Source organism: Pseudomonas petrae (assembly GCF_021728295.1).
GTDB classification, from domain to species: Bacteria; Pseudomonadota; Gammaproteobacteria; order Pseudomonadales; family Pseudomonadaceae; genus Aquipseudomonas; species Aquipseudomonas petrae.
This window is the reverse complement of the sequence record NZ_JAKJXE010000006.1, coordinates 113,888-171,558: the sequence shown is the minus strand read 5'-3', so window position 1 is coordinate 171,558 and position 57,671 is coordinate 113,888. Positions and strand designations below refer to the sequence as shown.

Annotated in this window: 45 protein-coding genes and 3 pseudogenes (2 of these 48 running past the window's edge); 7 read left to right on the top strand and 41 right to left on the bottom strand. The window is 57.8% G+C overall.

Features of this window, described 5'->3' with window-relative positions; translation table 11 throughout:
• A protein-coding gene (gene hflK, locus L4G42_RS12280) for a protease modulator HflK (RefSeq protein WP_237250148.1) crosses the window boundary here: on the bottom strand, nt 1–649 show its 5' end (the start). The gene continues 1,319 nt to the left of window position 1, outside the view; 649 of the gene's 1,968 nt are visible here — the first part of the coding sequence; its start codon is at nt 647–649; its stop codon lies beyond the left edge, outside the window.
• A 419-nt stretch (nt 650–1,068) separates the two neighbouring features.
• Here hflK and lpdA point away from each other — a divergent pair, with 419 nt between their 5' ends.
• The 5 genes from lpdA to L4G42_RS12255 all read left to right on the top strand — a co-directional run bounded on the left by lpdA (nt 1,069) and on the right by L4G42_RS12255 (nt 8,474).
• On the top strand, nt 1,069–2,469 hold the full coding sequence (gene lpdA, locus L4G42_RS12275) for a dihydrolipoyl dehydrogenase (protein WP_237250149.1): 1,401 nt from the start codon (nt 1,069–1,071) through the stop codon (nt 2,467–2,469).
• A 311-nt stretch (nt 2,470–2,780) separates the two neighbouring features.
• Complete coding sequence (locus tag L4G42_RS12270; RefSeq protein ID WP_237250150.1) at nt 2,781–4,400, top strand: glucan biosynthesis protein D; 1,620 nt, start codon at nt 2,781–2,783, stop codon at nt 4,398–4,400.
• A gap of 539 nt (nt 4,401–4,939) precedes the next feature.
• Complete coding sequence (locus L4G42_RS12265) at nt 4,940–6,244, top strand: hypothetical protein (protein ID WP_237250151.1); 1,305 nt, start codon at nt 4,940–4,942, stop codon at nt 6,242–6,244.
• Nucleotides 6,245–6,257: 13 nt separating this feature from the next.
• Nucleotides 6,258–7,553, top strand: a complete 1,296-nt coding sequence (locus L4G42_RS12260) for a hypothetical protein (RefSeq protein ID WP_237259232.1) — start codon at nt 6,258–6,260, stop codon at nt 7,551–7,553.
• A 219-nt stretch (nt 7,554–7,772) separates the two neighbouring features.
• Nucleotides 7,773–8,474, top strand: coding sequence for a substrate-binding periplasmic protein (locus tag L4G42_RS12255; protein ID WP_237260839.1), 702 nt, complete (start codon nt 7,773–7,775; stop codon nt 8,472–8,474).
• Between the two features lie 35 nt (nt 8,475–8,509).
• Here L4G42_RS12255 and L4G42_RS12250 read toward each other — a convergent pair whose 3' ends face one another.
• The 9 genes from L4G42_RS12250 to gcvA form a co-directional block, all read right to left on the bottom strand.
• Entirely contained in the window at nt 8,510–10,318 is a 1,809-nt protein-coding gene (locus L4G42_RS12250; RefSeq protein ID WP_237250154.1) for an FAD/NAD(P)-binding protein, read from the bottom strand.
• Nucleotides 10,309–11,316 (bottom strand): 2,3-diaminopropionate biosynthesis protein SbnB, encoded by a 1,008-nt coding sequence (sbnB, locus tag L4G42_RS26120; RefSeq protein ID WP_336885878.1) that lies wholly within the window; start codon nt 11,314–11,316, stop codon nt 10,309–10,311. Before sbnB ends, L4G42_RS12250 begins: the two co-directional genes overlap by 10 nt.
• Nucleotides 11,309–12,328, bottom strand: a complete 1,020-nt coding sequence (gene sbnA / locus L4G42_RS26115) for a 2,3-diaminopropionate biosynthesis protein SbnA (protein ID WP_336885879.1) — start codon at nt 12,326–12,328, stop codon at nt 11,309–11,311. Before sbnA ends, sbnB begins: the two co-directional genes overlap by 8 nt.
• Nucleotides 12,325–13,683: a SidA/IucD/PvdA family monooxygenase gene (locus tag L4G42_RS12240; RefSeq protein ID WP_237250155.1), complete on the bottom strand. Its 1,359-nt coding sequence runs from the start codon at nt 13,681–13,683 to the stop codon at nt 12,325–12,327. Before L4G42_RS12240 ends, sbnA begins: the two co-directional genes overlap by 4 nt.
• Nucleotides 13,684–13,737: 54 nt before the next feature.
• On the bottom strand, nt 13,738–14,685 hold the full coding sequence (locus L4G42_RS12235; protein ID WP_237250156.1) for an ABC transporter substrate-binding protein: 948 nt from the start codon (nt 14,683–14,685) through the stop codon (nt 13,738–13,740).
• Entirely contained in the window at nt 14,682–15,806 is a 1,125-nt protein-coding gene (locus tag L4G42_RS12230; RefSeq protein ID WP_237259234.1) for an NAD(P)/FAD-dependent oxidoreductase, read from the bottom strand. The genes L4G42_RS12235 and L4G42_RS12230 overlap by 4 nt, the downstream gene beginning before the upstream one ends.
• 20 nt (nt 15,807–15,826) lie before the next feature.
• A complete protein-coding gene (locus L4G42_RS12225; protein WP_237250158.1) occupies nt 15,827–17,335 on the bottom strand; it encodes a methionine--tRNA ligase in 1,509 nt (502 codons plus the stop codon).
• Complete coding sequence (locus tag L4G42_RS12220) at nt 17,335–17,778, bottom strand: cupin domain-containing protein (RefSeq protein WP_237260837.1); 444 nt, start codon at nt 17,776–17,778, stop codon at nt 17,335–17,337. The genes L4G42_RS12225 and L4G42_RS12220 overlap by 1 nt, the downstream gene beginning before the upstream one ends.
• A 415-nt stretch (nt 17,779–18,193) precedes the next feature.
• Entirely contained in the window at nt 18,194–19,102 is a 909-nt protein-coding gene (gene gcvA / locus L4G42_RS12215) for a transcriptional regulator GcvA (RefSeq protein ID WP_237260835.1), read from the bottom strand.
• A 156-nt stretch (nt 19,103–19,258) separates the two neighbouring features.
• Here gcvA and L4G42_RS12210 point away from each other — a divergent pair, with 156 nt between their 5' ends.
• Complete coding sequence (locus tag L4G42_RS12210) at nt 19,259–20,182, top strand: DMT family transporter (RefSeq protein WP_237250161.1); 924 nt, start codon at nt 19,259–19,261, stop codon at nt 20,180–20,182.
• A gap of 176 nt (nt 20,183–20,358) precedes the next feature.
• Complete coding sequence (locus tag L4G42_RS12205) at nt 20,359–21,291, top strand: LysR substrate-binding domain-containing protein (protein ID WP_272903833.1); 933 nt, start codon at nt 20,359–20,361, stop codon at nt 21,289–21,291.
• A 24-nt stretch (nt 21,292–21,315) separates the two neighbouring features.
• Here the strand turns inward: L4G42_RS12205 and L4G42_RS12200 are convergent, their stop codons facing one another.
• The 31 genes and pseudogenes from L4G42_RS12200 to atpB all read right to left on the bottom strand — a co-directional run.
• On the bottom strand, nt 21,316–22,530 hold the full coding sequence (locus L4G42_RS12200) for a type II toxin-antitoxin system HipA family toxin (RefSeq protein ID WP_237250163.1): 1,215 nt from the start codon (nt 22,528–22,530) through the stop codon (nt 21,316–21,318).
• Nucleotides 22,530–22,874, bottom strand: a complete 345-nt coding sequence (locus L4G42_RS12195; protein ID WP_237250164.1) for a helix-turn-helix domain-containing protein — start codon at nt 22,872–22,874, stop codon at nt 22,530–22,532. Before L4G42_RS12195 ends, L4G42_RS12200 begins: the two co-directional genes overlap by 1 nt.
• A gap of 139 nt (nt 22,875–23,013) precedes the next feature.
• Entirely contained in the window at nt 23,014–23,256 is a 243-nt protein-coding gene (locus tag L4G42_RS12190; RefSeq protein ID WP_237250165.1) for a hypothetical protein, read from the bottom strand.
• Nucleotides 23,257–23,329: 73 nt separating this feature from the next.
• On the bottom strand, nt 23,330–23,932 hold the full coding sequence (locus L4G42_RS26330; protein ID WP_419789372.1) for a methyl-accepting chemotaxis protein: 603 nt from the start codon (nt 23,930–23,932) through the stop codon (nt 23,330–23,332).
• Nucleotides 23,915–24,196: pseudogene (locus L4G42_RS26325) on the bottom strand (PAS domain-containing protein); the annotation flags it as partial. The gene L4G42_RS26330 and the pseudogene L4G42_RS26325, both read right to left, overlap by 18 nt.
• Complete coding sequence (locus tag L4G42_RS26320; RefSeq protein ID WP_237250167.1) at nt 24,196–24,549, bottom strand: PAS domain S-box protein; 354 nt, start codon at nt 24,547–24,549, stop codon at nt 24,196–24,198. The gene L4G42_RS26320 and the pseudogene L4G42_RS26325, both read right to left, overlap by 1 nt.
• A gap of 259 nt (nt 24,550–24,808) precedes the next feature.
• The gene (locus tag L4G42_RS12175; protein WP_237260833.1) at nt 24,809–25,012 is read right to left on the bottom strand and encodes a hypothetical protein; all 204 of its coding nucleotides are present in this window, start codon (nt 25,010–25,012) and stop codon (nt 24,809–24,811) included.
• Nucleotides 25,013–25,576: 564 nt separating this feature from the next.
• On the bottom strand, nt 25,577–26,320 hold the full coding sequence (locus L4G42_RS12170) for a hypothetical protein (protein ID WP_237250169.1): 744 nt from the start codon (nt 26,318–26,320) through the stop codon (nt 25,577–25,579).
• Nucleotides 26,313–26,981 (bottom strand): hypothetical protein, encoded by a 669-nt coding sequence (locus tag L4G42_RS12165; RefSeq protein WP_237259236.1) that lies wholly within the window; start codon nt 26,979–26,981, stop codon nt 26,313–26,315. The genes L4G42_RS12170 and L4G42_RS12165 overlap by 8 nt, the downstream gene beginning before the upstream one ends.
• Before the next feature lie 641 nt (nt 26,982–27,622).
• Nucleotides 27,623–28,297, bottom strand: a complete 675-nt coding sequence (locus tag L4G42_RS12160; protein WP_336885880.1) for a hypothetical protein — start codon at nt 28,295–28,297, stop codon at nt 27,623–27,625.
• 385 nt (nt 28,298–28,682) lie between these two features.
• A complete protein-coding gene (locus L4G42_RS12155; RefSeq protein WP_237259237.1) occupies nt 28,683–29,042 on the bottom strand; it encodes a hypothetical protein in 360 nt (119 codons plus the stop codon).
• Nucleotides 29,043–29,895: 853 nt separating this feature from the next.
• Nucleotides 29,896–30,378 (bottom strand): DUF6985 domain-containing protein, encoded by a 483-nt coding sequence (locus L4G42_RS12150; RefSeq protein WP_237259238.1) that lies wholly within the window; start codon nt 30,376–30,378, stop codon nt 29,896–29,898.
• A pseudogene (locus L4G42_RS26315) lies at nt 30,362–30,469 on the bottom strand (VENN motif pre-toxin domain-containing protein); the annotation flags it as partial. The gene L4G42_RS12150 and the pseudogene L4G42_RS26315, both read right to left, overlap by 17 nt.
• 250 nt (nt 30,470–30,719) lie before the next feature.
• On the bottom strand, nt 30,720–31,178 hold the full coding sequence (locus L4G42_RS12145) for a hypothetical protein (protein ID WP_237260831.1): 459 nt from the start codon (nt 31,176–31,178) through the stop codon (nt 30,720–30,722).
• 12 nt (nt 31,179–31,190) lie between these two features.
• Nucleotides 31,191–41,741 carry a hemagglutinin repeat-containing protein gene (locus tag L4G42_RS12140; RefSeq protein ID WP_237260829.1) on the bottom strand — a complete coding sequence of 3,517 codons (10,551 nt, stop codon included), beginning with the start codon at nt 41,739–41,741 and terminating at the stop codon, nt 31,191–31,193.
• Between the two features lie 31 nt (nt 41,742–41,772).
• Nucleotides 41,773–43,494, bottom strand: coding sequence for a ShlB/FhaC/HecB family hemolysin secretion/activation protein (locus L4G42_RS12135; protein WP_237260828.1), 1,722 nt, complete (start codon nt 43,492–43,494; stop codon nt 41,773–41,775).
• 439 nt (nt 43,495–43,933) lie between these two features.
• On the bottom strand, nt 43,934–44,734 hold the full coding sequence (locus L4G42_RS12130) for a cupin-like domain-containing protein (RefSeq protein WP_237260826.1): 801 nt from the start codon (nt 44,732–44,734) through the stop codon (nt 43,934–43,936).
• A gap of 9 nt (nt 44,735–44,743) precedes the next feature.
• Nucleotides 44,744–46,066, bottom strand: coding sequence for an MFS transporter (locus L4G42_RS12125; protein ID WP_237250178.1), 1,323 nt, complete (start codon nt 46,064–46,066; stop codon nt 44,744–44,746).
• On the bottom strand, nt 46,063–46,692 hold the full coding sequence (locus tag L4G42_RS12120; RefSeq protein WP_419789371.1) for a ThiF family adenylyltransferase: 630 nt from the start codon (nt 46,690–46,692) through the stop codon (nt 46,063–46,065). The genes L4G42_RS12125 and L4G42_RS12120 overlap by 4 nt, the downstream gene beginning before the upstream one ends.
• Nucleotides 46,693–46,907: 215 nt before the next feature.
• A pseudogene (locus L4G42_RS12115) lies at nt 46,908–47,024 on the bottom strand (TnsA endonuclease N-terminal domain-containing protein); the annotation flags it as partial.
• 218 nt (nt 47,025–47,242) lie between these two features.
• Nucleotides 47,243–49,078 (bottom strand): glutamine--fructose-6-phosphate transaminase (isomerizing), encoded by a 1,836-nt coding sequence (gene glmS / locus L4G42_RS12110; RefSeq protein ID WP_133774000.1) that lies wholly within the window; start codon nt 49,076–49,078, stop codon nt 47,243–47,245.
• Nucleotides 49,079–49,087: 9 nt separating this feature from the next.
• A complete protein-coding gene (locus L4G42_RS12105; RefSeq protein WP_237250180.1) occupies nt 49,088–49,855 on the bottom strand; it encodes a DeoR/GlpR family DNA-binding transcription regulator in 768 nt (255 codons plus the stop codon).
• 180 nt (nt 49,856–50,035) lie between these two features.
• Nucleotides 50,036–51,403: a bifunctional UDP-N-acetylglucosamine diphosphorylase/glucosamine-1-phosphate N-acetyltransferase GlmU gene (gene glmU / locus L4G42_RS12100; RefSeq protein ID WP_237260824.1), complete on the bottom strand. Its 1,368-nt coding sequence runs from the start codon at nt 51,401–51,403 to the stop codon at nt 50,036–50,038.
• A 121-nt stretch (nt 51,404–51,524) separates the two neighbouring features.
• Nucleotides 51,525–51,950, bottom strand: a complete 426-nt coding sequence (locus L4G42_RS12095) for a F0F1 ATP synthase subunit epsilon (protein ID WP_133774003.1) — start codon at nt 51,948–51,950, stop codon at nt 51,525–51,527.
• Between the two features lie 44 nt (nt 51,951–51,994).
• On the bottom strand, nt 51,995–53,371 hold the full coding sequence (gene atpD, locus L4G42_RS12090; RefSeq protein WP_037016914.1) for a F0F1 ATP synthase subunit beta: 1,377 nt from the start codon (nt 53,369–53,371) through the stop codon (nt 51,995–51,997).
• A gap of 28 nt (nt 53,372–53,399) precedes the next feature.
• Nucleotides 53,400–54,260 carry a F0F1 ATP synthase subunit gamma gene (gene atpG / locus L4G42_RS12085; protein ID WP_037016916.1) on the bottom strand — a complete coding sequence of 287 codons (861 nt, stop codon included), beginning with the start codon at nt 54,258–54,260 and terminating at the stop codon, nt 53,400–53,402.
• 50 nt (nt 54,261–54,310) lie between these two features.
• A complete protein-coding gene (gene atpA / locus L4G42_RS12080) occupies nt 54,311–55,855 on the bottom strand; it encodes a F0F1 ATP synthase subunit alpha (protein WP_074886098.1) in 1,545 nt (514 codons plus the stop codon).
• Between the two features lie 21 nt (nt 55,856–55,876).
• Nucleotides 55,877–56,413 (bottom strand): F0F1 ATP synthase subunit delta, encoded by a 537-nt coding sequence (locus tag L4G42_RS12075; protein WP_074886101.1) that lies wholly within the window; start codon nt 56,411–56,413, stop codon nt 55,877–55,879.
• A gap of 12 nt (nt 56,414–56,425) precedes the next feature.
• Entirely contained in the window at nt 56,426–56,896 is a 471-nt protein-coding gene (locus L4G42_RS12070) for a F0F1 ATP synthase subunit B (RefSeq protein WP_065988056.1), read from the bottom strand.
• Nucleotides 56,897–56,953: 57 nt separating this feature from the next.
• Nucleotides 56,954–57,211, bottom strand: a complete 258-nt coding sequence (gene atpE, locus L4G42_RS12065; protein WP_002555987.1) for a F0F1 ATP synthase subunit C — start codon at nt 57,209–57,211, stop codon at nt 56,954–56,956.
• Between the two features lie 137 nt (nt 57,212–57,348).
• Nucleotides 57,349–57,671, bottom strand: the end of a protein-coding gene (gene atpB, locus L4G42_RS12060; RefSeq protein ID WP_133774007.1) for a F0F1 ATP synthase subunit A. Its footprint extends 547 nt past the window's final position; 323 of the gene's 870 nt are visible here — the last part of the coding sequence; the start codon falls outside the window, past its right edge — the gene reads right to left on this strand; it ends in the stop codon at nt 57,349–57,351.

Here is a 57,671-nt window from a genome sequence, read left to right as displayed (position 1 = left end):
AGAACGCCGTGACCAGCAGCGTGCCAATGACGACCCGGGTGATCTGCGCCAACTGCTCGGCTTCAGGCCAACTGGCCTGGGACTCATTGCTGAATTGCCGCTCCAGCACCAGCAGCGCAAACCCCATCAACAGGAGCAGGCCGCCGACCACGTTGCCGACCAGGCTGACACTGCTGCCCGACAGCGCAAGGTTCCAGATCAGGCCAATGCTGATCAGCGACAGCAACGCCCAGCCTGCCAGCCAGAACACCGGCAACCCAACCTGGCCGACCATTGAGGTGCCGGCGCCGCTGATGCGTCCGAGCACGCGGTCGTACCAACCCTGCTCATCGCAGTGAAGCAGCGCTTCATCGTCAGAGGCAGCTGCAGAGGGCGGTGCGATGACGCCGACGCGCCACTGGCTGACCACGTGCGCCGACTGCAATGCCGCCGCCAGCACAAGCAGGCTGGTGGCGCTGTTGGTCAGCACCGCCGTCCACAGCGAGTTGGGAGAAAAAAGGTCAACGAAAAGCGACACCAACAGGCCGATGACGCCCATCGCTCCTGTCAGATACGTCAGCCGTGAAAGACGCCGCGATTGCAAAACCGCCCGCTGAAACCGTGGCAGGCTCGCCGGTGCAGCGCCCTCATCATCCAGATCAACCCGCATTGCAACTCCAAAGCCCGTTTAACGCTGTAATCATCACCCTTCCCGCCCGCCCACTGGCGTTGCGTGACACTGCTTCAAGCCACGCTGACACAGGGCGTTACGATATAACAGAAGTCGTGAAATTTTCGTCTGATTATTCGTTTGCGCAGCGCTGGATGCGGGTTCAGACAGGCAGCAGACAGGTAAACATCGCCTGCCGTCGTATGGGCTCAAACCACCGACCAGACGGAGGGCGCCTTCCCGGCTGAAGCCGGTCCTACGAGATGTTCGGGGGAATAGCGCCGGGTTCACACGCTTGACTTTGAAGTCTTCCGGGAGAAATATTACGGCCATCATTTAAGCAGCCCGAACAACGCGCGACATTTGCCTGGACACGGCTACGCTTGCCTCCATTGTCGGTTTCCTCGAGGAGTACGTTCATGAGTCACTACGACGTTGTCATCATCGGTGGCGGCCCCGGCGGCTACAACGCGGCGATCCATGCGGGCCAGAAAGGCCTGAAAGTGGCGTGCATCGAGGGCCGTGAGACGTTGGGCGGAACGTGCCTGAACGTAGGCTGCATTCCCTCGAAATCGTTGCTCCACGCCTCGGAGCTGTATGAGGCAGCGACGGGCGAGGAATTCAAGAAGCTGGGCATCGAGGTCACGCCGACGCTGAACCTGACCCAGATGATGGCGCAAAAGGCCGAAAGCGTGACTGGCCTGACCAAGGGCATCGAGTTTCTGTTTCGCAAATACAAAGCCGACTGGATCAAGGGCTGGGGCCGACTCACCGGGCCCGGCAAGGTCATCGTCACCGACGCTGCAGGTGCCGAAACCGAGTTGACCGCCAAGGACATCATCATCGCTACCGGCTCCGAGCCGACGCCCCTGCCAGGCGTGACCATCGACAACAAACGTATTCTCGATTCCACCGGCGCGTTGTCGTTGAGCGAAGTGCCCAAGCATCTGGTGGTGATTGGCGCGGGGGTCATCGGTCTCGAGCTGGGCTCGGTCTGGCGTCGGCTAGGGGCGAAAGTGACGGTGGTCGAATTTCTCGACCATGTGGCCCACGGCACGGACCTAGAGGCAGGCAAGACGCTGCATCGCTCGCTGTCGCGTCAAGGCATGGCGTTCAAACTCGGCTCGAAGGTCACCTCTGCCGTCACCGTGGAAACCGGCGTCACCCTGAGCATCGAACCCGCCGCCGGTGGCGAAGCCGAGCAGATCGAAGCGGACTACGTGCTGGTGTCCATCGGCCGTCGCCCGGTGACGAAAGGGCTAGGCCTGGAAACCGTCGGGCTGGACGTGGACAAGCGCGGCGTCCTGCCCAACAAGGGGCATCGCACGGCGGTAGAGGGTATCTGGGTGATTGGCGACGTCACGTCCGGCCCGATGCTCGCGCACAAGGCGGAGGACGAAGCCGGCGTGTGTGTCGAGCGTATCGTCGGCAAGAAGGGTGAGCTGAATTACAACCTGATCCCCAACGTCATCTACACCCAGCCCGAGCTGGCCAGCGTCGGGAAAACGGAGGAGCAACTGAAGGAGGAAGGCCGCGCTTACAAAGTGGGCAAATTCCCGTTCAGCGCCAACAGCCGCGCCAAGGTCAATCACGAAACGGACGGCTTCGCGAAAGTGCTCGCGGATGAGAGCACCGATGAGATTCTTGGCGTACATCTCGTCGGCCCAAGCGTCAGCGAGATGATCGCGGAGTACTGCGTGGCGATGGAGTTCGCCGCCTCCGCCGAAGACATCGCCCTGACCAGCCATCCTCATCCGACACGGTCTGAGGCGCTGCGTCAGGCGGCGATGGCCGTCGGGGGGCATACCACGCAGACTTGAAGCTATCGTGCGGCAATGCCTCGATGCTGTTGGGCAAGCTTCCCTGCTGAAGCAGGTCCCACTGAAGCGCACTTCGGGGACCGGCTTTAGCCGGGAATAGGCACGTCGAAGCCCTGAAGTGTGCTGCCAAAATTGGCCGCACGAGCAACACGTTGAAGCAAACTCGGTTGTGTCCTGAAACGATTTTTTTCCCTTTGCGCGAACAAGATGCCGAGATTGTTATCTGTTTGTTGGTAATTTGCGTTCAGCAAGGATTGGGAAAGCGCACTTTTTTGTGCAGGAAGGCACAGCATCTTCAGAGGCTTCACCATATGAATCGCAGGAATCTCTTGAAAGCGTCCATGGCGCTGGCAGCCTATAGCGCGCTGCCCGCCTCAGGTCTTTATGCGGCACGCGCGCTGGCTGCGGCGGCCGATGGCGACATCGAACACTTTGACTTCAAGACCTTGCAGGACAACGCCAAACAGATGGCCGGCAAGCCTTACGTCAGCACCAAGCAGAACCTGCCGCCCACCCTGGCGAACATGACGCCTCAGCAGTTCAACGCGATCAAGTACGACGCTGGCCATTCACTGTGGAATGATGTGAAGGGCCAACTGGACGTGCATTTCTTCCACGTCGGCGCGGGGTTCAAGACGCCGGTGCGCATGTACAGCGTCGACCCGGCGACCCAGCAGGCACGTGAAGTGCATTTCCGGCCTGAGCTGTTCAACTATGAAGCCAGTCGTATCGACCAGAGCCAGCTCAAGGGCGACCTGGGCTTCGCTGGATTCAAACTGTTCAAAGCGCCCGAGATCGCCATCAACGACATTCTGTCGTTCCTGGGCGCCAGCTACTTCCGGGCGATCGACAGCAACAAGCAATACGGTCTTTCCGCCCGGGGTCTGGCGATCGACACCTATGCCCATAGCCCTGAGGAATTCCCTGACTTCACGCAATTCTGGTTCGAAAAGCCAACAAAAGACGCCACCCGCTTTGTGGTCTACGCGTTGCTGGACTCTCCCAGTGCAACGGGCGCGTACCGCTTCGACATCGATTGCCAGGCTGACCGCGTGGTGATGGACATCGACGCGCACATCAATGCGCGGGCCGACATCGAGCAGCTGGGCATTGCGACCATGACCAGCATGTTCAGCTGCGGCACCCACGAACGCCGCATGTGCGACACCCTCCACCCGGAAATCCACGACTCCGACCGGCTGGCCATGTGGCGTGGCAATGGCGAATGGATCTGCCGCCCGCTCAATAACCCGGCCAAGATCCAGTTCAACGCCTTCGCCGACAAGGACCCGAAAGGCTTTGGCCTGGTGCAGACTGACCATGACTTCAAGACCTATCAGGACACCGTGGACTGGTACCACCGCAGGCCGAGTCTGTGGGTCGAGCCGACGACGGCATGGGGTGAAGGCTCAATCGATTTGCTGGAACTGCCAACCACGGGCGAAACCCTGGATAACATCGTCGCGTTCTGGAATCCGAAAGTGCCGGTCAAGGCCGGCATGTCGATGAACTACGGCTACAAGCTCTACTGGAGCCCACTGCCCCCGGTCAGCACGCCGCTGGCTCAAGTGCACGCGACGCGTTCAGGCATGGGCGGTTTCATCGAAGGCTGGGCACCGGGCGAGCACTACCCCGAAGTCTGGGCGCGGCGTTTTGCCGTGGACTTCAACGGCGGCGGATTGGACAGACTGCCGGAAGGTTCGGGCATCGAGCCGGTGGTCACCGTGTCCCACGGCAAGGTTCAGGATTTCAATGTGCTGGTGCTGCCGGACATCAAGGGTTTCCGCGTGACGTTCGATTGGTACCCGACCAGCGACTCCGTGGAGCCGGTGGAAATGCGCATGTTCATCAAAACCGGTGATCGCACGCTGAGCGAGACCTGGCTGTACCAGTACTTCCCGCCCGCAGCGGACAAGCGCCGCTACACCTGAGGTTGATTAGCTAACGGCGTAGCGGGATTCAAGCTTGCTCGCGAAATGGCGTATCAGCCGCTGAATATTCAACGGGTGTGCTGCCGTATTCGCGAGCAAGCCAACGCTCACGATGAGTCCTGCCGCGACTCGGGTACACACATCTCATAAGAGCGGCCGGGACCGAGAACGTGTAACGAAAATGAGTCATAGAAGGTCGCCAAAAGGCCCGGATTTCTTCTCTTTTTAACAGCGTCAATTTTCTATCTGCTATCAAAATCAATGGCTTACGATTTGCGATATTTCGCCATGACTCGATATGTCCGTAAATTTGACTAATTGATTGACAGCCCTCCGATCTGCGGCTGATATATCCCTGTCGCGCCGCTCGCGAGGGGACTGAAACGCCCTTCTGCTCAACCGCTGCGACCACCCAAACCATCGCGATTGCACACCACCGACGGCCATTGCCGCTCGGCTGGGCGGTAGCTTTTTCCGCCCGGCGGCCTGCTCGCACGCTGACGCTCATCACACGTACAAATGCTCCCGAGGGGCTGCACATGATGTCGACTTCCCCCGTTTACGTTGAAAAACCTTCTTCGCTTTCGTTCGATAAATCCACGGCGATCGCGCTGGTTGCGATCAGCCTGATGCTGGTCGAGACCTTCAACGGGGCTCTGCGTTTCTATCTGGATCAGGCCGGGATTTCCGTATTGCTCTACGCCCCGAAGGTCGCCTGCCTGCTGTTCTTCGCACTGGAGCTGCGCAGCTTCAAAGCCGGGCCGGGCGTCTGGCTGAGCCTGCTGGTGCTGTTCCTGTCGGCGGGATGGGCAGCGCTGAATGGCGCCCAGGCCGGGAATTTCGCATTCGCGCTGTACGGGATCAGCCCGCTGCTCTTCGGGATCGCCTGCGGTGACCAGATCATTCGCCACAAGCGCCTGTTCATGTGGGCGATTGCCTTCTGCCTGCTGGCTTCGCTGGGCGGCATTGCCCTCGACCGGTATGTCAATCTGCCGTGGAAGGGCTACAGCTACACCGTCGGCGGCACCGAGCTGAGCGCCAACACCGCATGGGCCTCCGAAGACATGGACCGCCCGGCCGGATTCGCGCGAATCTCCAGCTCACTGGCCATCATCATCTCGATTCTCAGCCTGTACCTGATGGCGACCCTGCGCTCGAAGTTGCTGGGGTTGGTGGTCTGCGTGATAGGCCTCGCCGGTGTGATATTGACCACGAGCAAGGCGCCAGCATTGGCGTTCATCGGTGGTACCGGTCTGCTGCTGATCATGCGGTTTCGCTGGACGGCACGGGCGGCCATCGTTGTCGCGGTCGTACTCGGTATGTCGCTGCCCTTCGTGGCGATGATGACCGACTTCGATGCCAACAAAATCTCGGCCACGAGTTCACTCGCATCCATCTACGACCGGCTGATAAACACCTGGCCCAACATCATTCGGACGCTGATGGAGGAGGATCGAACGCTCACCGGTGTGGGCTTCGGGCTGGTTGGCAGCGCCGTGGCCGCCTTCCCGGTTGCCGGCGCCGACATCTTTATGGTTTCCGACAGCACCGTAGTTTACCTGTGGGCGATGTTTGGCCTGGTCGGGCTGTTTCTCTACGCCCTGCACATCCCGTTGTTTTTCATCCTGGCCGACAGTGTCAGCCGTTACGGCCAGGCGTTGTTGGTGACCAGTTTTTGCATCTGCATTGTCAGCTGGACGACCGATACGCTGGAAGTGACCCTCGCCAACATGTTCCTGGGCATGGCCATCGGGCATGCACTGGCCATGAAATCGCGGGTCAGACTGCCGGCCCCAAAGCCCCATGAGTTGCCCACGTGGAACGGCCTGCCGGGCCTGAGTTGACGGAGGCAATCCTATGAGCTTTCGCAGCATCGGCCTGAGCGGCCTGGCACTGATGGCCGCCCTGTGCGCTGCCAATGTCGTCGGGGCCGAGCCTTTCATCGTCGGCGTTGCCACCCATTCGATGAATAACACCGGGCAACCGCTGCGCAGCCTTCAGATGGCGAGCGTGGCTGGCGTCACGTCCATTCGCGATGACGCCTTCTGGTCTACGGCCGAACCTGCGCGCGGCCAGATGCAGATCATTGCGCCGTGGCGCGCATGGCTGAGCACTGCCAAGGGACTGAATCTCACCCCGATGGTCATTCTCGGCTACGGCAGCTCATATCAGGGGGGCGCAAAGCCACGCATACCTGCGGTCAAGATTCCGTACCTGAAATACGTGGACTACCTCACTCGCCAGTTGGGCAATCCGGTCAGGTTCTATGAGGTCTGGAACGAGTGGGATCTGGACGGCCCAGCGGATCCGCGCCTGAGCAATGACTACGCCACGCTGGTCCGGGACGCTGCACCGATCATTCGCAAGAACAATCCCCAGGCGCTCGTACTCGCAGGCGCCGTGACAACCATGGGCATCAAGAGTGGCTTCGTCGACCGAATCCTGACTGCAGGGGTGATGAAGTACGCCGATGGCCTCTCGCTGCATCCCTATGTGCACTGCGAAGGCAGCTACCGCAACACGCCGGAAAGCTGGATCGGCTGGATGCGTGATCTGGACCGTCGAATCAGCGCCAAGGTTGGGAGGCCGGTGCCTCTGTATCTGACCGAGATGAGCTGGCCAAGCCACAATGGCAATTGCGGCGTCAACGCCGAGCGCCAGTCTGCGTACCTGGCGCGCGCGTACTTCCTCATCCGCACGGTGCCGAATGTCAAAGGCATGTGGTGGTATGACCTGATCAACGATGGCACCAACCGCAACGAGCAGGAGCACAACTTCGGCCTGCTGGATGCCGATCTCCGCGCGAAACCGGCTTATTCGGTGCTCAAGGCCATCAGCCCTTACCTACCCGATTTCACCTACGAGCCGGCAAACAGCCTCCAGTCCGACGGTGTCTTCCAACTGGCATTCAGCAAAGGCCGCGAGCGGATTCTGGTGGCGTGGGTCAGCGGTCGCGAACACGAACACGAACACGAAGTCAGCATCAGCGCCGCGGCCATGAAAACCAAACCGGTGCGCATACTCGATACGCAAACGCCGGACAAAGGCATGACTGACTCTGCGCAGCAGTGGGTGTGCGATGCCCAGCGCTGCTCGGCCCGGCTGACGCTGACGGAGTTTCCGAAAATCATTCGCCTAAGCCCTGACGTCTGAGCCGCGACGCCTGACGGCCGCACCTGTGCGAACCCGCCTGACCCTGTCAGCGCGGGTTTTTTTATGTGCTGCAGATATAGACAGTGGCAATACAACATTTACTGGACATGTCTTACTGCTACCTTACGGCCTTGGGCAGACACGCTGCCGGGGGAACATATGGGGCTTCGAGGAAGATTCGTCGTTGGCTGTTTGCTCGGGCTGCTCGGGCTGCCAGCAGTGGCTGAGCCTTACGTTGCGGGCGGAGCCCAGTGGAAGCCGTATGCCTACCAAGACAAGGACGGCCATCTGGTGGGGATCTCCATCGACATCGCGCGACGTGTGATGAAGCTGGCCAACCTGGACGTTACCTTCGTCATCTACCCGGTCAACCGCCTGCAGTCGATGCTGCGCAAGGGCGAGATCACTATCAACTTCGCTGACGCGCTGATCTGGAACAGCCCTGAGGAACAACGTCTATACGCGTTCTCCAAGCCCTATTCCACGGTCAGAGAGCACCTGTACTTTCTGGCTGACCACCCTGCGCGTGGCCAGACCATCGCACAACTGGAGCACCTTACGATTGGCATGGTCCGGGGCTATAACTACTGGGCCTTGGACCCGGCCATCGAAGAGCGCCGCCTGAACCGGCTGGAAACTTCCAGGGACGAAGCGCTGATCAAGCTACTCCAGAGCAAACGCGTCGACGCCATCGCTATGGTCGACGACATCTTTAATGAGCTGATTTCAAGCAATGACCTCGATCCCGGCCAGTTCGTCCAGGGCGCACGACTCAGCGAAGCGCCGCTGGTGTTCAAGCTTCAACCCCAATACGCCTCGTGGTTGCCGCGGATCAACAGCGCGATCGATAGCCTGAACAAGACGGGCGAGCTGGAGCGCATTCGACGCAAGTATTTGCCGGGGACGCAGGTGGGGAAGTGACCTTCCCGGCAGAAGCCAGTCCTACTGGCGAACGCTCAAACGATTGCCCTGACCCCCACATTCAACCCCAACATCTCGCGGGCGATTCGGTCGGCATCGACGAAGGCGCGGGAATAGCTGCCCGAGGACGGAACGTAGTGGTTGTAATACGTCGAGCCTTCGACAAGAGGACCGGTTATCCACAAATTGGGTTGTGCTTTGCCTTCGCTGTCGACAAGCACGCCCTCCCCACCGCCATTCAGGCTGTGGATAATTCCGCTGCTCATGAGCGATCGGATAATTTTTGGCAGCGACGAAATGTCACAGGCATTGCTGACATGTGCCTTGATGACGCTTTGCAGAGGTTGTAACGGCACCGCCAGATTCTCCGAGAGTCTCACGGCGGCCGGTTCACCGCCCGGACTGTGGATAACTTGAGAAGGGCGCACCCAGTGGACAATTCCCGCGTCGGCCAAGGCCAGCAGCTCCAGATGACGCTCCTTCTGCGGTCCGGCGACCATTCGATTGACGTGGGGCGCATATTCGCCGAAGAAGACACGGCCTGAATGAGTGGTCAGCCCTCGGTTATCCACAACCCGACGGAGCTGTTCGCGACAGCTTCTCCAGACTTCGATCGCCGCCTTGATCGGACTCGAATCAAGGCCCAATAAACTTTGCGCGACGTCGCGTTCGATAGATGCGCGCATGGCCTGAGAATAATCCGCAGCGTCCGTAGTCGACACGCGCGGGTTATACACAGCGTCATCCAGCGGCAGCGCCTGGAAACGCGCAGCCATTTCCGCCGACACGGTTTCAAGCCGGTCCAAGTAATATGCGCGCGCAATCTCCGCTTTGATCCTTACTGCCGACTCGCCTTTTTGGGACGCAATCATCCCGAAGTATTCTGCGAGCATTTCAGCTTTGATCAACGGAAGGACCTGCTGCTCGAAATCCAGGCCGTCAGGGTTTTCCTCTCGCAGACTTGCTACGGCCGACAATGTGAAAATCAACGCAGCATTTGAGGTCCGATGGGGCACGATGTCAGGCCGAGTGCGGTACGGCAGACCGCTACGCGAGAACAGGTAGATAGTCGGCTCCCGTCCGCCAGGCTCATAGCGCACACCGTCCGGCAGTTTGCTAAACTGGCCTCCACGCCCGACCGTCAGACCCGCGACAACATCCATAGCGGTAAGGCCCAGCCCTTCAATACCAACCGCTTCTGTGGATAACACCGAATCGAGTGAACCGAGGTGTGAATAAGCTACGGATGGTGTGGGCAGCACTCCGTTCGAACTTTGCGGCTGCGCGTGGCCAACGGTAATTGCCAGCCAATCCACTGCACAATCCAACTCACCTGTGGACAAAACAAACTGGCCCATGTCGGTGTGCTCAATGTTATCCACAGCGTGGGAATGATGAATGACACACACGTTTGCTGGCAGACCGAGAATCACCTGTTCATAGGTCCACGCCAGATATTCCCCAAGCCAACTGCGCGGCAGGAACTCATTGGGCTGTACATTGCGTTCCGCCGATTTAAAACGCAGGCACCATTCATAAAAGTTGGGTCCCTGGCGTCCCACGCGTCCGTCAAGGGCGGCCGTGTCAGGAAACATCGATATCTGCGAAGCAACGGTGTTCAGCATCAGATATTCAGGCTGGTCGACGGCATGCAAACCTGGCCCCGGGGGCTGGGGGTCAAATACGTTTACTTCGATTCGCCGGGCCGTGTTGATCGCCAGCGCACAGATACGCTCCAGCACCGTCAGCCCGCGTGAGCCACACCCGACAATGCCGATCCTGATGGCGGGTTTATCAGACCCTGGGGATAACTTTTCGCCCGGCAGCGCAGCGCTCAGTTCCATCTCAGGGTTTCTCCGAAGAACGAGTCAATGGCGACGCCGCGGGATTCTGCCAGTGCCGTGTCGACGATGAATTTGCTCAGCGCCAGGTCGAGTACGCCCAAGCCGAACGGCGAGAAGATCGAGGGCTTTGCAGGATCAAGCTCGACCTCGCCACGCATGAGGCCGGCCAGCGTCCCGTTCATGAAAGCGCGGCCGCCGGTCAATTGCTCTGCCAGGTGCGGCGACGTGTTGGCCTTCATGCAGTGCTCGATGTCGTCGCAGAGGTTGTTCGCCTCCAGCAGCAACTGCGGCGCGATGTCCCGCAACGAAATGTTCAGCACAACCTGCCCGGCGCGAAACGCCATTGGCGGTTTGACGTACGGCTCCCCGGCCGTGGTGGCGAAGATCACCAAATCTGCCGCCAGCGCCTGCTCCAGCGATCCTGTCCGGGCTGTGCATAAGTCGGCATTTTCGATAAAGCCTGTCAGAGCGTCCGCAGACGCCACGTCGAAATCGTGCACAACAGCGTGGCCGATGTCCCATCCTTCAACGCTGAGCATTCGCGCGATGTTGCGGGCAATTACCCCTGCGCCGATAAATCCTACGGATAGAGCCTTACGAGACTGGCCGTTGAGCCAGTAAGCGCCTGACACCGCCGAAGCCGCCGTTCGCACCGCGCTGATCTGCGCACCTTCCAGACACGCATAGGGATAGCCGGTCTCGCGGTCGTTGAGGATGACCACGGCTGACGCCCTCGGCTTCTGCTGCGCGACATTGCCGGGAAAGCTGGAGATCCATTTGATTCCCGCCACGGCGTCCTCTCCGTCCAGCGCGGCCGGCAGCGCAATGATCCGGTTGGCGGGTTGTTGAGGGAAACGCAGAAAGTAACTGTCCGGGTTGAGCGTCTGGCCGTCGTGGTGCTGCAGATACACCTGCTCGATGCGCCGCACCATGTCGTGGGAGTGGTTGTCGAGGATGTGTTTGATGACAGCGCCGGGGATCACGTGAAAGTCAGACATTTAGCTCTTCTCCCTCGAACGTGTGGACGTACTGCTTCAAATACCGGGTGATCGGCTGCGAACTGAGCGCAGTCAACTCGGCACGCCCGAACTTCTGCATGACCCACTCGTCGTTGTAGATGGTTTCCAGGTAACGCTCGCCGGCGTCCGGCGAAATCGCCACGACAACAGCGTCTTTGGGTATTCCCAGCGAGGGCGCTGCCAGTCCGGCCACCACTGTCCCGGTGGAGCCGCCCGCCAGCACGCCATTCGACTTCGCCAGCCAGCGACACATGGCCACGGTGGCGCGCTCATCCACCACCTGCTGTTTGTGCAAGTGATGGGCGCGGAATATCGGCGGCATCTGACTGGAGCCGAGTCCCGGAATGAAACGCGGGCCGGGCGCCTGACCGAAAGTCACCGAACCGGCGCTGTCTACCGCGATGATCTTGGTGCGCGGCGAATGCTTGCGGAAATACTGCACGCAGCCCATCAAGGTGCCGGTCGTGCCAGCGCCGACCACGAGATAGTCCAGCGCCGGAAACGCGATATGAATCGAGCGCGCCGTGGTGTGTTCATGGGTCCGGGCGTTGGCCGGGTTGCTGTACTGGTTGAGCCACAGATGACGGGGATCGCGGGCCACGGCATCGCGAATGTACCGAATGCGGGTGCCCAGATAGCCGTCGTTGTCATCGCGCTCGGTGACGATGACGATCTGTGCGCCAAAGGCTTCCATCATCTTGATGTTGTGCAGGTTGGTGTTGGGGTCGACGACGCAGCAGAATTTGTAGCCGCGCTCGGCGCAGATCATCGCCAGCGCCACGCCGAGGTTCCCGGACGAGGACTCGATCAGCACGGTGTCCTTGTGGATAAGTCGGCGCTCGGCATAGGAGTCGATCAAGCCGATGGCCGTCTTCATCTTGATCGAGCCCGCAGGGTTGCATGACTCAAGCTTCAGATGCAGGTTTTCAAAACCCAGGCCTTTTACCCTGACGAAGTTCGAATCGCCGACGATATGGGAAATGAAATTCATGGCCGTGCCTCGACGCGTGCGGGCCGGGTGTAGCTCGGCATGGTCACCACCGGCGCACGCTGCCGGGGATGGGTCGCCAGCAGCGCGTCGGTCAGGTGCTGCGCCCGTACGGCAACCATGGAAAACGACTGAGCGTCGCTGATGCCGTGGGTCTTTTCCGACGTGCCGTTCGCCAAAATCTGCACGCCCTCGCTGTGCTGCAGGGCGACGCGGTAATGCCGGTCGACCGCAAGCGTGCCGTCCTCGTCGCGGACCAGCCACGGTTGCAGCAGGGTCAGCAGGGGTGGCACTGCAAGCTGCTCGTAGCCTGTGCCCAAGACAATCCCGTCGACGTACAGCACGGTTTCAACGCCGGTATTGCTGTCACGCAGCACCACCGAATAGGCATCGCCGACTTTTTCCACCGAGGCCACTTCGGACCAGACATGCAGGTTCAGACGTCGGTGGCCGGTGACCTCGCCTTCGTACAGGAAGGAGTAAAGCGCCTGACTCTCGTCGACGTCGATGCCTGCGTAATTGGTCGACCGGATCTCTTCGAATACCCGGCTGCGTCTGCCGGGCTCAAGGTCGTGGAAATAGTCGATGTGCTCCGGCAGGAAAGCCATGTTGGGAAACTGCCCGAGCTGTCCCACCTTGAAACCCACGCCGCGGTGCACCGAATGGACCTGCGTGGTGGGGGCGGCGCCGAGCAGGTGTGTGACCGCCTCCCCCGCGCTTTGACCCGAGCCCAGCACCAGCCAGCGCTGCGCGATAGGGCCGCCGCCGAGGTGGATGTTTTTCAGATACTGGCATGTGTGGAAGACACGGCCGCCGAGATGCGGGCTGAACGCGTCCGGTATACGGGGCAGGCTGCCGTGGGAAAGCACCAGCCGTTTGGTGCGATAGGTGCCCTTCGCAGTGACGACATCAACGCCCTTCAGGATGCCCTTTTCCGCCACCGGTAATACGTCGAGCACACCTTCGTCGTAGGCAACGTAGTCCTTGAGTTGTGCGGCGACCCAGGCGATGTAGTCGGACCATTCCACACGGCTGGCCGGACGCCCGAGCAGGCCAAACTTATGCAGACGCCCCTTTTCCTTCAGGTACATGGCGAAGGAGAAGCGGCTGCGTGGATTGCGCGGCGTCACCAGATCTCGAAAGACATGGTGGTTAATGTCAGTGCCCGCCAGTAGAAACGCGCCATGCCAGGTCGAATCACGCCCTTTTTCGAAGAAGCGCACGCGCTGGAAAGGCTTCCGGCCGTTGTCTTCCGCCTCGTCTTCCAGCGCACAGGCCAGTGCGATACCAGCAGGGCCAAACCCGATCGAAACGACGTCCAGCGTTTCACGCACACCTTCGATTTCATACTGAGTCATGGTCATTCTTCCTGAACGTTGCAAAAGATGTGGCGAGCTTTTGGGCAGGCCGCTTCAACACAGCAGACGTCGTTCGTGGACGTGCTCGTCGGTGTAGACCCACAGCGAAACCCGGGCGTGATCGTTCTCCCCATCGCTGAAACTGACAGGGCCGGCAGGGGTGGCAAATTGATCAAAGCGCAGCGCGTCAAGCAGTCCGCGCTGCCCGGCGGCAGCCAGGTCAACCAGAGCAAATGCCGCAAGCGTCTCGACGGCGTAAACCGGTGCCTGCTCGGCGTAGATCTGTTGATAAACCGCATTGAATGATTGCGCCTCAGCCACATCTCCCGCGATCGGGAAGCTGATGACGTACACCGTGCCGGTTTGCGCCAAGCCTTTCACCAGCGCCGGTGACGCGGCGTCGTCGGTAAAGAAAAGGGGCAATTCACAGCCGCAAGCGCGGTTATCCACAAGGAACTGCCGGCTGGCCCTCAAGCGCCCGCAAAACACCACGGCATCGGCATTATTCACTTCGTCCACCAACTCGACTGTGGATAACTGCGCGGCTGCGTGCAGTTCCTGCATCTGCTGACGCCCGTGCAGGCTCGGATCAGTGAACAAAGCGAGACGGCGCAGGCCTTCAGATTCGGCAAATTCGATCAGCCGCGTGGCGAGGAGTCGGTCAGACGCACAAATGCGGAACGTGGTTTCTCCGGCGCTGGTCAAGTCTGCGCAGGTGGATGCGGGCAAGATCAGCGGAATCCCGGCCTGTGCATAACTTTCCACCGCTGCGGCGGCAGAGTCCGAAGCGAAGTGACCAATCACAGCATCCACCTTTGCGTTGATGAAATGCCTCGCCGCCGCACGGCCGCCCTCCGCGCTCGCGCCGTCATCAAAGTAATAATGGCGCGCGCGGCGCACATGGGGGAACAGATGGCTGGACAGGTAAACGCTACGCAAGAAACCGCGCGCGTGCAGCGTGGTGCCGACGTCGAGGGCCGCGCAGATTCCCAGGCGCATCATGACAACGCCACCTCGGCAAACCGCGAAGGGCGGAACGCTTCCATGACCGATCTATAAGCGGCATCCATCGATAAGCCGGACATCAATCCGCCCAGCTCGAACGCCAGCAACTCGGCAACATTCGGTGCCATTTTGAAGCCGATGCCGCAAAACCCGGTGGCCAGAAACAGGTGGCTCTTGGCGCTGGAACGACCGATCAGGGGACGCCCGTCTTCGGTGTACGCGTCCCAGCCAACCTGTGTGACCACCGGCAAACTGTGGTGCCGGTCGTAGCCGAGACGAGAGATGCGGTCCATGACATCTTGCTCATTATCCAGCGGCGCCATGTTCAGCTGATCCGCATGTTCTGCGCGCTGGCGTCGCTGGCCGCCGACTTGCACGAGATTGCGTCCCAGCGGCAGCAGGTAGGTATTCAGATGGTGAGCAATGATCGGCATGCTCGGGGCCTGGTCGCAGCCGAAGCGCGTGAACGGAATCGTCCGCGCGTGCACGGCGTTGTGCGGCCGGGGCAACGGGCCGCTGGCGCCACAGGCATCAACGACCCACGTCGCTTCCAGGCATAGCTTGCCGGCATGAACCTGAACATAGCCGTCCAGTTCGACGCAGCGGTCGACGGCCAGGTGATCGAGGTACGTCGCTTTTTCACTGACGTAGCGGCACAGATTCGAAACCGTGACGCGGGCATCGACCGTGCCGCCACTGCGTTCGATAAGCAAGCAATCGCCGACACAAAAAGGCGAGAAACGCCCGTTATCCAGTGCGTCGACCGAAGCGTGCAGCTCAATGCTCTCGGAGCCTTCGCTGTCCACCGCTTCCAGGTATTGCCCGCATACTTCGGCGCTGGCGATGTAAGCGACGCCACTGCGGTTGAGTGAACTCTCGTAGAGGGCGTGAACGATGCCGGGATTGCCGTAAAGTGATCCGCGGCGAGTCAAGGGACGCAGCGCCGCGTCCAGCTCCAGACCGCGAACGATGCCGCCCGTGTCCCGCGTTGCGCCCTGGGCGCCAGCGATGCCCTTCTCCATCAGCGCCACATCGAGGCCGCTTTCATCCAGCGCCGCTGCGATCGAAGCGCCCATGATGCCGGCTCCGATCACGATCACATCAAATGAAGTTTTCATCGTCGTCACGCGCCTCTCGGTCAGATTTCGTACTCGACCGCACTGACATACACCAGCTGCTGCAGGACTTCGTTTTCAGTAAAACGGCAGTAGCGCAGGATCTGTTTCGCCAGATCCGGGAACACCGGCGCGCCGATGGCACCGATCAGCGCCATGTACGGCAGAATCCGCTTGCCGAGCGTCTGACGATCACGGGCGGCGTTGATGATGTCCGACAGCAGCACCGCGAGCCCCTTCATGCTGAAGTGATCCACCGACGTCGCTTCGAACCAGCGCGCTACCAGAATCTTGAGGGCCGCCGCGTCCGCCGCACTGACTTTCAGGCTGTCGCCGTCCACCCGTTCGCGCTCGGCCTGCGCGGCCAGCTTCACCAGCACCTCGTTGAAGGTTTGCTCACGCCAGGCTGAGAACTTCTCGACATCAAAATCATCCGTGTCCTGTTCCGGAGCGATCAGCGCCAGATAGAAGCGCGCGCTGTCGGTGCAGGCGTCTGCCACCAGGTCCCGCGCCCAGATCGCATAGTTGCGGCTGGTGGAAAGGTTCTTGCCGTTCAAGGTCAGGAACTGGTTGGTGTAGAAGGTCTGGCGCATGCGATAGCCGTGCATGGTCTGCAGCAGTGAGGGGTAAACCATCATGTGGCTGAAGGCGCAGTCGTAGCCCAGAAAATGCACCAGCCGGCCTTTGCCGGAGCGGCAGTATTCGTCGTACTCCCACGGCGCAAGCTTGTGTTCGTTGAGGTATTCGCGGAAGGCCGCCAGGTAACCGGACAGCCCCATGACCCAAGTGTGTATGCGCCGGCTGCCATCCGGCTTGAGATCCAGTCCGCCGTCTTGGGGCCGAGTGATGCCCCAATCCGCCGGGCCGATATCGAATTCCTCCTCCAAAAAACGGCGAATGAAAGGCCGCAGCGGCGCATGTTCAAACGTGTTTTTGAGGTGGTTGCGGAAGTTCGACAGGGCCAGAAATTCGCGTTCTATCGGCCGCCAGATCATCGAAGCCGCACATAACTTGCAGCGGAAGTTGCTCATCTTCGAGGCATTGGGCATGTGCGCGCATTCTTCGCACTGGCTGGCATCCGAATCCGAGCCACAGTGATCGCAGTTACCCCGCCCGAAAGCTTCATAGCCCCACTTATCACAGTGTTCGCAATACGGTTCCTGGCTGACCTTTTTGTAAATGGCCCCCGCCTTCACCGCGCACTCGTACATCTCCTCAACGGCGTTCTTGAAGTAGCTGTTGCGGTACGGGCGCATCCAGAAATCCACTTGGATGCCCATCTTCTTGAGCGTGTCGTTGATCTTGTCGGTGTTCTCCAGCGCCAGTGCTTGAGGCGCCCGGTCCAGTTCGATACCTCGACGCAGCATGTAGGACTGATAGTCATCGGAGTACGAGACGAGGGTGCAATCGTGGCCGCGTTGGCGTTGAGCGCGGGTGTAGATGTCCGCGGCGAGAAAAGGGCCTGCCATATGACCAATATGCAAATCACCATTAGGTGTCGGCGGCGTGATCGTCACGAGTAACTTGCCCATCACGACGCCCTCTGATCGGACTCGTCATGGACCGTCGCCCTGTGCAGGGCAAACTCATTGGCGGCCACTGCCTGCTGGGCGTCTTCATCGAGGAAGCGGTTGGCGGAATCGCGATCCCACCACACGACGTAGAAGTGGAAGTCTTCGTCAGTGTCGTTGAACACATAGTGATCGGTGTGTTTGGGAATGGCGGCGATGTCACCCATGGTGAACGGGTACGTCTGATCCCCGACGATCAACCGCGCGGTGCCTTTGATGCCGATAAAGAATTCCTGGTCTATCTGCGTGTGCGACAAGGATTTGGTGTGGGGCCGTACGACGCACCAACCACCGCCGATGGGCGTCGGATAGCCGTTCCACGGCAGTAACCGTGCGCCATCCAGGTCATATTCATGAACCAGTTTGTCCCACGCCATGGGACGAAAAATATCGAAATCAGTCATGAGGTTTTCCCTTCAGCCAGAGCATCCTGCTCGCTGTTTTATCGGCGCCAGACTGAGCTGACGGGCGCGTGCCAGTTAAGGGATAAACTGAAGAAAAGTGCGCGACGGGGCAAACTAGAAATCCGCAATCAGCGGTTAAGTTTGACTTAACGAGCCTTGGCTTAATTGTTTTAGTAATCAGCAAGTTGACTGGTTTTACCAGCGTGGTTGTATCACTTACGGACACTGAAGCAGGACTTAACTGCCTTGATAACTCACCAATACTTTATTACACCGCGAAATTGAGGGTGTACGCACTGGCCTCTTCCCGGCGAAAGCCAGTCCTACTCACACACCGCGTAATCACTGTAGGACCGGCTTTAGCCGGGAAAACGTCTGTGGCTACAACGCAGACTCGAGTGTCCGTGAACGCGAACTATCGCGTGGTGAATTCACGCTGGCTGGCGATGGCCTGAGACACCAGCCAGTCACGAAACTGTTTGCTGGATTTGGGGAGAATGGCTGTCTCGTCATAAACCAGGTAATAGGCGATCGGCGTGTCGATCGTCGCGCGAAACGGCACGACCAAACGGCCGGACGCCAGCTCTTCCCGAATCAGCGAGCGGCGTACCAGCGCAATGCCCATCCCCGCGAGCGCGGCTTCGATGACCCCGTTGGAATCAACGAACACCGAACCTTTGTGCACGGCGGCCTCGCCGTCTTCGATACCCACTGCACGAAGCCATAACGCCCAGTCTTCGCGGTGTTCGTCGTGCAGGAGGTTGTAGCTTTTCAGGTCAATGGGTGACGACAGATACCGAGAGTCCGGCAGCAATGAAGGGCTGCAGACAAGCTGCAGTCGGTCGTTGATCAGCATCTCCACTTCCAGACCGGGGTAACGCCCAAGACCGTGTCGCACAGCGAAGTCAACGCCGTCGCCGAGCAAATCAACCAGCCGATTAGTGGTGCTGATCAGCACCTCAATGCCGGGGCAGATGGCCTGAAAATCAGGCAGCCGGGGCAGCAGCCACTGCATCGCAAAACCGCTGGTGCAGCTGACAGTGATTGTATTGGGGCCGTTGTCGCTCATCAGACGCTGGGTGGCATCGGAGATCTGCCCGAGCGCGGGGCGAATGGCTCGCAGGTAAATCTTGCCCTCGGCGGTCAGCTCCAGGCGCTTGGTATTGCGGATGAACAGCGTGACGCCAACGGCTTTTTCGAGCTTGGCGATCTGCTGGCTAATGGCCGCCGGAGTTACGAACAGCTCGCCGGCCGCGCCTTTCATGCTGGCGTGGCGCCCCGTCGCTTCAAAACACAACAGCGCGTGCAGGGGCGGGAATTTCATGCCTGACCTCAGTTAAGAAAATCTAATGTGCTTAAGAAAAGCTCGCTTGAGCACCGCCCCAGACACTGCTCAAATCATCACACCCCGACTCGACGAGCGTCAATCAACAACTTCTCGGTCGGCGGATCAGTGATACGGGTCAAGAAAGGAAGCGCAATGAAAGTGTCCGACTGTGTTCGACTGATTGTTCTGGCCGCCATCTGGGGGGCTAGTTTTCTCTTCATGCGCGTTGCTGCCCCGGTATTGGGCGCATTGCCGACCGCCTTCTTTCGGGTATTGCTAGGCGCCATTGGCTTAATGGTGATTCTGGCCATTTTAAGAACCCGGCATGAATTCAACGGCAAGTTCAAATCCACCTTGATCCTCGGCATTATCAATTCCGGCATTCCCTTTTTGATGTACAGCATGGCGGCCCTGTTATTACCTGCGGGTTATTCCGCCATCCTGAATGCGACCACACCATTGATGGGCGTGTTAATAGGCTCGATATTTTTCAATGATTCGCTGACACCCAAAAAAGCCGTCGGCGTGTTTCTCGGTTTGCTGGGGATAACTTTGTTAACCACCACAGGCCCGGTTACTTTCACCACGTCGGTGGTCATGGGCGCACTCGCTTGCCTGGTCGCGACCAGTTGCTACGGCGCTGCAGGATTTCTGACCCGTCAGTGGATCGGCGATCGCGGAGGACTGGATGCCAAGCTCGTGGCTTTCGGCAGTCAGATTGGCGCAACGCTGTTTTTGCTGCCCTTCTTCGCGGTCTCCGCAACCGTCAACCCGCCGGCCACCTGGGGCGACTCGACCGTGTGGCTGTCCCTGGCGGCCGTTGGTTTCGTGTGCACGGCCTGCGCCTACATTCTGTACTTCCGCCTGATTGCCGATATCGGCCCGGTCCGTTCGCTGACGGTGACTTTCCTCATCCCGCCATTCGGCGTTCTGTGGGGGGTGATGTTCCTCGGTGAGAAGGTTTCCGCCGGGCACCTTTACGGCGGCGGCCTCATCTGCCTGGCCGTCTGGTTCGTGTTAAGTCAAAGCAAGCCTAAACCGGCGCCTGTTCCCCAGGAACGCGCCGCAACAACCTGATAAAAAAGTTATCCACAACGGATTCTCATGCCAGTGAATACCGGCAGGGCCCGGCTGCGCCTGAAATATCCGACGGTGGGTGATAAACACCCTTTTGGGATTCATCCGATGGCAACACCAAAACGCTTTTCCGTCTCTTGGCGCACTGGCAGCAATCTCACGGCGAGGTATGCAGGATGAGCAGAGCGATCCCGTTGATAGCCCTCCGCACGTTCGTTGAGGTGTGCAAGGCCGGGAGCATGAAACGTGCAGCGGATCAGCTGTGCGTCTCACCGGCCGCCATCAGTCAGCAGATCAAAGGGCTGGAGGACCAGATCGGCAGGCGCCTGTTCGAGCGAGACGCCAAGGGCATCCAGCTCGCTCCTTCCGGACGCAGCCTGTTTGACGAACTCGCCGGCACGTTCGACGTCATCGAAAAAGCGTGGTCGGGCGCGGCGCTCAAGCCGCCACGTCAAACGCGCCTGGTGATCAGCACGACCTCCACGATTGCCAGCTCCTGGCTGATCCCGGCACTGGGCGGCTTCAAGGCGCGCTGCCCCAGTGTCGAAATCTCGATTCAGATCTGCAACGGTCTTTCGGAGCTCAAGCACGGCCATGTGGATATCTGCATTCAGCGCGAGATGGCAGCCAGTTGCGAAAACCACGCCACGCATTTGTGGTCGTCCTACCTGATCCCCGTGTGCAGCCCGCATCTACTCAGCACCCAGCGCAATATCGAGAGCCCCCAGGACTGCCTGACGTTCCCGCTGCTACAGGACACCGAGCGCAACTACTGGAAAGTGTGGATGAACGCGTTCGGCATGAGCCACCGCAAGATGATTCAGGGTTCCAGCTACGGCGACGAGTCCCTGTTGATAAGTGCGGCCTGTGCGGGTCAAGGCATTGCACTGGTCAACAGCGTCTTCGCGTCCGAGGCCTTGCAAAGCAAGAGGCTGGTGCAGGTCACCAATGCCACGGCAGAGCTCAAGTTCGACTATTTCGTGTATTGCGCGAAAGAACGGCGCGAGGAGTGGGCGATTGCGGAGTTCATGAAGTGGGCCGTGCAGCAGGCGAGCAAGACGGCGAAGGGGCATATGCGGGAGATTGAAAGCGCGAGCCAGGTGGCTTGATTCACGAGGCTCGGCGGGTGGGTTTCACTGGGTCATACGTGTTGAACTGACGGCGTCGCATGCCATATGCAAATCTGTGCCCCTTAGCCATTTGCCGTAATGAGCTTTGAGCTCATCTTCCCAACTCGCCACCTCCTGCAGCACCTGCTCGGCTTCAGAGCGGGATAAAGCGAAATGGGCATGATGGCTGAGCATATTGGTTCGGTTGATTGCGCTTCCGTCGCGCCCAACAGCCATGGCCAACGTCTTAGCCGGCCCCTCATCGAGCATCGGCAGGACATCGTACATAGGCGAGAGTCGCCACCTCCCTTCGAGGCAGATAATGGCGTGATTGCGTGGGTGGTCGTCGCTGTTACCGGCCAATGCGTTGTAGCACATACGTTTGAACAGCTCTTGCAGGTCCTCGTCCGGAACTCCTCTGCGCCGCATCTCGTCTGCCACCGATGCATACCGCCAGTCGCGGTGATGGGGTTCGTTCCACTCTGAATCGAGCAAAGTGAGTGCGCTCAGCATTGGAATGCGACGCGCGCCGTCAGCAACAGGAGTACGGTCAAAACGTTCGACCAACAAGGTCGATGGGTGCCCGGCGTACAACCCGGTGTTCGCGACGCGCATGCCCTTGGAAGCGGCGAAGGTCATGCAAGCAAATTCGATGGAGGGGAAATCATACTCATCAAACCGGTCACGGGGCTTGGCCAGGATCAGCATGCCTTTGTCTTGTAGCGTTCGCTTGGGCCTGGCGCCACCGAGGGACGAACGCTGCTGCCGTATGTTTAGCGTTACGAGCGATTCGGCATCCAGCTGCCTGTCGTAAACCGCTTCACAGGCTTCGATGAATTTCGCCAGACCTTTGAGCGTGGGTATCGGGCTTTCTCCGAGCCCCTGTGGGGGCGCGGAGGTTGTACCGGCCATGAGGTTGCCAATACGGTCATTGTTCGGCGACTTGAGCAGATAGTCGATCGGCGCCAATGTTTGGCCGAACGCACGATGAAGCAGTCGCTCGCCCCAGCCATCCGGCATCGCATCATTGATGAAACCAGGGACGCCACGATTTTTCGTGATGCCCGTGTAGGCCTCGGACCGTAGAGGGTAGTTGATGGGATCTGGCACCCATCCACCCCGTTTCACGTGATCAGGCGCATAAAGAAACTCACCCACCGCGCCTTTGAGCGTCAATCTGCCGAGCGTCATCACGTCTTTGGTCTTGGGGTCTTCCATATAGATATAGGCGCGAGACATCAAAAGTCCTCCGACTTGGGTTTCGCCAACCGCACCCGTCGCGCTGCGAGGCTGTCCTTCGCGTCTTCGTCGCTGGCATAGCGGGTGATTTCAGACGTTTTTTCAATCCCGTCCAATGGCGCGAAAACCAGATCGTTCAAGCCCAGACGCCACAGCACGAGCATGAATGATCGCAAGTCGACCCGTTCCGAGCCGTTTTCGATCTTGCGTAGCGTGTGCGCGGAGATGCCGATCGAGCTTGTGAGATCAGCTTGGCGCAAGCCTACTGATAAGCGTCGAGCCTTTACCAAAAGCCCAATTCTGGCGAGGCTGTCGGCGCAGGCGACGGGGAAGAAGTCAGTCATAAAACTCACCTGGGTTTACCTTATCTTGCTTAAGGTAAACCAAGTTGAGTATTAGCGCGATGTGAGAGCCAATTAATAAGCACTTAAATACGCTTTATGCTGCCTAACGCTTACTGAGGTGAGTTTTATTTGTGGGTGCCTACGACTCGCACGACTTTCCGTCGGCTTGGGAATCTGCGATGCGCCGCTGGCTTGCGCTGCGAAAGCACCGTGAACGTTCGTTACGGACGTCATAGAACAGCTGTGTGGCCTGCTCGCCAGTCACAGTCCCTTCTGTTCGTGCCTGCTCGATCCGGGTGAGTAGCGCGTCGCACTCATCTTCCAGTCTGGGCCGGTCGACCTTGTGCAGATCGTTTACGGATTGCTTGAGAGCATCGAGCATAAGGATCACCTGGATCGCGCTTTACCTTGGGGTCACTGAGAAGTGCAGACGTGAAGCATTGCAACAATCACTATTATCCGGCTTGACCTGAGAACTGCCCAACGGCGACCACAACACTGTTGGCACCTTGTTGAATGTCCTTGATCACCTCGTCCGCCTCACTCGCCAAATCCAGCGCCGCCCCGGCCTGCTGCCTGCTTTTTCCGATCATGGTCACAGCGCTGGACGCCAAAACCTGATTGTTTTTCACGACCTCGAAGATTTCCGCCGTCGCTTTAGTGGTTCGAAGGGCCAGATTTCTGACCTCGTCGGCGACCACAGCAAAACCCCGGCCCTGTTCCCCGGCACGTGCGGCTTCGATTGCTGCGTTCAAGGCCAATAGATTGGTCTGGTCCGCGATGCTGCCGATGGTTTTGACAATGCTGCCGATTTCCTGGCTCTGGGCATCCAGTGCTTCAATGCCATGGGCAGCATCTTCCATCAGAGCCGAAAGCGTATTGAGGGTCGTGACGGTGTTCTGAATGACTTCGCGACCTTGCTGTGCGCTGGCATTGGTTCGAACCGACGTGCCGTGGGCCATGCCGGCTGCTTCGGACACGGCGCGCTCGCGGGTGACCTGTTCGGTAATAACGGTCGCTATTTTGGCAATCTTGTACAGCTTGCCATTGGCATCCACGATTGGATTGTAGGAAGCCTCCAGCCATACCTCGTTGCCAGATTTATCCACCCGGCAAAACCTTCCCGCGACATGGGATGCCTGTCTAAGCGTCTGCCAAAACAGATCATATTCTTCTGACTGAGCGTCGGATGGCACGCAAAAGATTCGGTGGTGCTTGCCCAGGATTTGGGGAAGCGTATAGCCCATAGCGTCCAGAAAATTCTGATTGGCTGTCAGCACTAGCCCATCCAGAGAAAACTCGATTACGGCAGTGGAGCGCATCAGAGCGCCCACAGCGCTTCATTCTCCCTGGAGGCTTCGATCGTCCTCGTCAGCACGCTTGAATACAAAACGATGCGTTCGACCCGCCCGCTGTCACATGCGAAGGGTATGACCATTGCCCGTAGCCAGACGTGTCGACCTTCACGGCTGCAAAGGCGCAACGTGCCGCTGTAATGCTTGCCCTGGGCAACTGCATCAAGAGCCCGACGCTGATGTACGTCACCGCTCAGTTCAGAAGGACTGAATTCACGCAGGGCACGACCGGACAGTTCAGCCTGGGTGAATCCCAGCTCTGTTTCAAACAGAGCATTCACCTCCAGGATGACGCCTCCCGCATCCAACGTGACGGACACGGTTTCGAGATCCAGCGTTGCCTTGACCTGCTCAAGAGCCCCCAGCCGTTTTCCAATTGCTGGATTTTGTCTTTCAACCGGGTATTGAACATGGGGTGCGCTCGCATTGACCTGAGACGCTATCGACGCGGCGAGGGAAACCTTGAACCTTATAGGTCGTAGGTCATCAAGGTGGGTGCAGAAGAGGTGCAGTTTACTTCAGCAAGGATGTAGGCAGGGTGACCGAAGGCAAATTAAAAAGCCATGCTAATTAAGCTCACTAAACTATCCACTCAACCTCAAAATCAACTAGCTGAGCTTGAAGCCCTGCCTCATGCTCAAACCAATAGTCAAACGCTTCATGATCACTTTTCTTCAAGTAAAGATAATAGCCGCCAGTGGAGCCATCTCGGTCGTCCGCAACAGCAATTTGCCAGCCAGAATATTCACCAGTGGCAACAATACCAGTACGAATGATAGACATAATCCATATCCTAGTCCGCATAGGGAACATGATTGTTAGAAATATATTTCCCAGTTACAAGGTCTTTTACTCCGAAATGTAAATGTGGAACTCCCGGGGGCTATTCTCTTGATATAGATCCTGAGTCGATACGGATCTCCTTGGTACCATTAGCGCTGTGAACCATCCCAGAGCCGGGCTTACCAAATTCTCTGTACTCGAGGCCGAGATTTTTTGCCCTGCTAATATTGCCTCGCCGGTTGTGAGCGTCATGGAGATCGTGAAAATTTTCTTACCAGATAGAGTTTCATTGACAATCTGATCTACATGCCAAGCACCAGCTTCCAGTTAAATTGCCTTTGAGCGTTAACAACGGTTTTCCCTAGGACCAGACTATCTGGTGGGCTGCAAGCTGGCTGCAGTCGCGTCGACGTGACATAGGACTCTGCGGGGGTTATCTCGCACCCTGCCCATAGACTGCAAAAGCAGTCAACGAGCAGCAAGAGGAAGATAGAGGATGCAGACTCATTCAAGTCGCAAAAGACTTAACCACTTAAATGTTTCCGCTCGCTTCTCGCTCAAGTTTCACGCGTTAAACAAAACTTTCCTCAGCAAGGCCTGCCTCTCAGCCTGAGCCCCTACGGCTAAAGTGAAGCACTGATCATAGGCAGCAATTTTCAAAACGCCGCCCAAATCTTCTACTGCAAAGCAGTCGACATCCATTAACGTCTTTTCGTCCACACCCACTACCTTAAGCAAGGATTTACTCACCCACATGAACGCGCCGACTGCCTCAATATAACTGCTTCTGAAAATCCAACGCCCAGGATTTTTGGATATATCTACAATCTCTTGGGTCAGCGGAAAAGGAAGCCCGTTACTTTTCTTAGGCAGATGAGCGTGTTCAACGCACTCAACTTCAAAGAGCGTAAGACTCTCGGCATTTTGCCACCGATCATACTCGGCGTCGTAAATCCGAGCCTGAACAAAGCCGGACTTATCGATCAACGCTCCAATCAAGGACTGCGCCACATCAATCGAATTCGCCAATCTTTTTATATCAAGCCGATAAAACCCTTTATCTGCCACATACGAAAACTCGACAGAACCGTTTGCCAGCTCAATACAAAAACTCTGACACTTATTTTTTATCAAATAACTCGAAAAGTCCGCCAACAATATTTTCTTGCCCGTAAATCCATCAATGACGGCACTCTCATTAAAATGTCTGAGCGGTTGGATCAGGCTCCCCCATACGGCTGAAGCGCAATCATATAGCCTCTCGCTGGAAACAACTTCAATTTCAACCATACGATTTGCATCACCCAACCAAAAGTTCTTTTAATCGCTCTCCAGCAGTAGTTATCTCGCTGGTGGATAGCGGTGTATAGCTAACAACAATCAACACACCTCCGGCCAATTCCGACGCCTCCTCAACGTGCCCCTTGAGACAGCTAATAATCTGTTGAGGACTTTTTCCAAATGCGCGAAGGCACAACTCCTCATCAAAATAATTGATCGCGTTTATACGAAAAACACCATCTCTCCCGTTAACATCTTTTTTTGTAGCATCGCATGCAGCTACTACTGCCGGCCAGTCGCTTCTAGTGACCGACCAATCATGCAGCGCAGCTCTATAGGCACCAAAGGCATGTATGTACGCAGGGAAAACCATTTTCAACAAGTCCGAATAATCAATTTTAGCAATCGAAAAGTCAACGAATAGAGAGTCATCAAATTGAGCATCATCTTCTAGATATTTTTCACTTCTAAGAGAATATACAATTCGGCCTTTTATTCCCTTTGGAAGACTCTTATCTAAAGAAACAGAAATAACAAGCTCGCCTTCAATATCGGGAACTTCTACAGCACCCGCCAAATCCCAAGGCGTGCCTAAGCCGGACAACTTTTCCAAAAAAATTTCGTGCCGCTTTTCGATAGGCTCTGAAAATTTTGGCCTGTGACGAAATTCAAGCTTATGCGTAGTCATCAGGGTGCAACCCTCACAGTAATGTTTCTGATATTTTACTGAATCAAAATATTAGTTGCTCTATCAGCCGCTTTTTGACTTGGAAATTAAAAAACTGCCTTGATACCAGGGTTTTGTTTCAACGCATTCGAGACTCGCTGAACACTTTGAATCTGCTTATCAAACGATGTCAGTGCTGTTTTTCGGTCAATTAAGGTAATACCATTGACATCCTCAACGCCGTCAACCTTCACGTGTTGTTACCGTTAGGATTTGGGTTGTCAAACCGTATTGCCGGCACGGCCTTACGCTGCGACAGAACGTCTGAAAACGCTCCTGTTGTACCCGCTTTGAATTTCACGAACGGCTTACTAACATCTCCCTGAGGTTCTTGTACGAAGATCAAACCTTTATTTTCGCCCTCCAGCTTGCGTGCGTCTTTTATGGTCAATGCGTCGACCTTTGAAAGATCTAATCCCCCCACTGCAGGCGCAGGGAGTCTCTTTTGCACCAGAGGGACCGAAGAGCATCACTCGCGATGCTCTTCCATCCTGATCTGGATGTTGCTTTAAAGCACGCATCATCAGCATCTGGTGTACCGTTACCTGCTAACTTTTGGCTCGCCAAACGGCAAACCGATACGCATATCCTTTAGCGCTTATTCAACTCCTCAATGCTGGCAACGACAGTATTTCATCGTACTGTGGCCAGTCTTCCCTTGCGCGTTTGAGCACACCTTGCATCAACGCGTCCAACTCAGGCACTGGCTGCTCGGGCGGCATTTGGTCAAAGGGCGCGGCCAGCAGCGGATGATCAATCCTCTGCGGATTGGCTAAACCTTCCCACTGGCGCAGGCGCAGGATATAGAGAATTTCCACCGGCACGCGCTCGAGGTGCCAGTCCTGATTGAAATCGTAGGAATTCTTCTGGCTCTCTTTGCCGGTTTGCCAAGTGTGGCGGTCACACGCGGCCAACAGGCAGGGCATAAGGTCGTCGGGGCTGGGAGTGCGCCACTTAGCCAACAAGGCTTCGTAGATGGGTTCGTCGTAAGCATAAGCAGGCCATTGGTGCGAGACATCGCCCACCCAATCGGCAAACACACGCAGCATAAAGGCTTGGGCGCGGCGGTGTTGCTCTTCGTACTCAATCACTAATTGATGCCCACGGTTGAGAGCCGCATGGGTGAGATAGCCCTGATGGATGACGGCATCCTTCCAGCCTAGGATCGCCATGGCGGCCATCATATTGCTGGCGGTTTGGATGCTGTAGTTTTGGCGGCGTCGATCATTGCCTGCCGCTTTGGCAATAATGTCGAACTGGCCCGCCCAGAAGAACAACTGCCAAATTCCGACTTGGTAATAGCGCAGCCAATGGGCCAATTCCAGAAGCCATCGCGGATTGTCTGGTGCGGTTGCCAATACCTTGTGGGCTCGTGTGACGGCCATCCATTCGGAACTACTACGCGTAACGTTGTCACTATTCGGTACAGGCATTGATGGCTTCGCAAATGCATCGCCGCGCTCAACATATTCACGGATGCCATTCAACTCGTATTCATCTGAGACGTGTGGCCCCTTGGCTATGCGCCCCAGCACACTTTTGTAGGAGGGCCATTTCGGGTTTACGCCCGAGCGCTCGCACTGAATTACTTCTTGGTCCATGGTTCCACCTTAAATTCTGCTACACCTGTTTTACCGGGGGCGGGAACACCGACTTTGACTGTTACACCTTGAACCTTGGCTTTTCCTGAATCCAACGCCGCTTGCAAAGCATCGCGTAAAGCAGGATCAGAGTCGGCAATTGATTATTACCCAGCCACCCCTCCAACCGCGTCCTCGGGTCCCCATGCGGCGTACCGGCCTTACTCACGCCATTCACAGAAGACTTCGCATCCATCACTAACACGGTAATCGTATCGCCATTGATCGCAACCGCGCAGCCATCGCAGCCGTGGTTGCTAGTGTTTTGCAGAGGTTTGAAATTGAGGCCGGTTTTCTCGTTAAGGGTTTGCAGGGACAGTTGCTCGCCGAGCTTGCCATCATTTACCAGAGAGCCGGTCTTCCAATTGGGAAGATGTGACAACGGGATACTTTCAAACGTTTGACCAAACAGGTCTTCAACCGAGCTGAGCTTGGGGGGCTGGTTGCATCAGGGACAACCTGCACCGGCCCTTTTGCACCTCCCGACAGTAAACCCGCTGCAGATCCTTCGCCAGCAGCAATCTCCCCTACTTCGCCCAGCGCACCCGCTCGGCCCGCAGGAATCATCGCCAGCGCAAACTCTGTCGAGCTCTTGGCGGCCATCCTGGCCCTGGCAATTTCGTTCCCTTGGAGCAGATACAGGAAGCTCTGCGCTTGTTTCTCAGTGTCGGCCTCCTGTCCACGCCCTGATAGCAGGGCCACTACCCCATTCGCCATCTGCGAGCTTACACCTGGGAAATCGGTGAACACGCCTGCGGTAAGCGCCAAGATGCCTTGGCCGGTGCTCACAACCCCGTCAGCCAAACCCAGCGGAAGTCCAGTTCCGAGGCCTTCTATCGTCTCTCCCAGGGATGCGCCATAAAATAGGTTTTTCGAATAGAAATCGGGTTGATTCACAACAGGGTCAAATTTCCCGACCAGGTACTCCTCGTTGATCCGCGGATTGTAGTAATCGCCAGACCGATTGAGTCGGTAGTCCTGAAGCAGACGAACCGTTTCGTCGGGGGTATAAGTCCTTCCAGCGTCGGCAAGGACCGGTACGTCGAAGGCTCACGCCCACCTACAAATTAAGCGCCTGCATGCTGCCAATCGCGTTGTCCATCAGGTACTGGAACATCGCCACATCGCGGGTAATACCGCCGATCAAGCGCTGGCCGGTGTGGGCGATGATGGCCTGCTGGATCAGGCGTTGTTCATAGAAACCCTCGCCTAGGCATTTTGGGGACGTTAGAACGTCAGCCCAGCAAGAAATCCTGCGTATCTACGGTCTCCACGGAGCCGTTCGTAACTAGAACACCCAAGCCAAGCTGAGGGTCGAAGGTCGCGTCAAAAATAAAACCAATTTGACGCGATCCCGAGTCAAAAGGAGACATCACCTTAATGCACCTCAAAGAAACCAAATCCCGCATATCATCAACTGCCTGAGCCTTGGGCGCTTTGATATTTGCCTCATCAGCATCAAAGCCCTCTCGGTACTCTTCAACCCTACGAAAGTAATAGCTAAATACCGCCTTTTCTAAAGCCATAGAAACAGAATTTTTATTTAGATCAAATTCTCGGAATGCAAGTCTTTGAACTTCAGCTATAGAATCCTCATCAAAAACCTGAATAACAAGTTCCACCTTACGCAAGCTTCCAAAAATTAATATTTCAAATAACCCTGTCCAAACTCCATCAAAATTCAGCTCACCAAAATCTCTATCAGCTATACCTGTCATTTCTTAAGCGCCTCCAACAAAGCTTTCTCAGGTCACCACCAGCAATCCCCCCAGCCAGCCCTGCTGCCAAGCCCGACAGCGCTGAGACCGTTTCTTTTGCTCTCGCGTCAGATCTTTCGTTTAAGCTTTAGTGGCTGAGCTTGACCTTGCAATAGCTATAATAGCTACCCATAAACAAACCCCAAATTTCGGGCACATATTATTACATATTCTATTTCGAACCCAAAGTTTGAAAATCTAAAAAGTTTAGCTGTTTTATCGAAAAAATAAGCGCCAAATTATTAAAGAACCAAATCTAGGGAGTTAATACTCCCCAAATAATCGTGGTCTGACCCGTTTTTCTATTTCTTTACTAATGCCTTCTCGATATCTTTCTTCAAGTATCGAGGAACTGGGGTATCCACATAGCGCTGAGCCGTATCGAATGGATCAACAACCCCGGCAATCACGCCTTCAAACGAAAAGTCGCCGACTACATACTTAGCAAATGTTGGTGCCGATGGATCTTGATCAACCAACCAGAGACCGTCGTAGAGGCACACTAGGTACTCCCCGATGTAATACCCCATGCGAGTGATAAGCCAAACCCTATTTTCTTCACTGACAACAGCGTTCATAAAGCCACTGTCCAACATTGACAGAAATTTCTCAGGTCGATTCAGCACTTCGTGCGGCTCATCAAACCCCAAACTCTTACAAAACTCATGAAGTACCGGGAGTCGTTCTGCTTTGAATGAATGAAATCCAGCGACACGTCGTGCCAGTAGATCTTCTGGTGTTTCGCCAGCATTATTCATCATACACCTCAACAATCAGTTGTGAATAATCACGTCAATTTTGTTCAGCTGCAAAATTCTAGAAAGTTCTTTTGCAGGTGGCGCTTCTAAAAATATCCATTTTGGCTCATAACCCTTAACGGTATCTCGGAGATAAAGATCTTTCTCGATCTGAGCATAGATTTTTTCTGTAAGCGGGACTTCATTCAGCTTCCCCGTAGAGCTTACAATCCGCTGGTACGTCTTCACTTCGTTTGCGGAAATGGTGCCATTGGGTATATCTACAGGGGCATCGACATAGCGCCCGCCTGTACTTGGGACGGGATAGTATCGTTGACCCGTCGACCCGTAAAGCTCTTGAACGTAAGTTTCTCCGGCTTCCCATTTCTCCCTGCCACTCAAATTGCGAACATCGTCCAGTGTGAAAGTCTTCGCTCCACTGTCAGTTAACATTAATGGCTGACCGACATTTTTATCGTACGATCTAATTGAGCTAGCACCACTAGGCTCAACTACTTTCATGACGTCATCACTGACCGTAACTATGCTTCCCTTCGGGACTACAATGCCTGTCTTAAGCGTAAAATCTTCCGAAAGACGCACAGTCGTATTCGGTTGAATAAATCGGCTTTCAACAAACTGCGCCTGGCCACTAAGCGTAAAGTTCTGCTCATTAAATGGCTCAAGACTAGGCGTTAGGTCTTTCGCACCCGCCAGCTCTGCCCTAGCAGCGACCTTAGCCGTAACTTTTTCCGCCAGCAAGGCCCCCCCCTTCAACGCGCCACCACCGACTGAAAGAACCGCAGCCATATCACTGATCAGCTTTCCAGTTTCGACCCCAGCCTGAAATGAACCACTGGGCCCGGCCTCCTCATACTGCACTTGCAAGCGATCAATACGGTCGAGGTACGACTGCTTGACCGAGTCCCAAACACCACCGCTCTCAACCACCGCTTTCAGCGCCGAATAAGTCTCCGTGAGATTCCCAGCCGTGCGTACGATGCCATCAACGGTGTCGTTCAGCTCCAGAACGGCTCCTGTGGCTGTGCCTAATGTAAAAATAGTGTCCTGGGCGATATCAATCGCTGTCCATTTGGTAGCAGTGCCTGTCCTGCACACCACACTCGGACACCCCTCCATCTCCTTGTCTCTCTGGGCTTTCTGCGCTTTGCTCAGGTAGTTATTCTGAACAGCATTTGTTCCCGCCTGCGCGCCGGTCACCGCACCGCTCAGATCACCACCAGCAATCCCCCCAGCCAGCCCTGCCGCCAAGCCCGACAGCGCTGAGACCGTTTCTTTTTGCTCCTGCGTCAGATCCGCCGTTGCCGTGCCCGGATAGAGTTGGTGCGCGATGAGCTCGCCTGTCGCAGCTCCCGCAGCCCCCGCTCCCGCAGAATTGCCTTGTGCCTGCGCCACCACCGCGCCCAATACAGCATGGACCATGATATTGAGCGCGGTGTTATCGCCAGTTGATTTCTTGATGACTTGCGCCAGGTACGGCGCTGATGCGCCCGCAATGGCTGAGCCGATATCGCCCCCAACCAGCCCTTGCAGCGCCGCTGTTACGGCCTGAGCTACACGAGGGTAGTCACCGCCCACGCCGTAGTCAGCCATGACTTTTTTGTACGCATCGCTGGCAGCGATTTGTTCCGGCGTCGGCTGATCATTACCTTTCCCGGCCAGTTCTTTGCGACCCGCCTCTTTGGCGTTGAGCTCGCCTTGCGTGTGCACAATATCGACGGTTTGAGCACCAATATCCGCAATCAACTGCACCTGCCGCAGACGCTTCTGCTCCTTCTCCTTATCGAAGATGGGGCTGATGCTGTCGTTGGCGTGTTCAACATCGTGGCTCAGCGTCGCAACGTCCTGCTGCTGTTTGGCAGGGTCGCGAATGTCGAGAGTGCCATTGGAAATGGCCGATGAGGTCGTGCCGCTGGCACTGTCGCCATGGTTGAAGGCGATCAAGGTGCCGGTGGGCATATTGCTGATGAAAGCATTGGTGCCATCGCTGCCACTGCTGACGCTCGCGCTCTGCAACTGGCTGGTGTAGTCGGCCTTGTTCTTTAGGACGCTCCAGCCAAGCGTGCCAGTGCTCAGGCGGTTTTTGTCCGGCGAAGCAGTGCTGGCGATCACGCTGCCATCGAGTTGGGTATGGTTGCCCACATCGATCTGGTAACCACCCTTGCCGCCGAACAGGCCGGTTTGCTCCTGCACACTCTTATAGTTGGAGTCGATCTTGCTTTTGCTGATGCTCAGGTTTGCGCTACCACCGCTGCCGATGATGGCGAAGCTGATGCCCCCGCTGACATCCGTCTGTTTGGACTTGTAGTCATCGGTGTCTTGCAGACTTTGCAGCGTAAGATCGCGGCCTACTGTGGCTTTAATCTGGTCTGCACTGACCTGAGCACCTTTGAGGACGGTATCTCGCCCACTGACCAAGCTGATTTGGTTGCCCGCATCTAGCGTCGTTTCTGTCCAGGTCGTGCCGGTACCCTTTTCGTTTCCGGTGCCCTTGTTCGCATTGGCGAAAACGCTCAGGCCACCGCCTTCGGAGCCAACGCCAAAGCTGATGCCAAGCGCTCCCCCGCTGCTGTTGTTTTTCCCATCTAGCTTTTGATTGTTAGCCGCAGCTTCCAGGCGAATATCGCGCTCGGCAGCCAGCTGCATTTCATTGCTAGCCTGAAGCTTGCTGCCTTGAACATGGATATCACCCGCGTCGCCAGGCATACCATTACCGTCCGCCACGATGGTGAGATTATTGCCGGCCGTCAGGCTGCTGCCCTGGCTAAGGGTTTGCTCTTGGGTCTGTCTGGATTCGGACTTTTGCGAGCCCACGGAGAGGCTGATACCTACAAACTGCGCCGCGTTGTCTCCGGTCATTCCACCGTTTTGCTGCGCTGCTTGCCAGGCCTGTACGCCGGTCAACCCTGCTTTAACACCTTGCAGCGCCGAGAGGCGGCTGTCGTCCTCGTTCTTGGCTTGCTTGGCGGTCTGGTAAGCGGCGTCCACTGCGCCACCCACGGTGCCGGACAACGCCAGGGTCAACCCGCTGGTTTTACTTTTGGCCGTCTGCTCACTGCGGTTGTTGTTCTCAGAAGCCAGGACGCTGACATTTTGCCCAATCAGGCTGATGTCCTTACCGGCAACCACGTCAGAGCCGCGAATGGTCAGGTCTTTGCCAGCCTGTACATCCACGCTGCCCAGCACACTGCCGATGTTGCTGGCCCGGGTAGTTTCGGTGCTGCTGGTGAACGTGTTCTTGTTACTGCTTGAGCCCAATGTGACACCAATCCCACCGGTGCTCAGCAGGCCCGATTTTTTAGTCGAGGACGAATGGCTTTGTTCAAAGGTTTCCGTCGCTCCGTCGATCACCACATTGCGCCCGGCAATCAGGCTGGTGGCGTTGGTGGAAACCACGTCACTGGCAGCCGTGCCAATGTCTCGACCGGCACGTACGACGACGGTGTCGGCGCTGATGGAAGAACCCTGCTGGCTTATCTGATTACTGCTGTCGATACGCGTTTTCGAGCTGCTCGACAACAACCCGCTGCTGGTTTTGGTTTTGCGGTAATAGCTGTAGTCGCTGTTCTGCGCGGCGTTCAGCGCCAGATCATTACCTGCGTAAAGGTAGGCTTCCTTGCCCGCACTCGCTCGGCTGGCGCTGAGGGCGAGGTCATTGCCTGCGCTCAGGGAAAGGTTGTCACCGGCCACAAGCGATGTGCCCACTTGCTGAACGTGGTCTTCCTGACTGGTGACTTTCTTGGAGTTAATGGCCGAGTGCTGTTCATTCGCCGCCGAAGCTAGGTTCAGATTGCCCTTGGCCACCATCGCAAGGTCACGCGTTGCATTCAACTGACTGCCAATCGCACTGATATCCCGTGCCGCCACAATCTGGAAGTCTCGCCCCGCCTCCACGACAGTGCCGTACTGGGCCACGCTGCTACCGCGTGAGAAAGTCGTGACGATATTGGCGCTACGCTGTTCAGCAGTGGCTAGGTTTACGTCGCGACCGGCTTGTATCCGCGTATCGGCGCCGCTTTTCAGCACGCTGCCGGTGCTGTTGACGTCACGTCCGGCCTGCAGGGTCAGGGTGTTGGCGGCTTCGATGCGCGCGGCGTTGTCGACAAAGTCGGTGCGTTCGGTGCGGTAGCCGCTGCTGCTCTGGTGGCTGGTTACGCTGCGTTCGTTGAGCACATCGCCGTTGATGGCACCCACGCTGACATCACGCCCGGCGATGATGCCGCCAGCGCGATTGGTCAGGCTGTTGCCGGCGAGCAGGTCGAGGCGGTTCCCGGCTTGGATCAGGCCGCTGTTGACCATGTCGCGCCCGGCGCTGGCGGCGAGGTTATTGGTGGCGCGCAGGGTGCCGACGTTGTTGAGGTCGGTGCCGGACACCAGGTTGAGATCGCTGCCGGTGATCAAAGCGCCGTTTGGCGCCAGGCGGTTGTTGGCCTGGGCCAGGTAGAGCACCGGCACCAGAACTTGCTGGCCGGCGACGGTGGCGTTTTCCATCCACACGATGTCGTGGGTCAGGGCGGCGACCTGCTCGGCAGTAAGGCTCACGCCTACCGACAAGTTGAGCGCCTGCTTGCTGCCGATCGCGTTGTCCATCAGGTACCTGAACATCGCCGTATCGCTGGTAAGACCATCAATGAAGCGCTGGCCAGTGCGGGCGATGATGGCCTGCTGGATCAGGCGTTGTTCGTAGAGACCATCACCCAGGCGTTTCTGCGCCTGGTCCGGGTCATAGCCCAGTTTGGACAGCAGGTAATCGGAACTGAGGAACTGACCGAGGTTGGTCAGTGCAGGGTTGGTTTCGATCAGGTATTTCTGCGGGTTGGAGACGAACTGGCTGTCCGGCAGGCCTTGCACGCGATTGATGACTACACCGTCGGCCGATGTGTTGCTGCCGGGTACGACCGGGCCACTGGCCGGCGCACGGTCAACGGTGCCGCCACTCAGGGTCCAGCCTTGAGGCGCGGTGCTGGCGGGCGCGCTGGCGCTTTCACCGCTAAGGCGGAAAAGGCCGCCCTGCCCGCTGGGCAAAGTAAAGCCGGGCAAGCTCAGCGGATTGATCTGCTGCTGAGCCAGATCAGGAGGCAATTGCTGGTTAAGGGTGATGCGGGTCGAGTAACCGGTAGCACCGCTGGCGCCCGTAGCATCGGTACCGGTTTTGACGCCCGCGCCGATGTAGTGGTAACCCAGGCGCACCGCGCTGTTGTCGATGCCGGCCTGCGCCCTGACGTCCACCGCGCCGCCGGCCTGGATCACTGCGGCATAGCGTTGATCATCGCTGGCGATTTTGGTGACCTTGCCGAACTCGGTGCGCTCGCTCTCCATTAAGCCGATGAAGTTGCCAACGGCGGCTTCGAGACCGCCGAGGTCATTGGGCGTGTAGCCAGAACTCAAATACCAATATTTATTGGTCAGTGCGCTGGCGGCATCGAACCAGCCGCGCGGATGCTCGGTGCGTTGTGAGGTAAAAAGCCGATAGGTTTCCGTCTCGCCGGTTTCGATCCCGGTATTGATCAGGTTGTTCAGGCGCGCAGTAAAGTTGCCGCCGGCTGCAATCGAACTGCTGCTGTTAAGCAGGTCGCCGCCTGCCAAGGTCATGTTTCTCCCCGAGGTGATGCTCGAACCCGCGCTGGCAGCAGTCACCTCCAGTTTGTCGCGGGTCACTACTTCCCACACGTAGTTACGGCCCGTGCCACCGGCATGGCAGTCACCGGCGTTGACAGACTCGATGCACGTACCTTCGGTGGCGGAGGCGGTGTATACGCCCGCGTCATTTACGGTCAGTACCGCGCGCTCGTTTCGCATCACTGCCGCTGCGAGGCTCAGGTCACCATCACTCTGTATGCTCGCCGAGCTGTTGATAATGCTGTCGGCCAACCCGCCCTTGCCGTCGCGATCGACACTCAGGTTGCCCATGCTGTAAATGTCGCCGTAGCTGTTGTTCAACGACGCGACGCGCAGGCTCATGTCGGCACCGCTGAAGATCAGCCCATGGTCGTTGAGCAACGCGCCGGTGGTGACAGTGAGGTTTTGCCCGCTGCCCAGGGTGGCGTAGTTGTTCAGCGTGCCCGCGTTAATCAGCAGGTCGGTTGCCGAGGTCAGGCGGCCACGGTTGTTCAGGACGCCGCTGATGGTTGCGCTGGTCACGCCACCACCGGCGATGCTGGCGGTCTCACTCAAATTCGCCTGGGCGGCAGTGAGGTTCAATGTGCCCAGGCTGCTGATGCGTCCACCGCTGTTCAAGGCGCCACTCAACGTCAGGTCAAGTTCGCCGTCGCTGGCGATCAGGCCGTTGGTGACCCAGTTGCCGCCATTGCCGATGAAGCGCCGCGCGCCGAGCAATTGCCCCGTTGCTGTCTGGTTGAGGGTGTTGACGTTGACTGTGAGTTGCCCGGCCTGGATGACGCTGCTGTTGGTCCAGTTGTCCTGGGTGATGGTCAGGTCGCCCTGCGTCACCAGGCTGCCGCCGACATCGTTGAGGTTGGCGGGCGCAATGCCAAAGTTACCGGTACCCACGTGCAGCACATTACCGCCGAGGTTCTGCAAGCTGCCGGCATCCAGTGCCAGATTGGTATTGGCCGTTTCCAGCACGCCGTTGCGGTTATCGAACAGGCCGCCAATGGCGAACTCGGTAGTGCCGGTGTTGCCCAGCGCGCGCAGGCGGCCGGTCTGGTTATCCAGGCTGGCAGCGCGGACCTTGAGAGTGGATTCGCTTTCGATGATGCCCAGGCGGTTATTCAGGGCGCCGCTCAGGTCGAGGTCGATCTGCCCGGCGGCAATCTGGCCGTCGTTGTCGCCGCTGTTATCGAAGTTCTGCCCGACCACGCGCATCAGGCCTTCGGCATAAAGCCCGCCGTTGCGATTGTCGAAATTCCCGGTGGTGACCAGGCCGTTGCCGCCCTGGGCGGAAATGCGCCCTCCATAGTTGTCCACAGCGCCGGCCTGCAGGTCCAGGGTCTGCCCCTGGATCACGCCGCCCTGCCGATTATTGTTGAGGTCATAGCCGTTGCGAAGCACGCCGACGACTCGGGTCTGCAGCAAGCCCTTGAGGCTGGCGAGAGTGCCGCCACGGTTGTTGAGGCTGGCGGCGTTGACATTCAGGTCGCCGGCCAGGGCGATCAGTTTGCCGCTCTGGTTGTCGATGGCGTCTGCCACGTCGAGGGTCAGGCCATTCTGGCTTTGCACGGCGCCCTTACCGTTGTCCAGGCGGTTGGCGGTGAGCGTGAGGTCTGCGTTCTGGCTATAGATCAAACCATCGCTGCCGTTCTGCACCAAGCCGCTGGCGGTGAGGCTCACGCGGTCGTTGGCGGCCAACGTGCCGCGGTTGCGGTTATCCAGGCCGCCGGTCAACAGGGTCAGCAGCCCCTGGCTGGCGAGTTGACCGCCCTGGTTGTTGATCTGCGCTACACGGCTGATCAGCAGCGGGCCACCGCTGGCTAATTTGCCGTTGGTATTGGTCAGCGTCGCAAGCAGGTCGAGGGTGGTGGCGGTGCCGCCGCTGATGCTGCCGGCGGTGTTATCCAGGTTCTGTGCGTTAAGGCTGAGCGTCGCAGCGCTGTCGATGACGCCGCCTTGGGCGTTGTTCAACAAACCGCCCACTGTGAGCGTCTGGCCGGCGGCGCTGGACAGCACGCCGTTGGCGCTGTTATCCAGTTCGCCAGCGTTAATGGTCAGCGCCTTCTGGCTGACAAGCGCGCCCGCACCGCTATTGAGAAGGCTGCCGGTCAGCGTGGCATTGAGGTCGCCGTAACGGCTCGACAGTGTGCCGTTGTTGCGGTTGTCCAGGTTCGCGCCGCTGACGGTCAAGCCTTGCCAGCCGGACATCAGGCCATTCTGATTGATCAGATTGTCGGCATTGAGCACCAGCAGGTTATTGCTGATTACCTTGCCGTTACTGTTATTCAGGGTGCGGCCGGTGAGGTTCAGGGTTTGCGCACTGGAGAGTTCACCGCCGCTGTTGGTCAGGTCGCGCAGGTGAGTGATGCTCAGGTTGCCTGCGGTGGTGATCAGGCCACCGGCGTTATTCAGGTCGCCGGTTGCCGTGCCGAAGTCCAACGCAATCGCACTGCCCAAAAACGAGCCGTTCTGGTTGTCCACGCCTGCGCTGTTCAAGGTCAGGGTGTTGGCGGCGTTCAGCAGGCCCTGATCACGGTTGACCAGTTGGCCAGCAACGTTGAGCAGGGTATCGCCACGGCTGGTGACGGTACCGCCGCTGTTATCCAGGGTTGCAGCCTGGGCATCCACCGAAGCCGCGGCGATCATGCCTTTGACGTTGGCCAGGGCCTGCCCGATGCGCAGGGTGAGCGAGGTATTGCTCAGCAGTTTGCCGTTGCTGTTGTCCAGGTTGTCAGCGGTGAGCGTGAATGCATGGCTGCTGGAAATTTCGCCGCCTTGGTTATTCACATCCTTGAGATTGTTGAGCATCAGCAGCGGTGCGTTGATCAGCCCGCCCTGGTTGTTGAACTGGCCACGATTAAGTTCCAGGGTTAAGCTGGCGGCGCTGGTCAGCTGGCCGCCTTGCTGGTTGTTCAGATCGGCCGTGGTGATCTGGGCAGACTCACGCGCGCTCAGCGTGCCGTTCTGGCTATTGTCCAGGCTTGCGCTGGCCAGGTTCAGGCTGCTATCGGTCACCATGCGCCCGCCCTGGTTGTCCACAGCGCCGCGCGTGCTGATGGTCAGCGGGCCGGCGCTTGAGAGCGTACCTGCGCGGTTGGACAGAGTGCCCGCCGTCACGCTCAGCAGACCTTCGCTGCTGATCAGCCCTTGGTTGCGGTTGAGCAATTGATCGACATTCAGGTTCAAGCCGCTACCGGCGATTACCAACCCGCCGTCGCTGTTATCCAGTTGCGTGCCGGTGACCGACACGCTCGCCTGGCTCGACAACTCGCCGTTGCGGTTGTCGGTGTTGACCACGTTCACCTGCACGCCGCCGATACCGGCGACTAGGCCTTTCTGGCGGTTGTCCAGACTATTGCCGGCGACAGCGACGGTGCCTTGGCTGGTGATCAGCCCGTTCTGATTGTTGAGGGCACCGATATTCAGGCTCAACGCCTTGCCAGCCGTCATCAGGCCAGTGAAGTTATCCAGGGTCGCGACCGTCAGGGTTGCAGTGTCCAGGCTGGAGAGTTCACCGCCGCGGTTTTGCACATCATCTGCGGACACGGTCAGCGCGCCATCGCTGGTGACCAGCCCACCTTGGGTGTTCTGCAGGCTGCCAGCGGTAATATTCAGGCTGTTGTTACTGAGAATGCGTCCGTTATTCTGGTTGTCGACCGAGGTGGCGTTGATCTGTGCGTGCTGCTTTGCACTGAGGGTACCGCCCTGGTTGTTGAGGGCCTGGGCATCCACGCTCAACGCACGGCTGGCGATGACGCTGGCGCCATTGTTATTGATGGCCTTGCCACGCAGGCTCACATCGCCCATTGCGTTGCGGGTGTTATCGCTGTTGACGCCGCCTTCGATAATGTCGGTGTTGGTCAGTGTGCCGCCGATGGAGAGCGCGATGCGGTCGTGTGCAGCCAAACTTTTACTACTGGTGAGATCGCCTTGGGTTTGCACCTCCAGCGCTGTGCCAGCGTAAACCTTGTCAGTCAGGTTGACGCTCTGCGCCGTAACCCTGACGTTACCGGTGGCCGCTGCCTGGGCCATGCTCAGGCGCCCATTGGCATCCAGTTGAATATCCCCGCCACTGGCCGCCAGCGTGCCGTCGAGCTTCACGCCCACACCGGCCTCGGTGCCCACCAGTTTGATCGCGCCGGCGTACATACCGCCAAGGGCCGACGAGTCAATCGCCAGCTCGGGCTTGGTGCTGCCATCGTCGGCGCGGGGTGTGGCTGTCAGGCTTTGGGCGTCCACATCGTTGCGACCGGCGATCACATTCAGTTCGCGCGCATTGATCTGCGCGTTGATCTTGGCCGAGCGAGTGATGATGTCGAAGCGGTCGACGTTGCTGGCGTTCAAGCCTTCCCCGTCGATGGTCACGGCGCCGCCGTCGACCTGGTAGCTTCTCAGTTGGCCGTTCGCGTCGAGCACCGGCTTGCCGGTGGTGAGGGTGACGTTCGGTGTGTTGATAAAGCCGCAGCCGCTGCAGGTGACGCCGTACGGGTTGGCAACGATGACTTTGGCCGACTGCCCCGCCACTTCGGTGTAGCCGCGCAATTGACTCGGGTTGCTGCCGGTGACTTCGTTGAGGATAACGTTGGCCGCGCCGCCCTTGAGATTGGGGTTGCCGACGATGTAGCCGCCCAACTGGGTGTTGGCTACAGTGCCGGTGGCGTTGTTGAGGATCACGCCGTTGGGGCCGACGTTGTAGTCCTGGAACTTGTTATGGGACAGGCCGCTGCCGTTCGGCGTGGCGATGTTCACCACGGGCACGCCGTTGCCCGCCTGACCTACGGTGGTGCCCGGCGCACTGACCACGATGCCTTCGGCCTGAGCCAGCAGTGGCTGCCAGAACAGCGCATTGATCAGGATCAGCACCAGGCCGCGCTTGGGCAGACCGAAGAACGAGTCCCGCGGCTTCAGCGCAGCAGAAGGTTGGCGGGCGAGGAAGGCAAATTGGCGAACGTCCATTGTCAGATTCTCGATGTAACGGGGCGTTGAATTACAGGAAGAAATCCATGCGGAAGTAGATCGGCGCTTCGCGCTCGGTGACTACTCCCGGTCTTTCTAAAGAATGGGCAAAGGTCACGCTGGTGCTGACGTACTTGCCCCGAGCGAACAGCTCCAGGGAATTGCTGGACACGCGACCATGCACGTCGCCGTTGTAGCGGTCGTTGCTGATCACGCCCTGGTCGTAGCCGACGCTGGTACCGTACTCGGCAAAGGCCGGGCGCATCCAATCCAGCGTTACCGGGCGTGCCCAGCGCACTTCGTTGCGCCAGTAACCGCCGCTGTCGCCGGTCAGCCGCTGGTCCTTGAGACCGCGTACCGAGGCCGAGCCACCCAGGCTCATGCGTTGCGGGCTGAAGAGGATGTCTTCGCTGCGCTGACCGGTGGCCAGGCTGGAAAAACTGAACGACTCGCCCCACAGCGTGAACGGCTGCAGGTAGCTGACGGTGCCGGTGTATTTGCGGTAGCGCGAATTGGCCTGACGATTGCCGAGCTCATCGCGTTCTTCTTCAGACTGCGCGTCGAGCAGGCCGATGCCGTTCTGCATGCCCAGGTCAAGGTTGACGAACGCATTGCCGATGCGCCGGCCGTGGTTGAGGCCGAGCTGGAGTTCGCTGAGGCGGTTACTGCTCGGCTCAGTGCGCACGTCGAGGACGTAATTGTTGGTACGCAGATGGGCCAGGCCGACGTTCACCGAGGTCTTGCTCACGTCGTCGCGATGGATCACCCGCTCGGCGCGCAGTTGGTGGTTCTCGTTGTCGCCATTGAGCTTGAATTTGCTGCTGTCGGTCTGGCCGAACGTGCGGTAGTCGCTTTCGCTGTAGGTGTAGCTGAAGTTCCACCAGCCCCACGGCACGTTGTAATACAGCATGCTGTTTTTCGAGGTTTCCTGGTGGTCGCTGACAGCGTCGTGGCCGTTGCGCAGTATCAATTGGTCGCCCAGGCCCAGCGGACTGTCCCATTCCAGGCCCGCGACCCATTGCTGTTCACCGGTGCTTTCCTGGCCGTCGTTGTTACGCGACAGGCTGGCGCGCCAGGGCTTTTGCGGGACGTTTTTGACCACCACGTCACTGCCGCCGATCTGCTGGCCCGGGGTCAGTTCCATTTGCGACTGCCTGGAGGGCAAGCGGTTAAGTTGGTCCACCAGTTGCTCGATCTCGCGCAGGTTGAGCGCCTCGCCGACCTGACCGGGAAAGGCCATGGCCAGTTCGCGTTCCGTCACGGTGCTGCCCTCGGCGCTTTTCAACTCTTCGAGTTTGCCTTCGACCACCAGCACCTGCAGGTGACCGCTGGAGAGGTCTTGTTGCGGCAAGTAGGCACGGCTGGTGACGCGACCCTTGTCGATGTAGTAGTCGGTGATGACCTTGAGCAGTTCATTGAGCTGCGTCACGCCCAGGCATTGGCCGATGTAAGGTTTGAGCAGGCGCGTGCGGTCGGTGGCGGACAGGCTGTCGGCACCCTTGAGTTCGATGTCCTTGATCAGGAAGCAACGGCTGTCGGCCGGTGTGGCCGGGGCCTCGGGCTTGGCCTGTTTGCCGGGCAAGTCCTGAAGCTCTTGGAGGCGGCGGTTCTGCTCTTCGAGCAGGCGGTTCTGCCGGTCGCGGATCAGATCCTGATCGCCGGGCGTTGGGGCGGCGGTGGCGCTGTTCAGGCTCACACACGTAAGCAGAAGAGTGCACAGCAATAACCGAATCCGTGGCAATGACAAGGGCATGTTCGATCCGTCGAAAAATCAAGGGGCGGCAAATTAACATCGAACCCCCCGTCGATCCAAAGCGTTGGATCAGATGGGCATTCGCGACATATCTGCATTCAAGTCGTTGATTATTAACAAAATAAAGTAAGGAAAAAAGAGTAACAACCTGTTGATGACCTGTTTATTCCGACAAGCGGCACCATCAATCGCGGGCAACGGCGCTACCCGGATGCCATTAATTAGCCATCAATCTACTGCCGAGATACTTAGTACCGAGAAATGGAGGAAAGTTCGCGCGGGTTCTGTGAAGTGGATCCCAAGTATTAAATTACGGCACTAGCTTCCTCAGTCGCTCAACGTCTGAGATTTGTGCTTGCCTTACGCGCAACGTCAGCTCGGCAGGTGGGTTTTGCTGGGTCAAGCGTGTTGAGCGATGAAGGCGCAGCTAAATACGCATTTAAGTCTTGATCGGGTTTTCACAGAACCCTTGGGCCGTGCCATGACTGAACATGCCAACCGATACGGTGAGGGTGGTTTCCAGTTCTTCGAGCTTGTTGTAGTGCCACCACCCTGCGGGAATGAAGAAAATCTCCCCAGGGCCGACTTCATAAATGGTTGCGTCGGCGGCATAGGGCGTGACATCGATATGGCCGAAGCAGACACCATTAAGCGCTGACTTTTTCTCTAGGGCCATGTCATCGAAATACGCCGGCGGCCAGATCATCATCCGTTTGCGGCCGTATAACGGAAACAGAAAGGTGTCGCATGAATCGTTGTGCAGGCCGATCCAGGTCGAATGGTATCGGCCGCCTACAAATACTGCGTTGGCGCCAGGGTAAGGCACGCCGTAGCGCTCGTTGTAGCCATGGGTAAACACGCGCAGTTTCGTCGTCACGGTACTGGAATGCTTGAGGCAATAGTCACGGGTGAAGGTAATGCCGTCTGCGTTATTGAGCGCGGGAAAGTCGCGCACAAACTGCTCGAACCCGTCAAAGTCGGGAGGGAAGTTAGGGACCCCTGGTTGCTTGAGCATCTGCCCATCTGCGTTGACGGTCATGTCACCTGATTCGACAACATTTCGGGCTAGATCGAATGCGTCCTCCAGACTCAGCAGTGGCTCTATCAATGTGTCCTGCTCAAGCACCACCGGCTGCGTCTTGTCATCTGAGAGGCTGACAAAGTGCTCCCAGAAAGCCGCCGGTACGGTGGGTGTATTGTTTGCGTCGAACAAGTGGGCGCAGGTCGTGGCAGTAATCATGATTCACCTTCAATCCGGGAAAGCATCAGGGTAAAAATCCTTGTAGATATTCTTGATCTGTTCATCGCCCATGCTCAGGACACGCACCAGTACCCCACTGAACATGCACGGCAGGGATGCCAGGATAATGAGCAAACCCAAGGCTGCCATGGCGTAGCCCACGCCTAGCGTTTCAGAAAAAGCCCCACCGAATAGCGCCCCGAAGGGGATGACCATGCCGGAAACAAACGAGGTCGCAGAGCCGATCCGGTTGCGGTAATTGTCGGGGGTGGCCAGCATTCGCACGGTCGAGGTGTTTACGGTCACCATGACCAGGCCGATGCCTGCGATAAACAGCAAGGGCACAGTTACTCCGGCGAACCAACCGGGCTTGACATGGAAGAATTGGCTGAAAAGCCCACAACCAAACATGGCCAGCCCAACCAGCAGGAGACCGCCGAATACTACATAGGGCCGGCCACAACGCTCATTGGCGCGTTTCACTAGGAACAGGCTGCCGGCCAGTAGGCCCAACGCGAAGGCGCCCTCGGTGACGGCGATCAACCATAAGTCTTGGGAGAAATAGCGATTGATCAGCACAGGGAACAGCACCGCGAAGAGCGGGTACAGCGAGAAGTTGACGATGAACGCTAGTAGGCTCAGGTTCCATTCAGGCTTGACCCGATAGAGCGCGGTAAAACCTTCACGGGTGCGTGTGTACCAAGTCGCCAGATAGGACATCTGCCGAGTGGTGCCAGGGCTGTGGCTGGCAGCGGGCGCCCTGACCAGCACTATCAGTGCTAACGCCACCATGACTGCCAAGGAGTTGAGCCAGAGAGTTCCCAACACTCCCAGCGGGCCCAATAAAATGCCCGCAGCCAGAGGCCCCATCAGCGCAGATGACGAACCGACGATGCTTCTTAGGCGCACCGCATCGCTGATCCTGTGCGCGGCAACCAATGTGGGTGTCAAGCTCATCTGGATCGGGTCGCGAATGCCAATGGTTACCCCGGAAATCGCCAGACAGCTCCCGATCACCCAGGGCAGGTAAAGATCTAGGGTGCCTAGGCAGGCCAATACTAGGGTCATCGTCGCGCTGATGATGTAGCAGCCCACAAGTAAGCGGTGCCTGTCATACTGATCCCCGAGCCAGCCAAACACCGCTCGTGCCAGCACATCCGCCAGGGTGGCCACCGCGACATAGCTTGCAAAGGCAACGGGGTCTGCGGTTTTTCCCAGCACCCACCAAGCGATTGCGAATTGACCACAACGCGTTCCCACCGCATTTAAGAACGCTGCCAGTTGGATCAGGTAGAAATCCCGTCCCAGCCCACCGAGGGAGGGATTACTCATTGCCCCACCTCGGCGCGGCGCAGGTGCTCCAGGCAGCCTGCTGCAACGTAGGCGTCTAGTCCACCGGTCAAACTGCGGCAGCGGCCCTCGCCGACGGCGGCGCTGATTGCATGCAAGGCTTTCAAGCTGCGCACGCCACTTTTGCAGTAGACCACCGTCTCGACGCCAGCCACTGTCTCGGCCAGGCGTTGTGGCAACTCCCTAAACGGAATGTTGATCCCGCCCAACGACAGCGTCAGATGCTCGTGCCCGTCCCGCACATCAATCAATTGCAGCGCAGTTTCGCTGAGCAGGCATTGTTCCAGGGCCAGGGGCGAAATAGCATACTGCGCGCCAACCGCCACTGCGCAATTAGCCTCAATGACCTGAGGTTGCCGGATCCGCGGCCGCTCGCCACTGAGCGGATTACTGGCCCGGTGGCGAACCGACACTTGGCGCAGTTGCAAGCTCAAGGCATCGAATAACACCAATCGGTTGACCGAGGGTTCCCCAACTGCGCTCAGGATTTTGATTGCCTCCAATGCTTGGATCGAACCGATAATGCCCGGCAACACCCCTAATACACCAGCTTCACCACAATTCTGGGCCAGCTCGGCAGGTGGTGGCTCGGGAAAGATATCGCGCAGGTTGGTAGAACTCCGCCCGTGCGCGGGCTAGCAATGCGGACTCTTTTGGGCGGTCTTGCCGTTTGGCTGCCCACACCTACACCAAGAGCGGGTGCTCCCCAAGGGAAACACCGACACGTCCCCCGCGCCCCGGACACAGAGCCGGATCAGGTGCACGTCGATGGGACTTGAAGGTGTACGTGAAGCAGCCCGAAGGAACAAGGGCTTGCAGTTCACGAAAACGCGGCCAGCCTTTCTTCGCCCGCCGAATCTATGAAAGTGATAAGGAAGTCTGTGGTCATAACAACGGGAACCTGAGTACCCGGCTACACAGGATGACGAAAGTTAAGGCTCAAGTCGCTCATCGTTAGGCGGCCACGCGATCAGAACGGCACTGGGCGTGTGCTGTGAGGAATTCAGGAGCGGGCTCAACCAAGACAGCAGTCACATTGGCGAGGTAGATAATGATCCATTACTCCAAACCTGCCACTACCCCGGCAAAAGCACCGGGATAGAGCCTTGTGACAATCTTTATTCGTTGGAAAAACCCAGCCAATGCGCTGTGGATAAATTATTCCACAGTCACAGACTTCGCCAAGTTACGCGGCTGATCCACATCCGTACCCTTCAGCACTGCCACGTAATATGAAAGCAGTTGCAGCGGAATCGTGTAAAGAATCGGCGTCAAGGCGTCGAGGATGTGGGGCATGGAAACCACGTGGGTGCCCTCTCCATTAACCAGCCCGGCCTGTTCGTCAGCGAAAACAATCAGCTCGCCACCGCGCGCACGGACTTCCTGCAGGTTGGATTTCAGTTTCTCCAGCAACTCATTGTTGGGCGCGACGGTGACGACGGGCATGTCACTGTCCACCAGTGCCAACGGGCCGTGTTTCAGTTCGCCGGCCGGATAGGCTTCGGCGTGGATGTAGGAGATCTCCTTGAGCTTCAACGCCCCTTCCATCGCCACCGGGAATTGCGCGCCACGGCCCAGGAACAGGGTGTGATTCTTCTCGGCGAACAGTTCGGCGATTTTCTCCACCGTCGTGTCCATTGCCAATGCTTCACCCAGGCGAGTCGGCAGGCGGCGCAGTTCTTCAACCAGTTCTGCTTCCACGCCAGCTTCCAGCGTGCCTTTGACCTGACCCAGTGACAGCGTCAGCAGCATCAGCGCGACCAACTGTGTGGTGAACGCTTTGGTCGACGCGACACCGATTTCCGGGCCGGCCTGAGTGAGCAGGGTCAGATCGGATTCACGCACCAGCGAACTGATGCCAACGTTGCAGATCGCCAGGCTGGCAAGGAAACCCAGCTCCTTGGCATTACGCAGCGCGGCCAGGGTATCGGCGGTCTCGCCGGACTGGGAGATCGAAACGAACAGCGTGTCCGGCTGGACGACGACTTTGCGGTAGCGGAATTCGCTGGCCACCTCGACCTGGCAGGGAATGCCGGCCAGGCCTTCGAGCCAGTAACGCGCGACCATGCCGGCGTGATAGCTGGTGCCGCAGGCGACGATCTGCACGTTGCGTACTTTGGCGAACAGCTCCGCCGCTTGCGGTCCGAATGCCTGCACCAGAACCTGCTGCTGACCGAGGCGGCCTTCCAGGGTGCGCTGCACGACTTTTGGCTGCTCGTGGATTTCCTTGAGCATGAAGTGGCGGTACTCGCCTTTGTCCGCCGCTTCTGCGCCCTCGTGGTACTGAACGATCTCACGCTCGACGGGCAGGCCGGATGCGTCCCAGATCTGCACGCTGTCGCGACGGATCTCGGCGATGTCGCCCTCTTCCAAATACATGAAGCGGTCCGTCACCTGACGCAGCGCCAGTTGATCGGAGGCGAGGAAGTTTTCCCCAAGGCCCAGACCCACAACCAGCGGGCTGCCACTGCGAGCAGCAATCAGGCGATCCGGTTGTTGTGCGCTGATGACCGCAAGGCCATAAGCGCCGTGCAGTTCCTTGACCGTAGCCTTCAAGGCAGCGGCCAGATCGGGCGTGTCCTGCAGTTTATGGTGCAGCAGGTGGACGATGACCTCGGTGTCTGTATCAGACGTAAACACATAACCCAGGCCCTTCAAACGCTCGCGAAGCGGCTCATGGTTTTCGATGATGCCGTTGTGCACCACCGCCAGTTGCTCGTTGGAGAAATGTGGGTGAGCGTTGCGCTCCAACGGTGCGCCGTGCGTTGCCCAACGGGTGTGAGCAATGCCGAGGCGGCCTGTGACCGGTTCGCCGGCGAGTGCGCGCTCCAGTTCGTTGACCTTGCCGACGCGACGACGACGCTCGAGCACGCCGGCGTTGTTGAATAACGCTACGCCGGCGCTGTCGTAGCCCCGGTATTCCAGGCGCTTGAGGCCCTCCAGCAGGATGGCAGTAACATTCCGTTCAGCAACAGCGCCGACAATTCCACACATGGTCTTCTCCTAGGAAACAGCAGCGCAAATCAAGGTTACGCCGCGAGCCTGAATTTGTTCGCGTGCCTCTTGAGGCAGGCGGTCATCGGTAATGAGGGTATGGACGCTGCTCCAGGGCAGCTCCAGATTGGGAATCTTGCGACCGACCTTGTCGGCCTCGACCATCACGATCACTTCCCGGGCGACTTCGGCCATCACCCGGCTGAGGCCAAGCAGTTCGTTGAATGTGGTCGTACCGCGGATCAGATCAATGCCATCGGCGCCGATGAACAGCTGATCGAAGTCGTAGGAACGCAGCACCTGTTCAGCCACCTGGCCCTGAAAAGACTCTGAATGCGGGTCCCACGTGCCGCCGGTCATAAGCAGGACCGGTTCGTGCTCCAGTTCACCCAGCGCGTTGGCGACGTGCAGGGAATTGGTCATCACCACTAGGCCCGGCTGCAAACCCAGCTCCGGAATCATCGCAGCGGTGGTACTGCCGCTGTCGATGATGATCCGTGCGTGTTCGCGAATGCGGGCAACAGCGGCGCGGGCAATGGCTTGTTTGAATCTGGAAACGGGCTGGCCGGGTTCGCCGATCAATTCCTGGGGCATGGGAATGGCGCCGCCGTAACGACGAAGCAGCAACCCATTGCTTTCAAGCGCAGCCAGATCCTTACGAACCGTCACCTCGGAGGTCTCAAAGCGTTTGGCCAACTCATCCACACTTACCTCGCCCTGCTCATTGAGCAAAGCAAGAATGTTATGGCGGCGTTGAGGGGTATTACGTTTCGACATGGTGATCTTAAGTTTCGTTTCGAAAGTTAACGAACGCAATGAAAGCTCATCGAAAGATTTACGTCAAGGGGAAATGGGCATTTGGGGGGAATGAACAGAGGATTTTTTCGAACGATCGCCGATCAGACACCAGGCATCAGCTGCTCATCTGGCAAGCAGCTGATCTCACCTGTGGATAACTTAGTCTTTCTTGATTTTCACCGGACGCTTCCAGCCTTCGATGTTGCGTTGGCGACCACGGGCGACCGCAAGCTGTTCGGCCGGCACATCCTGATTGATGGTGGAGCCCGCCGCCGTGCTAGCGCCTGAGGCGATATGCACTGGCGCAACCAGCGAGTTGTTCGAGCCGATGAACACGTCTTCGCCCATCACCGTCTTGTGCTTGTTCGCGCCATCGTAATTGCACGTAATGGTGCCTGCGCCAATGTTGGTGCGCGCACCGATGACCGCGTCACCCAAGTAGGTCAGATGACCTGCCTTGGCACCCTCGCCCAGATGAGCATTCTTCAATTCGACGAAGTTACCCACATGAGCACGGGCGTCGAGAACACTGCCCGGGCGCAGACGAGCGAAAGGCCCTGCATCCGCGCCTTCGCCAACGATTGCGCCTTCAAGGTGGCTGTTTGCCTTGATGATCGCGCCCTTGCGCAAGGTGCTGTCCTTGATCACGCAGTTTGGCCCGATCGAGACGTCGTCTTCGATGACGACTCGCCCCTCAAGGATGACGTTCACGTCGATCATCACGTCGCGGCCCGTGGTGACGTCGCCACGAACGTCGAAACGCGCCGGGTCGCGCAGCGTGACGCCCAACGCCATGAGCCGGCGAGCTTCGCGCTGCTGGTAATGACGCTCGAGTTCGGCAAGCTGTTTACGATCATTGGCGCCCTGCACTTCCATCGCATCGTCAGGCTGGGCAGTTGCGACCACCAGGCCATCGTTGACGGCCATGGCAATAACGTCAGTCAGGTAATACTCACCCTGAACATTGTTGTTGGAGAGGCGGCCCAGCCATTCGGCCAGTCGCTTGCCTGGTACGGCGAGAATCCCGGTGTTCCCTTCCTTGATAACCCTCTGCGCTTCAGTCGCATCCTTATGCTCGACGATAGCGCTGACGCGGTGCTGCGTGTCCCGAACGATACGACCGTAGCCGGTTGGGTCATCCAGCGTGACTGTTAGCAGGCCCAGTTGCTGATCGTTTACCAAGGCAAGTAATCGGTGCAAGGTCTCCACTTTTATAAGCGGGACGTCGCCGTAAAGAATCAGCACCGTTTCAGCGGTCAACACCGGCAACGCTTGCGCGACTGCATGACCTGTCCCCCATTGTTTGTCCTGCAGGACAAAACTCAGATCATCGCCGGCCAGTTGCTCGCGGACCCGCTCGGCGCCATGGCCGATAACCACATGAATGCCCTGGGGCGAAAGCTGGCGTGCGCTGTGGATAACATGGCCGAGCATCGATTTACCGGCCACAGGATGCAAGACCTTGGGCAGAGCGGAACGCATGCGAGTGCCCTGACCCGCGGCGAGAATGACGATATCGAGAGACATGAAGGGATTCCAGACGAGCAGGCCACATTAGCCGGGCTGATGATTCAGGCGAGAAAGCCGAAAAAAGAAAAAGGGTAGCCGAGGCTACCCTTTTACTCAATCGCGCAACGAGCCGTCGGGGTTAGCCGCCGAACTTCTTGCGAATTTGCTGAACGGTGCGCAGCTGAGCTGCGGCCTCCGCCAGACGTGCAGCAGCAGCTCCGTAATCGAAATCTGCGCCTTTTTCATTCAGAGCACGCTCGGCAGCCTTGACGGCTTCCTGAGCTGAGGCTTCATCCAGATCAGCAGCGCGTTGCACGGTATCGGCAAGCACTTTGACCATGTTCGGTTGAACCTCAAGGAAACCACCGGAGATGTAAAACACCTCGGCTTCGCCACCCTGCTTGATCAGGCGGATCGGACCCGGCTTCAGATCGGTGATCAACGGTGCGTGACCTGGAGCAATACCGATATCACCCAGGTTACCGTGTGCAATCACCATCTCGACCAGACCGGAGAAAATCTCTCCTTCCGCACTGACGATATCGCAATGGACTGTCATAGCCATTTGCTTGCCTCAACCTGATTAGCGCCCGTTACCGGGCGCCTGGATTACAGTTTCTTGGCTTTCTCGATCGCTTCTTCGATGCCGCCGACCATGTAGAACGCCTGTTCAGGCAAATGGTCGTAGTCACCGGCGAGGATGCCTTTGAAGCCAGCAATGGTGTCTTTCAGGGAAACGTATTTACCCGAGGCACCGGTGAAGACTTCAGCCACGAAGAACGGCTGCGACAGGAAGCGCTGAATCTTACGAGCGCGGGATACCAACTGCTTGTCGGTTTCCGACAGCTCGTCCATACCCAGGATCGCGATGATGTCTTTCAGCTCTTTGTAACGCTGCAGAACATACTGAACGCCGCGAGCGGTGTCGTAGTGGTCCTGACCGATGACGTTCGGGTCCAGCTGGCGCGAAGTCGAGTCCAGTGGATCGACCGCTGGATAGATACCCAGGGAAGCGATGTCACGGGACAGAACGACGGTGGCGTCCAAGTGAGCAAACGTTGTGGCTGGCGATGGGTCGGTCAAGTCATCCGCCGGTACGTATACCGCCTGGATCGAGGTGATCGAGCCTTCCTTGGTCGAAGTGATGCGCTCTTGCAGCACGCCCATCTCTTCAGCCAGCGTCGGCTGGTAACCTACTGCAGAAGGCATACGGCCCAGCAGTGCGGATACTTCAGTACCGGCCAGTGTGTAACGGTAGATGTTGTCGACGAACAACAGAACGTCGTTACCTTCGTCACGGAACTTCTCAGCCATGGTCAGACCAGTCAGGGCGACGCGCAGACGGTTACCCGGCGGCTCGTTCATCTGACCGTAGACCAGCGCTACTTTGTCCAGAACGTTGGAGTCCTTCATCTCGTGGTAGAAGTCGTTACCCTCACGGGTACGCTCGCCCACACCAGCGAACACGGAATAACCGCTGTGCTCGATGGCGATGTTACGGATCAGTTCCATCATGTTTACGGTCTTGCCGACACCGGCACCACCGAACAGACCGACTTTACCGCCCTTGGCAAACGGGCAAACCAGGTCGATGACCTTGATGCCGGTTTCCAGGAGGTCGTTGCCGCCAGCCTGATCAGCGAACGAAGGCGCAGGACGGTGAATGCCCCAGCGCTCTTCGGTTTCGATCGGGCCCGCTTCGTCGATCGGGTTGCCCAGTACGTCCATGATCCGGCCAAGCGTCGCTTTACCGACCGGTACGGAGATGGCTGCGCCGCTGTCGATAACGTCCAGACCGCGCTTCAAGCCTTCGGTGGAACCCATCGCAATGGTACGAACTACGCCGTCGCCCAGCTGCTGCTGAACTTCCAGAGTAGTTTCCGCGCCTTGTACTTTCAGCGCGTTGTAGATGCTCGGTACGCTGTCGCGTGGAAATTCCACGTCGATCACGGCGCCGATGATTTGAACGATACGTCCGCTACTCATTAGCTGGATCCTCTGAATATTTGAACCGTTAAACCGCGGCAGCGCCGCCGACGATTTCCGAGATCTCTTGGGTGATCGCTGCCTGACGCGCCTTGTTGTAGATCAGCTGCAAATCGCTGATCAAGTCACCGGCGTTGTCAGTGGCGTTCTTCATCGCGATCATCCGCGCAGCCTGTTCAGCCGCGTTGTTCTCGACCACCGCCTGATAGACCTGCGACTCCACGTAACGGACCATCAAGCCGTCCAGCAGCTCTTTGGCGTCGGGTTCGTACAGGTAATCCCAGTGGTGCTTGAGTTCTTGATCCTGGGTCGCGACCAACGGAATCAACTGCTCGACCGTTGGTTGCTGAGTCATGGTGTTGATGAACTTGTTGGACACCACGGACAGGCGATCAATACGGCCCTCCAGGTAGGCATCCAGCATCACCTTGACGCTGCCGATCAAATCGTTGATCGACGGCTCTTCGCCCAAGTGGCTGATCGCAGCGACGACGTTACCGCCGAAGTTGCGGAAAAACGCCGCACCTTTGCTGCCGACCACGCACAGATCGATCTCTACGCCGTTTTCACGGTTCTTCGCCATGTCCTTGACCAAAGCCTTGAACAGGTTGGTATTCAAGCCACCACACAGACCGCGGTCACTGCTCACCACGACGTAACCGACGCGCTTGACTTCGCGTTCGATCATGAAGGGATGACGGTATTCCGGATTAGCGTTGGCGAGATGACCAATCACCTGGCGGATGCGCTCCGCGTAAGGACGGCTAGCAGCCATGCGCATTTGAGCCTTGCGCATTTTACTGACCGCCACTTTTTCCATGGCGCTGGTGATCTTTTGCGTGCTTTTGATGCTCGCAATCTTGCTGCGAATCTCTTTTGCGCCTGCCATGTAACACCTATCAGGTTAGCAAGCGGGAGCCTCGCGGCTCCCGCTGCGGCTTACCAGGTTTGGGTGGCCTTGAACTTCTCGATACCGGCTTTCAGGCCAGAATCGATTTCGTCATTGAAGTCACCCTTCACGTTGATCTTCGCCATCAAATCGGCGTGATCTCGGTTGAAGTAAGCAATCAGCGCTTGTTCAAAGCTGCCAACCTTGGCGATTTCGACGTCAGTCAGGAACCCACGCTCAGCGGCATACAGCGACAGCGACATGTCAGCAATCGACATTGGCGCATATTGCTTCTGCTTCATCAGCTCGGTAACGCGCTGACCATGCTCAAGTTGCTTACGGGTCGCTTCGTCCAGGTCAGAGGCGAACTGGGCAAATGCTGCCAGTTCACGGTACTGAGCCAGAGCGGTACGGATACCACCGGAGAGCTTCTTGATGATCTTGGTCTGAGCGGCACCACCCACACGGGATACCGAAACACCGGCGTTCACTGCCGGGCGGATGCCCGAGTTGAACATGGCCGATTCCAGGAAGATCTGACCGTCAGTGATGGAAATCACGTTGGTCGGAACGAACGCGGAAACGTCGCCAGCCTGGGTTTCGATGATCGGCAATGCGGTCAGGGAGCCGGTTTTGCCGGTCACTGCGCCATTGGTGAACTTCTCTACGTACTCTTCCGAAACGCGGGATGCACGCTCCAGCAGACGGGAGTGGAGATAGAACACGTCGCCTGGGTAGGCTTCACGGCCTGGTGGACGACGCAACAGCAGGGAAATCTGGCGATAAGCCACAGCCTGCTTGGACAGATCGTCATAAACGATCAGCGCATCTTCACCGCGGTCGCGGAAGTATTCACCCATGGTGCAACCGGAGTACGGTGCCAGGAATTGCAGCGCTGGGGATTCGGAAGCACTGGCAGCCACGATGATCGTGTTGGCCAGAGCGCCGTTCTCTTCCAGTTTGCGAACCACGTTGGCGATGGTCGATTGCTTCTGACCGATTGCTACGTAGACGCAGAAGATTCCGCTGTCTTTCTGATTGATGATCGCGTCGATCGCCAGAGCGGTTTTACCGATCTGACGGTCACCGATGATCAGCTCGCGCTGGCCACGGCCGACAGGGATCATGGCATCGACAGCCTTGTAGCCAGTCTGTACAGGCTGGTCTACCGACTTACGCCAGATCACGCCTGGAGCAACTTTCTCGACCGCGTCGGTCTCGGTGTTGTTCAGCGGACCTTTGCCGTCGACAGGGTTACCCAGTGCGTCGACAACGCGACCCAGCAGTTCCTTACCAACCGGAACCTCAAGGATGCGGCCGGTGCACTTGGCGCTCATGCCTTCAGCCAGAGACTGGTAGGAGCCCAGTACAACGGCACCTACGGAGTCTTGCTCCAGGTTGAGAGCCATACCGAAGACGCCGCCTGGAAACTCGATCATTTCGCCATACATTACGTCGGCGAGACCGTGAATCCGCACAATACCGTCAGATACGCTGACGACAGTGCCTTCGTTACGGGCTTGGGAGGACACATCGAGCTTGTCGATGCGACCCTTGATGATTTCACTTATTTCGGAAGGATTGAGTTGCTGCATTGCTCTGCTGCCCCTTCAAACTCAAGATTTCAATGCTTCGGCTAGTTGCGCGAGTTTGCCGCGAACTGAGCCATCGATAACCAGGTCGCCAGCGCGGATAACGACACCACCGATCAGGGTGGCATCCTCCGCAGCGTGCAGGCGCACTTCCCGGCCGAGCCGTGCACTGAGAACCTTGGCGAGTTTGTCTTGCTGTTCTTGGTTCAATGCAAAAGCACTGGTCACATCCACATCTACCGACTTTTCCTGCTCGGCCTTGTACAGGTCGAACAGCTCGGAGATCTCCGGCAAAAGCGGGAGGCGGTCGTTTTCTGCAACGACCTGGATGAAATTCTGTGCCTTGGCATCGAACTTGTCGCCGCACACTTCAATAAAAGTGGCTGCCTTGTCTGCGCTCGTCAGTCGCGGGGCCTTGAGCATGCGCTGCATCGTGTCGTCTTGCGACACTGCAGCAGCCAGGCCGAGCATGGCTGACCAATTGGCCAGTTGCTGGTGCGCCTGTGCATGCTCGAAGGCTGCCTTAGCGTAAGGTCGGGCCAACGTGGTCAGTTCTGCCATGATCGCCCTCGCTTAAATTTCAGCAGCCAGTTTGTTTACCAGCTCCGCGTGCGCGTTTTGATCGATTGTGGCACCCAGGATCTTCTCTGCGCCGTTGACTGCCAGGCTACCCAATTGGGCGCGCAGCGCGTCTTTGACGCCGTTCAATTCCTGTTCGATCTCGGCCTGAGCCTGAGCCTTGATGCGGTCAGCTTCGACGCGAGCCTGTTCACGGGCTTCGTCGACAATCTGGGTACCGCGTTTCTTGGCTTGCTCAATGATCTCGGCTGCCTGAGCCTTAGCTTCGCGCAGTTGCTGACCCACTTTATCTTGGGCCAGCTCCAGGTCGCGAGCTGCTCGTGTAGCAGCGTCCAGTCCATCCGCAATCTTCTTCTGACGTTCGTGCAAAGCCGCGATGACCGGAGGCCACACGAACTTCATGCAGAACAGCACAAAAATGAAGAACGCAACGGACTGGCCAATCAGGGTTGCATTAATGTTCACGCCAACACCTCGCTCGTTCGTTGTCCATCACACCAATCAACTCGAAAATTCGAGTGATCAGCCAGCGAGTTGACCAACGAAGGGGTTCGCAAAAGTGAAGAACAGAGCGATACCAACACCGATCATGGTCACGGCGTCGAGCAGACCAGCCACGATGAACATTTTAACTTGCAGCATTGGAACCATTTCCGGTTGACGCGCAGCGCCTTCCAGGAATTTACCGCCCAGCAGGCCGAAACCGATTGCAGTACCCAGTGCGCCCAGGCCGATCAGCAGTGCAACAGCGATAGCAGTTAGACCAACTACAGTTTCCATCTTTCCTCCCGACTTTTACGTCGTATTGGTTAGGTTTTCTTAGATTAAAGCGGTAAAGCAAAATCGTTTCTTACATCAAGCCCTCGCGGGCACCCCCTCACCGAAGCGAGGGGATCATCAGACTCGCCAGGCGGGTCTCAATGGTTATCTTCGTGAGCCATCGACAGGTAGACGATGGTCAGCATCATGAAGATGAACGCTTGCAGGGTGATGATCAGGATGTGGAACACAGCCCACGCCCATTGCAGGACCACGCCCAGACCGCTGAGCCACAACAGGCCGCTGCCGAACATGACCGCGATCAGAATGAACACCAGTTCACCCGCGTACATGTTGCCGAACAGTCGCAGTGCCAGGGAGATCGGCTTGGCCACCAGAGTCACGAATTCAAGCAGGAAGTTCACCGGAATCAACAGCGCCTGCAGGAAAATGTTCTTGCTGCCGAACGGGTGCAGGGTCA

Bases quoted from the DNA above. Each gene is read 5' to 3' on its own strand.
- L4G42_RS12075 (WP_074886101.1), bottom strand. From the start codon at position 56,413: ATGGCAGAACTGACCACGTTGGCCCGACCTTACGCTAAGGCAGCCTTC.
- L4G42_RS12270 (WP_237250150.1), top strand. From the start codon at position 2,781: ATGAATCGCAGGAATCTCTTGAAAGCGTCCATGGCGCTGGCAGCCTAT.
- L4G42_RS12235 (WP_237250156.1), bottom strand. From the start codon at position 14,685: ATGATGCGCCTGGGAATCTGCGCGGCCCTCGACGTCGGCACCACGCTG.
- L4G42_RS12095 (WP_133774003.1), bottom strand. From the start codon at position 51,950: ATGGCTATGACAGTCCATTGCGATATCGTCAGTGCGGAAGGAGAGATT.
- sbnA (WP_336885879.1), bottom strand. From the start codon at position 12,328: ATGAATTTCATTTCCCATATCGTCGGCGATTCGAACTTCGTCAGGGTA.
- L4G42_RS12205 (WP_272903833.1), top strand. From the start codon at position 20,359: ATGAGCAGAGCGATCCCGTTGATAGCCCTCCGCACGTTCGTTGAGGTG.
- L4G42_RS12260 (WP_237259232.1), top strand. From the start codon at position 6,258: ATGAGCTTTCGCAGCATCGGCCTGAGCGGCCTGGCACTGATGGCCGCC.
- L4G42_RS12130 (WP_237260826.1), bottom strand. From the start codon at position 44,734: ATGATTACTGCCACGACCTGCGCCCACTTGTTCGACGCAAACAATACA.
- L4G42_RS12210 (WP_237250161.1), top strand. From the start codon at position 19,259: ATGAAAGTGTCCGACTGTGTTCGACTGATTGTTCTGGCCGCCATCTGG.
- L4G42_RS12240 (WP_237250155.1), bottom strand. From the start codon at position 13,683: ATGACTCAGTATGAAATCGAAGGTGTGCGTGAAACGCTGGACGTCGTT.
- L4G42_RS12225 (WP_237250158.1), bottom strand. From the start codon at position 17,335: ATGGGCAAGTTACTCGTGACGATCACGCCGCCGACACCTAATGGTGAT.
- L4G42_RS12125 (WP_237250178.1), bottom strand. From the start codon at position 46,066: ATGAGTAATCCCTCCCTCGGTGGGCTGGGACGGGATTTCTACCTGATC.
- glmU (WP_237260824.1), bottom strand. From the start codon at position 51,403: ATGTCTCTCGATATCGTCATTCTCGCCGCGGGTCAGGGCACTCGCATG.
- atpG (WP_037016916.1), bottom strand. From the start codon at position 54,260: ATGGCAGGCGCAAAAGAGATTCGCAGCAAGATTGCGAGCATCAAAAGC.
- L4G42_RS12265 (WP_237250151.1), top strand. From the start codon at position 4,940: ATGATGTCGACTTCCCCCGTTTACGTTGAAAAACCTTCTTCGCTTTCG.
- L4G42_RS12190 (WP_237250165.1), bottom strand. From the start codon at position 23,256: ATGCTCGATGCTCTCAAGCAATCCGTAAACGATCTGCACAAGGTCGAC.
- glmS (WP_133774000.1), bottom strand. From the start codon at position 49,078: ATGTGTGGAATTGTCGGCGCTGTTGCTGAACGGAATGTTACTGCCATC.
- L4G42_RS12195 (WP_237250164.1), bottom strand. From the start codon at position 22,874: ATGACTGACTTCTTCCCCGTCGCCTGCGCCGACAGCCTCGCCAGAATT.
- L4G42_RS12230 (WP_237259234.1), bottom strand. From the start codon at position 15,806: ATGAAAACTTCATTTGATGTGATCGTGATCGGAGCCGGCATCATGGGC.
- L4G42_RS12105 (WP_237250180.1), bottom strand. From the start codon at position 49,855: ATGTCGAAACGTAATACCCCTCAACGCCGCCATAACATTCTTGCTTTG.
- L4G42_RS12220 (WP_237260837.1), bottom strand. From the start codon at position 17,778: ATGACTGATTTCGATATTTTTCGTCCCATGGCGTGGGACAAACTGGTT.
- L4G42_RS12145 (WP_237260831.1), bottom strand. From the start codon at position 31,178: ATGATGAATAATGCTGGCGAAACACCAGAAGATCTACTGGCACGACGT.
- L4G42_RS12250 (WP_237250154.1), bottom strand. From the start codon at position 10,318: ATGGAACTGAGCGCTGCGCTGCCGGGCGAAAAGTTATCCCCAGGGTCT.
- atpD (WP_037016914.1), bottom strand. From the start codon at position 53,371: ATGAGTAGCGGACGTATCGTTCAAATCATCGGCGCCGTGATCGACGTG.
- atpA (WP_074886098.1), bottom strand. From the start codon at position 55,855: ATGCAGCAACTCAATCCTTCCGAAATAAGTGAAATCATCAAGGGTCGC.
- lpdA (WP_237250149.1), top strand. From the start codon at position 1,069: ATGAGTCACTACGACGTTGTCATCATCGGTGGCGGCCCCGGCGGCTAC.
- L4G42_RS12175 (WP_237260833.1), bottom strand. From the start codon at position 25,012: ATGTCTATCATTCGTACTGGTATTGTTGCCACTGGTGAATATTCTGGC.
- L4G42_RS12140 (WP_237260829.1), bottom strand. From the start codon at position 41,741: ATGGACGTTCGCCAATTTGCCTTCCTCGCCCGCCAACCTTCTGCTGCG.
- L4G42_RS12150 (WP_237259238.1), bottom strand. From the start codon at position 30,378: ATGACAGGTATAGCTGATAGAGATTTTGGTGAGCTGAATTTTGATGGA.
- L4G42_RS12165 (WP_237259236.1), bottom strand. From the start codon at position 26,981: ATGACTACGCATAAGCTTGAATTTCGTCACAGGCCAAAATTTTCAGAG.
- sbnB (WP_336885878.1), bottom strand. From the start codon at position 11,316: ATGTCTGACTTTCACGTGATCCCCGGCGCTGTCATCAAACACATCCTC.
- atpE (WP_002555987.1), bottom strand. From the start codon at position 57,211: ATGGAAACTGTAGTTGGTCTAACTGCTATCGCTGTTGCACTGCTGATC.
- L4G42_RS12135 (WP_237260828.1), bottom strand. From the start codon at position 43,494: ATGCCCTTGTCATTGCCACGGATTCGGTTATTGCTGTGCACTCTTCTG.
- L4G42_RS12200 (WP_237250163.1), bottom strand. From the start codon at position 22,530: ATGTCTCGCGCCTATATCTATATGGAAGACCCCAAGACCAAAGACGTG.
- gcvA (WP_237260835.1), bottom strand. From the start codon at position 19,102: ATGAAATTCCCGCCCCTGCACGCGCTGTTGTGTTTTGAAGCGACGGGG.